General features: G+C 68.3%; 50 protein-coding genes and 1 pseudogene (1 of these 51 only partly in view). 32 read left to right on the top strand and 19 right to left on the bottom strand.

The features are described 5' to 3' along the window. Positions 1-1,726: L,D-transpeptidase family protein (locus tag AC1DXK_RS07035; RefSeq protein ID WP_477297284.1), on the bottom strand; the 1,726-nt coding region annotated here is incomplete at its 3' end. A gap of 245 nt (positions 1,727-1,971) precedes the next feature. Next, a complete protein-coding gene (locus AC1DXK_RS07040) occupies positions 1,972-3,456 on the bottom strand; it encodes a sigma-54-dependent transcriptional regulator (RefSeq protein WP_477297286.1) in 1,485 nt (494 codons plus the stop codon). 248 nt (positions 3,457-3,704) lie between these two features. Here AC1DXK_RS07040 and AC1DXK_RS07045 point away from each other — a divergent pair, with 248 nt between their 5' ends. The 7 genes from AC1DXK_RS07045 (at position 3,705) to recJ (ending at position 12,725) form a co-directional block, all read left to right on the top strand. Continuing rightward, positions 3,705-5,576: a M3 family oligoendopeptidase gene (locus AC1DXK_RS07045; RefSeq protein WP_457103762.1), complete on the top strand. Its 1,872-nt coding sequence runs from the start codon at positions 3,705-3,707 to the stop codon at positions 5,574-5,576. Between the two features lie 112 nt (positions 5,577-5,688). Then, positions 5,689-7,050 carry an ABC1 kinase family protein gene (locus tag AC1DXK_RS07050; protein WP_457103763.1) on the top strand — a complete coding sequence of 454 codons (1,362 nt, stop codon included), beginning with the start codon at positions 5,689-5,691 and terminating at the stop codon, positions 7,048-7,050. A 122-nt stretch (positions 7,051-7,172) separates the two neighbouring features. After that, positions 7,173-7,466 (top strand): aa3-type cytochrome c oxidase subunit IV, encoded by a 294-nt coding sequence (locus AC1DXK_RS07055; protein WP_457103764.1) that lies wholly within the window; start codon positions 7,173-7,175, stop codon positions 7,464-7,466. 205 nt (positions 7,467-7,671) lie between these two features. Continuing rightward, positions 7,672-8,889 carry a Re/Si-specific NAD(P)(+) transhydrogenase subunit alpha gene (locus AC1DXK_RS07060; protein ID WP_457103765.1) on the top strand — a complete coding sequence of 406 codons (1,218 nt, stop codon included), beginning with the start codon at positions 7,672-7,674 and terminating at the stop codon, positions 8,887-8,889. A gap of 24 nt (positions 8,890-8,913) precedes the next feature. Next, on the top strand, positions 8,914-9,369 hold the full coding sequence (locus tag AC1DXK_RS07065; protein WP_457103766.1) for a proton-translocating transhydrogenase family protein: 456 nt from the start codon (positions 8,914-8,916) through the stop codon (positions 9,367-9,369). Between the two features lie 4 nt (positions 9,370-9,373). Continuing rightward, on the top strand, positions 9,374-10,771 hold the full coding sequence (locus tag AC1DXK_RS07070; protein ID WP_457103767.1) for an NAD(P)(+) transhydrogenase (Re/Si-specific) subunit beta: 1,398 nt from the start codon (positions 9,374-9,376) through the stop codon (positions 10,769-10,771). A gap of 127 nt (positions 10,772-10,898) precedes the next feature. After that, positions 10,899-12,725 (top strand): single-stranded-DNA-specific exonuclease RecJ, encoded by a 1,827-nt coding sequence (gene recJ, locus AC1DXK_RS07075; RefSeq protein WP_457103768.1) that lies wholly within the window; start codon positions 10,899-10,901, stop codon positions 12,723-12,725. A gap of 14 nt (positions 12,726-12,739) precedes the next feature. Here recJ and AC1DXK_RS07080 read toward each other — a convergent pair whose 3' ends face one another. The 4 genes from AC1DXK_RS07080 to AC1DXK_RS07095 form a co-directional block, all read right to left on the bottom strand. Next, positions 12,740-13,234 carry a CAP domain-containing protein gene (locus AC1DXK_RS07080; protein ID WP_457103769.1) on the bottom strand — a complete coding sequence of 165 codons (495 nt, stop codon included), beginning with the start codon at positions 13,232-13,234 and terminating at the stop codon, positions 12,740-12,742. Positions 13,235-13,365: 131 nt separating this feature from the next. Next, complete coding sequence (locus AC1DXK_RS07085; protein ID WP_457103770.1) at positions 13,366-14,439, bottom strand: HD-GYP domain-containing protein; 1,074 nt, start codon at positions 14,437-14,439, stop codon at positions 13,366-13,368. A gap of 107 nt (positions 14,440-14,546) precedes the next feature. Further along, the gene (locus AC1DXK_RS07090) at positions 14,547-14,699 is read right to left on the bottom strand and encodes a hypothetical protein (protein ID WP_457103771.1); all 153 of its coding nucleotides are present in this window, start codon (positions 14,697-14,699) and stop codon (positions 14,547-14,549) included. A 404-nt stretch (positions 14,700-15,103) separates the two neighbouring features. Continuing rightward, entirely contained in the window at positions 15,104-15,796 is a 693-nt protein-coding gene (locus AC1DXK_RS07095; protein WP_457103772.1) for a GntR family transcriptional regulator, read from the bottom strand. 479 nt (positions 15,797-16,275) lie between these two features. On the opposite strand from AC1DXK_RS07095, the gene oxlT reads away from it, so the two are divergent. Beyond that, positions 16,276-17,553, top strand: a complete 1,278-nt coding sequence (gene oxlT, locus AC1DXK_RS07100; RefSeq protein WP_457103773.1) for an oxalate/formate MFS antiporter — start codon at positions 16,276-16,278, stop codon at positions 17,551-17,553. A gap of 99 nt (positions 17,554-17,652) precedes the next feature. Continuing rightward, positions 17,653-18,324, top strand: a complete 672-nt coding sequence (locus AC1DXK_RS07105) for a class II aldolase/adducin family protein (RefSeq protein WP_457103774.1) — start codon at positions 17,653-17,655, stop codon at positions 18,322-18,324. A 94-nt stretch (positions 18,325-18,418) separates the two neighbouring features. Here AC1DXK_RS07105 and AC1DXK_RS07110 read toward each other — a convergent pair whose 3' ends face one another. Together AC1DXK_RS07110 and frc are read right to left on the bottom strand one after the other, a co-directional pair. Further along, the gene (locus AC1DXK_RS07110; RefSeq protein WP_457103775.1) at positions 18,419-19,351 is read right to left on the bottom strand and encodes a methionyl-tRNA formyltransferase; all 933 of its coding nucleotides are present in this window, start codon (positions 19,349-19,351) and stop codon (positions 18,419-18,421) included. 105 nt (positions 19,352-19,456) lie between these two features. After that, positions 19,457-20,734, bottom strand: coding sequence for a formyl-CoA transferase (gene frc, locus AC1DXK_RS07115; protein WP_457103776.1), 1,278 nt, complete (start codon positions 20,732-20,734; stop codon positions 19,457-19,459). Between the two features lie 444 nt (positions 20,735-21,178). Between frc and AC1DXK_RS07120 the strand changes: the two genes are divergently transcribed. After that, complete coding sequence (locus AC1DXK_RS07120) at positions 21,179-21,463, top strand: hypothetical protein (RefSeq protein WP_457103777.1); 285 nt, start codon at positions 21,179-21,181, stop codon at positions 21,461-21,463. A gap of 5 nt (positions 21,464-21,468) precedes the next feature. On the opposite strand, the gene AC1DXK_RS07125 is transcribed toward AC1DXK_RS07120, so the two are convergent. Continuing rightward, positions 21,469-22,161 (bottom strand): hypothetical protein, encoded by a 693-nt coding sequence (locus AC1DXK_RS07125; RefSeq protein WP_477297292.1) that lies wholly within the window; start codon positions 22,159-22,161, stop codon positions 21,469-21,471. A gap of 479 nt (positions 22,162-22,640) precedes the next feature. On the opposite strand from AC1DXK_RS07125, the gene AC1DXK_RS07130 reads away from it, so the two are divergent. Genes AC1DXK_RS07130 through AC1DXK_RS07140 form a run of 3 tightly spaced genes read left to right on the top strand, consistent with a single transcriptional unit; the run spans position 22,641 to position 26,034 of the window. Next, entirely contained in the window at positions 22,641-24,524 is a 1,884-nt protein-coding gene (locus AC1DXK_RS07130; protein WP_457103779.1) for an MHYT domain-containing protein, read from the top strand. After that, on the top strand, positions 24,521-24,973 hold the full coding sequence (locus AC1DXK_RS07135; RefSeq protein WP_457103780.1) for a response regulator: 453 nt from the start codon (positions 24,521-24,523) through the stop codon (positions 24,971-24,973). Before AC1DXK_RS07130 ends, AC1DXK_RS07135 begins: the two co-directional genes overlap by 4 nt. Then, on the top strand, positions 24,970-26,034 hold the full coding sequence (locus AC1DXK_RS07140) for a sensor histidine kinase (RefSeq protein ID WP_457103781.1): 1,065 nt from the start codon (positions 24,970-24,972) through the stop codon (positions 26,032-26,034). The genes AC1DXK_RS07135 and AC1DXK_RS07140 overlap by 4 nt, the downstream gene beginning before the upstream one ends. A 10-nt stretch (positions 26,035-26,044) precedes the next feature. Here AC1DXK_RS07140 and AC1DXK_RS07145 read toward each other — a convergent pair whose 3' ends face one another. Beyond that, positions 26,045-26,608 carry a TetR/AcrR family transcriptional regulator gene (locus AC1DXK_RS07145; protein WP_457103782.1) on the bottom strand — a complete coding sequence of 188 codons (564 nt, stop codon included), beginning with the start codon at positions 26,606-26,608 and terminating at the stop codon, positions 26,045-26,047. Positions 26,609-26,705: 97 nt separating this feature from the next. Here AC1DXK_RS07145 and AC1DXK_RS07150 point away from each other — a divergent pair, with 97 nt between their 5' ends. From AC1DXK_RS07150 to AC1DXK_RS07165, 4 genes are all read left to right on the top strand, one after another. Continuing rightward, positions 26,706-27,809, top strand: coding sequence for an efflux RND transporter periplasmic adaptor subunit (locus AC1DXK_RS07150; RefSeq protein WP_457103783.1), 1,104 nt, complete (start codon positions 26,706-26,708; stop codon positions 27,807-27,809). Next, positions 27,806-28,909 (top strand): efflux RND transporter periplasmic adaptor subunit, encoded by a 1,104-nt coding sequence (locus tag AC1DXK_RS07155; RefSeq protein ID WP_457103784.1) that lies wholly within the window; start codon positions 27,806-27,808, stop codon positions 28,907-28,909. Before AC1DXK_RS07150 ends, AC1DXK_RS07155 begins: the two co-directional genes overlap by 4 nt. A 22-nt stretch (positions 28,910-28,931) precedes the next feature. Then, a complete protein-coding gene (locus tag AC1DXK_RS07160; RefSeq protein WP_457103785.1) occupies positions 28,932-31,997 on the top strand; it encodes an efflux RND transporter permease subunit in 3,066 nt (1,021 codons plus the stop codon). 173 nt (positions 31,998-32,170) lie between these two features. Further along, positions 32,171-32,392, top strand: coding sequence for a hypothetical protein (locus AC1DXK_RS07165; protein WP_457103786.1), 222 nt, complete (start codon positions 32,171-32,173; stop codon positions 32,390-32,392). A gap of 16 nt (positions 32,393-32,408) precedes the next feature. On the opposite strand, the gene AC1DXK_RS07170 is transcribed toward AC1DXK_RS07165, so the two are convergent. Further along, positions 32,409-32,786 (bottom strand): 4a-hydroxytetrahydrobiopterin dehydratase, encoded by a 378-nt coding sequence (locus AC1DXK_RS07170; protein ID WP_477297296.1) that lies wholly within the window; start codon positions 32,784-32,786, stop codon positions 32,409-32,411. Between the two features lie 185 nt (positions 32,787-32,971). Here AC1DXK_RS07170 and AC1DXK_RS07175 point away from each other — a divergent pair, with 185 nt between their 5' ends. Genes AC1DXK_RS07175 through AC1DXK_RS07185 form a run of 3 tightly spaced genes read left to right on the top strand, consistent with a single transcriptional unit; the run spans position 32,972 to position 35,456 of the window. Then, positions 32,972-33,952 carry an ABC transporter substrate-binding protein gene (locus AC1DXK_RS07175; protein WP_477297298.1) on the top strand — a complete coding sequence of 327 codons (981 nt, stop codon included), beginning with the start codon at positions 32,972-32,974 and terminating at the stop codon, positions 33,950-33,952. Positions 33,953-34,003: 51 nt separating this feature from the next. Continuing rightward, on the top strand, positions 34,004-34,741 hold the full coding sequence (locus tag AC1DXK_RS07180) for an ABC transporter permease (protein ID WP_457103789.1): 738 nt from the start codon (positions 34,004-34,006) through the stop codon (positions 34,739-34,741). Continuing rightward, on the top strand, positions 34,722-35,456 hold the full coding sequence (locus AC1DXK_RS07185; RefSeq protein ID WP_457103790.1) for an ABC transporter ATP-binding protein: 735 nt from the start codon (positions 34,722-34,724) through the stop codon (positions 35,454-35,456). The genes AC1DXK_RS07180 and AC1DXK_RS07185 overlap by 20 nt, the downstream gene beginning before the upstream one ends. A gap of 187 nt (positions 35,457-35,643) precedes the next feature. Here the strand turns inward: AC1DXK_RS07185 and AC1DXK_RS07190 are convergent, their stop codons facing one another. From AC1DXK_RS07190 to AC1DXK_RS07200, 3 genes are all read right to left on the bottom strand, one after another. Then, a complete protein-coding gene (locus AC1DXK_RS07190) occupies positions 35,644-37,143 on the bottom strand; it encodes a TadE/TadG family type IV pilus assembly protein (RefSeq protein WP_477297300.1) in 1,500 nt (499 codons plus the stop codon). 264 nt (positions 37,144-37,407) lie between these two features. Further along, positions 37,408-39,321 (bottom strand): hypothetical protein, encoded by a 1,914-nt coding sequence (locus AC1DXK_RS07195; RefSeq protein WP_457103791.1) that lies wholly within the window; start codon positions 39,319-39,321, stop codon positions 37,408-37,410. A 143-nt stretch (positions 39,322-39,464) separates the two neighbouring features. After that, entirely contained in the window at positions 39,465-39,791 is a 327-nt protein-coding gene (locus AC1DXK_RS07200; protein ID WP_457103792.1) for a HesB/IscA family protein, read from the bottom strand. A gap of 153 nt (positions 39,792-39,944) precedes the next feature. Between AC1DXK_RS07200 and AC1DXK_RS07205 the strand changes: the two genes are divergently transcribed. After that, the gene (locus AC1DXK_RS07205) at positions 39,945-41,192 is read left to right on the top strand and encodes a deoxyguanosinetriphosphate triphosphohydrolase (RefSeq protein WP_457103793.1); all 1,248 of its coding nucleotides are present in this window, start codon (positions 39,945-39,947) and stop codon (positions 41,190-41,192) included. Between the two features lie 24 nt (positions 41,193-41,216). Here AC1DXK_RS07205 and AC1DXK_RS07210 read toward each other — a convergent pair whose 3' ends face one another. Further along, a complete protein-coding gene (locus tag AC1DXK_RS07210) occupies positions 41,217-41,639 on the bottom strand; it encodes a hypothetical protein (protein WP_457103794.1) in 423 nt (140 codons plus the stop codon). 263 nt (positions 41,640-41,902) lie between these two features. Here AC1DXK_RS07210 and argS point away from each other — a divergent pair, with 263 nt between their 5' ends. From argS to tatC, 6 genes are all read left to right on the top strand, one after another. After that, positions 41,903-43,654 carry an arginine--tRNA ligase gene (argS, locus tag AC1DXK_RS07215; protein WP_457103795.1) on the top strand — a complete coding sequence of 584 codons (1,752 nt, stop codon included), beginning with the start codon at positions 41,903-41,905 and terminating at the stop codon, positions 43,652-43,654. A 48-nt stretch (positions 43,655-43,702) separates the two neighbouring features. Next, positions 43,703-45,070: an SPOR domain-containing protein gene (locus AC1DXK_RS07220; RefSeq protein WP_457103796.1), complete on the top strand. Its 1,368-nt coding sequence runs from the start codon at positions 43,703-43,705 to the stop codon at positions 45,068-45,070. A gap of 207 nt (positions 45,071-45,277) precedes the next feature. After that, positions 45,278-46,282, top strand: a complete 1,005-nt coding sequence (gene nagZ, locus AC1DXK_RS07225; protein ID WP_457103797.1) for a beta-N-acetylhexosaminidase — start codon at positions 45,278-45,280, stop codon at positions 46,280-46,282. A 134-nt stretch (positions 46,283-46,416) separates the two neighbouring features. Beyond that, entirely contained in the window at positions 46,417-46,689 is a 273-nt protein-coding gene (locus tag AC1DXK_RS07230) for a twin-arginine translocase TatA/TatE family subunit (RefSeq protein WP_457103798.1), read from the top strand. A gap of 103 nt (positions 46,690-46,792) precedes the next feature. Then, positions 46,793-47,410: a Sec-independent protein translocase protein TatB gene (gene tatB / locus AC1DXK_RS07235; RefSeq protein WP_457103799.1), complete on the top strand. Its 618-nt coding sequence runs from the start codon at positions 46,793-46,795 to the stop codon at positions 47,408-47,410. Beyond that, the gene (tatC, locus tag AC1DXK_RS07240) at positions 47,407-48,207 is read left to right on the top strand and encodes a twin-arginine translocase subunit TatC (protein ID WP_457103800.1); all 801 of its coding nucleotides are present in this window, start codon (positions 47,407-47,409) and stop codon (positions 48,205-48,207) included. The genes tatB and tatC overlap by 4 nt, the downstream gene beginning before the upstream one ends. Positions 48,208-48,222: 15 nt before the next feature. Here tatC and AC1DXK_RS07245 read toward each other — a convergent pair whose 3' ends face one another. Further along, positions 48,223-48,906 carry a response regulator gene (locus AC1DXK_RS07245; protein WP_457103801.1) on the bottom strand — a complete coding sequence of 228 codons (684 nt, stop codon included), beginning with the start codon at positions 48,904-48,906 and terminating at the stop codon, positions 48,223-48,225. A 37-nt stretch (positions 48,907-48,943) separates the two neighbouring features. Then, positions 48,944-50,215 (bottom strand): tyrosine--tRNA ligase, encoded by a 1,272-nt coding sequence (tyrS, locus tag AC1DXK_RS07250; RefSeq protein ID WP_457103802.1) that lies wholly within the window; start codon positions 50,213-50,215, stop codon positions 48,944-48,946. A gap of 123 nt (positions 50,216-50,338) precedes the next feature. On the opposite strand from tyrS, the gene AC1DXK_RS07255 reads away from it, so the two are divergent. The 4 genes from AC1DXK_RS07255 (at position 50,339) to ribB (ending at position 54,375) form a co-directional block, all read left to right on the top strand. After that, the gene (locus tag AC1DXK_RS07255; protein WP_457103803.1) at positions 50,339-51,472 is read left to right on the top strand and encodes an anhydro-N-acetylmuramic acid kinase; all 1,134 of its coding nucleotides are present in this window, start codon (positions 50,339-50,341) and stop codon (positions 51,470-51,472) included. Beyond that, positions 51,469-52,071, top strand: coding sequence for a DUF3578 domain-containing protein (locus tag AC1DXK_RS07260; RefSeq protein WP_457103804.1), 603 nt, complete (start codon positions 51,469-51,471; stop codon positions 52,069-52,071). The genes AC1DXK_RS07255 and AC1DXK_RS07260 overlap by 4 nt, the downstream gene beginning before the upstream one ends. A 92-nt stretch (positions 52,072-52,163) precedes the next feature. Beyond that, positions 52,164-53,264 (top strand): chorismate synthase, encoded by a 1,101-nt coding sequence (gene aroC / locus AC1DXK_RS07265; RefSeq protein ID WP_457103805.1) that lies wholly within the window; start codon positions 52,164-52,166, stop codon positions 53,262-53,264. Between the two features lie 34 nt (positions 53,265-53,298). Then, the gene (ribB, locus tag AC1DXK_RS07270; protein WP_477297318.1) at positions 53,299-54,375 is read left to right on the top strand and encodes a 3,4-dihydroxy-2-butanone-4-phosphate synthase; all 1,077 of its coding nucleotides are present in this window, start codon (positions 53,299-53,301) and stop codon (positions 54,373-54,375) included. 9 nt (positions 54,376-54,384) lie between these two features. On the opposite strand, the pseudogene AC1DXK_RS07275 reads toward ribB, so the two are convergent. Both AC1DXK_RS07275 and AC1DXK_RS07280 read right to left on the bottom strand, forming a co-directional pair. Beyond that, positions 54,385-55,001, bottom strand: a pseudogene (locus AC1DXK_RS07275) (LysE family translocator). A gap of 143 nt (positions 55,002-55,144) precedes the next feature. Beyond that, positions 55,145-56,074: a histone deacetylase family protein gene (locus AC1DXK_RS07280; RefSeq protein ID WP_457103806.1), complete on the bottom strand. Its 930-nt coding sequence runs from the start codon at positions 56,072-56,074 to the stop codon at positions 55,145-55,147. A gap of 192 nt (positions 56,075-56,266) precedes the next feature. Between AC1DXK_RS07280 and AC1DXK_RS07285 the strand changes: the two genes are divergently transcribed. Then, positions 56,267-56,751, top strand: the 5' portion of a protein-coding gene (locus AC1DXK_RS07285) for a L,D-transpeptidase (protein WP_457103807.1). 94 nt of this gene lie beyond the right edge of the window; only the first 485 of its 579 coding nucleotides appear in the window; the start codon lies at positions 56,267-56,269; its stop codon lies off the right edge, out of view.

A 56,751-nucleotide genomic window follows, 5' to 3' on the forward strand; every position in this document is an offset into this window, starting at 1 on the left:
GCCCGAGAGCTGCGCGCATCGGCGCATCGTAGCCGTAGAGGTCCGGAAGCGTGCGGTAGGTGCCGCCATCGTCCACGTAGGCGGTGAAGTAAGCGAGGTGGACCGGCAGCTTCTCCGGAAGACGGATCGTGCGCTCCCCCTTGCCGATCAGCTTCTTCAGCCGGTCCTCGGACCAATCCGGGAGCACCACGTCGGCGAGGCGGAACGGATCGTCGACGCGCACACAGCCGTGGCTGAAGTCCCGCTTCGATGCGGAGAACAGCGAGCGATTCGGCGTATCGTGCAGGTAGACGGCGTGCTGGTTCGGAAACATGAACTTGATGAAGCCCAGCGCATTCCGCTCACCCGGAGGCTGGCGCAGCGAGACGTGGCCGCCGCGGCGCACGACCTCGTAGCCGCCCCAGGTCTTGCCGCCGTAGCCGGCGAGCTTCGGCGCCATCGTCTTCAGGATCGAAGGCGGAACATACCAAGACGGGTTGACGACCGCGTATTCCATCAGCCCCGAGAACAGAGGCGTGCGCGATTCCGGCTTGCCCACAATGACCCGGGCCTCGTCCCGCAGGACACCGCCCCGGTAGGCGCGCAGGCGGTATTCCGGAACGTTGACCAGGATGTAATCCGATCCCAGTTCGCCCGGCAGCCAGCGCCAGCGCTCCATGTTGACGATCAGTTCGGACTCCCCGCCGGTCGGACGCGCCGCGCGTCCGGCATCGGCGAGGGCGAGCACGGTCTGGACATTCAGGACACCGTTGCCCGGCAGGCCGCGGCCGCGCTGGAACTTGGCGACCGCATCGGCGACGACGCTATCGTATTCCTCCGGCTCGCCCGGCCCCCGATCGAAGGTCCCGGACGGGCGGCTTTCGAGATCGAAATGCGCCCGCAGCAGCGCCACGCGCGCGTCGCGCATGCCGACGCGCAGGGCCGGACCAGCTGGCAGGCGCAGCGGCTTGACGGCCGTGGGCGCCGGGCCGCGCAGGGCCGCGAGCCGCGCCTTCAGAGCCCGATAGCCCGGCGTCGCGGGATTGTAGGCCTGGAGGACGTCGCCGGCCTTCGCCCCGGATTCACCGAGTTTGGCCAGCACCTCGTTCCCGGCGGGCAGGTCGAGATGCGGCGTGATCAACCGGGAGATCGACGCCAGATTGATCCGGCCGCCGCGCGCATCCCGAGCATAGAGCACGGCCGCCGCGGACAGACGGAGATCGGCATCGGCCACCGCCTTCTCGTCCGGCTTGTCGGCGAGGGTCGGGGTCGGGTAGGCGCGGCCGTCGAGACCGTCATCGGCCGCAGCTGCCAGCCGCGCCGAAACGGCCTTCGCGGTTTCGCTCCAGGTACCGCCAGCGATCCAGAGCGGCTTGTAGGCTCGGGCCTCGTAGAACGCCCGGATCGCATCGCGTTCCTTGCCGGTCAGGCGCAGCAGAAGCGGCGCGGAATCCGAGACGCGCGCGAAGATCGCGGCGCCGAGGGGATCTGTCGGAGCGACCGGGGCAGCTGCCGCAGGGGCCGTCGCGGGCTCCGCGGGTGACGTCTCCGGCTTGTAATCGGGAAGCGCCGTCGAGACCGAGTCCGGAGGGCCTGCCGGCGCGGCCGGCATCAGCGGCTGCGACGCGGGTGCATCAGCCGGCGGCTGGTCCAGGGAGACCGTCTCGGCGCGGGGAGCACCGGCCGAGGCCAGCGTGCCGGTGAGGAGTGCGGCCAGCGCGATAAGGCTGGAGCGCGGGACGCGCATCGTGATCTCCCGGGGGGCGGCGGCAGGACCGCACGCTCAGATTGTGATTATCCGCGCAAGCGTGGCGATCAGCAACCGCAGTCGTCGCGAATAGAATGCCGGTCATGCAGATGAATGTGTCATTTTCAATGCTGCATACGGATTGTTCTAGCTAATCTTCCGTCGGCAGCGAACAGAAATGCCGAATGATCGTCGACATCGCAGCGGCTTAAGTCGGCCGGTGCGTTAGCGCACTCGCCTGTCGATCAGGCGGCATCCTCAGTCTTTTCGTCGCCTTCCAGGCTCAGATCCTTGAGCTTGCGATAGAGCGTCGACCGTCCGATGCCGAGGCGGCGCGAGACCTCCGACATCCGTTGGCGATAGAACTGGAGCGCGTAGCGAATGATCTCCGCCTCCAGCACGTCCATCGGCTTCATCTCGCCCGTCTCCTCCGTGACGAGAGACATGGCGTGCGGATCGCGCACCTCGACGCGCACGATCTCGCGGACCGGCTCGGGCGCATAGGCCGGCATCTGAGGCTGAACCGGGGCCGGCGGAATCCGGACGTCGAATCCCTCGACCTGCGCGGCGATCTGCGGAAACTCAGCAACCGTCAGCTCGTCGCCGTCCGCGAGCACGACGGCCCGGAACAGGGCATTTTCCAGCTGGCGGACGTTGCCCGGCCATGGATAGCGCGTGAGCAGCGCCATCGCCTCCGGGGTGATGGCCCGCACCCGCTTGCCCTCCTCGGCAGAGAACCGCGCGCAGAACGAGCGCACCAGATCGGGAATGTCCTCGCGCCGCGCCCGCAGGGGTGGCAGAGTCATGGGGAACACGTTCAGGCGATAATAGAGATCCTCGCGAAACTTGCCTTGCTTGACGAGGTCGAGGAGCGACCGGTTGGTCGCCGAGACGAGGCGGATATCCACCCGGACGGAGCGCTTGCCGCCGACGGGATCGACCTCGCCTTCCTGAAGGGCGCGGAGCAGCTTGACCTGTGCGTCCAGCGGCAGCTCGCCGATCTCGTCGAGGAACAGCGTGCCGCCGGAGGCCTCGACGAACTTGCCGGCATGCTTCTCGGTGGCGCCCGTGAACGCCCCCTTCTCGTGGCCGAACAGGGTCGATTCCACGAGGTTCTCGGGGATCGCCCCGCAATTGACCGTCACGAACGGCTTTCCGCGCCGATCGCCGGAACCCTGGATCGCCCGGGCCAGCACCTCCTTGCCAACGCCGGACTCGCCCTCGATCAGGACCGGGATGTTCGACTTCGCGGCCCGCTCGGCCAGACGGATCACCCGCTCCATGTCGGGGCTCTTGGAGGTGAGATCCTTGAAGGTCAGCACTCCGGAAGCGCGGCGGCGCATACGGCGCACCTCTTCCTCCAGCGTATCGACCCGCAGGGCGTTCTTGATCGACACCTGCAGCCGCTCCGCACCGGCGGGCTTGACCACGAAGTCGACAGCGCCGGCGCGCATGGCGCTGACCACCGTGTCGATGGAACCGTTGGAGGTCTGGACGATGACCGGGGTGGCGAGGCCGCCTTTGCGCATCTCGGCCAGGACCCCAAGTCCGTCGAGGCCCGGCATGACGAGGTCGAGGAGCACGACGTCCGCGCCCTCGGTTTTCAGCAGGGTCAGCGCGTCCGCCCCTGTTTCGGCGACCCGCGGCTCGTAGCCGAAACGGCGCACCGCCGCCTCGGCGAGGCGCCGCTGGACCGGATCGTCATCCACGATGAGCACGGTGGCGGACATGACGGCTCCCTGAACGCCGCGCGAAGGCCGGACGCGCCACATGGGGTCATCCCCGCCCGCGGGCTCCGATTCGGCGACTGTTTCGTTTCGAGCCGGAGCGTGACCCACAGACGTAAAGTGCCGCTTAACGACGTTTGCGTCGGCTCGTCGTCCGTTGCCCGGCAAACGGGCGACGCGGCCGCGTTGAACGCGTGGCGGCACGCTCGATATCAGGCTAGGGGGCAGAGCCGCTGAAAGGATTGCACGACATGATGCCGAGCCACACCGCCTCGCCGGTGAACGTCCGTCTGCCGGAGGGCGTCAGCGCCGCGCGCGCCGCCGCGAAGGCCGCCGACCTCGGCCATCTTCCGGAATGGGATCTCTCGGACCTCTATTCCGGCCTCGATGACCCGAAATTCTCCGGCGACATGACACGCGCCGAGGAGGAGTGCCGCCGGTTCTCTGAGGCCTATGCCGGCCGCATCGCCGACCTCGCCGCGGGACCGGACGCCTCCGCGCGGCTGGCCGAGGCGGTGCGCACCTACGAGGGGATCGAGGATCTGCTGGGCAAGCTGATGTCCTTCGCGGGTCTCGTCTATTCCGGCGACACCACGGACGAGGCGCGGGCCAAGTTCTATGGCGACACCCGCGAGCGCCTGACCAGCGCCTCCGCGGATCTCCTGTTCTTCGCCCTAGAGCTGAATCGGGTCGACGATGCGACGATGAACGGCGTGATGGCGGACGGGCCGCTCGCCGGCTTCGCGCCCTGGATCGAGGACCTGCGCCGGGAGAAGCCGCATCAGCTCGACGATCGCACCGAGAAGCTGTTCCTCGAGAAGTCGGTGACGTCGAATGCCGCCTGGGACCGGCTGTTCAACGAGACGATCGCCTCCCTGCGATTTATAGTCCAGGGCGAGGAGATGCCCCTGGAGCCGACCCTCAACAAGCTCCAGGATCCGGACGGAGCCATCCGCAGGGAGGCCGCCGGGGCGATCAGCGGGGTGCTTCGTAGTCAGCTGCGCGTGTTCACGCTGATCACCAACACCCTGGCCAAGGACAAGGAGATCTCCGACCGCTGGCGCGGCTTCAAGGATGTGGCCGAAGCCCGTCACCTGTCGAACCGAGTCGAGCCGGAGGTGGTGGAGGCCCTGGTCGACGCCGTGAGGGCGGCCTATCCGCGCCTGTCTCACCGCTACTACGCGTTGAAAGCCAAGTGGTTCGGGCAGGCTTCGCTGCCTTACTGGGATCGCAATGCGCCGCTGCCGAAGGTCGAGCAGCGGACGATTCCCTGGACCGAGGCCCGCGACACGGTGCTGTCGGCCTACGACGCGTTCTCGCCGAAGATGGCGGGAATCGCGCGGCGCTTCTTTGATGAGCGCTGGATCGATGCGCCCACCCGCCCCGGCAAGGCCCCGGGCGCCTTCGCGCACCCGACCGTGCCGTCGGTACACCCCTACGTGCTGGTCAATTATCAGGGCAAGCCGCGGGACGTGATGACGCTCGCCCATGAGCTCGGCCACGGCGTCCACCAGGTTCTGGCTGGCCCGAACGGCGCGCTGATGGCGCCGACCCCCCTGACGCTCGCTGAGACGGCAAGCGTGTTCGGCGAGATGCTGACCTTCCGCAAGTTGCTCGCCGCCACCACCGACACGACCCAGCGCCGGGCCATGCTCGCCGCCAAGGTCGAGGACATGATCAACACGGTGGTACGCCAGATCGCCTTCTACTCGTTCGAGCGGAAGGTCCACCTCGCCCGCGCAAAGGGCGAGCTGACCACCGATCAGATCAATGCCCTGTGGCTGTCGGTGCAGGCGGAATCCCTCGGCCCGGCCATCACGCTCGATTCCGGTTACGAGCCGTTCTGGGCCTACATCCCGCACTTCATCCACTCGCCGTTCTACGTCTACGCGTATGCGTTCGGCGACTGCCTCGTGAACTCGCTCTACGGTGTCTATGCCCGGGCCGAGGGGGGCTTCGTGGAGCGGTATTTCGCGCTGCTCTCCGCCGGCGGCTCGAAGCCGTATGGCGAGCTGCTCGCCCCCTTCGGCCTCGACGCCAAGGACCCGGGCTTCTGGCAGATCGGGCTCGGGATGATCGAGGGGATGATCGCCGAGCTGGAGGGCATGGAAGGACAGGCCTGACCGGACGCGTGCGCTTCGCGGCCCTGCGCCCCGCGGCGCAGGGACCCACGCCCCTGGTTCGGACCGGAGCGCGGCTTATCTGCGTTTCGACAGCAGACAAGCAGATCGAGAGATGGCCGAGACCGATCGCGAAGCCAACCGCTTCTCCGCCCGTGCCGGGCGCTACGCCAGCGTGGGCGCCAATGTCGGCGGCGTCGCCGCCCGGATGGCCATGTCCCGCTTGTTCGGGAAGGAAGGCACCACCAACGCGGCCGCCCTCGCACAAGCGCTGGGCGGCCTGAAGGGTCCGATCATGAAGGTGGCCCAGTTGCTGGCCACCGTGCCGGACCTGCTGCCGCCCGAATACGCGGCCGAACTGCAGAAGCTCCAGGCGGACGCACCGCCGATGGGCGCGGCCTTCGTCCGGCGGCGGATGCAATCCGAGCTGGGCGCGGGCTGGCAGGCGCGGTTCGGAAGCTTCGACCTCAAGCCCGCCGCCGCCGCCTCCCTGGGGCAGGTTCATCGCGCCACCTCGAAGGGCGGTGATCGGCTTGCCTGCAAGCTCCAGTATCCGGACATGCAATCGGCGGTGGAAGCCGATCTGAAGCAGCTGGAGGTCGCCTTCGCGCTCCACAGGCGCATGAACAGCTGGCTCGACACCCGCGAGATCGCCAAGGAGATCGGCGCCCGTGTGCGCGAGGAGCTCGACTACGAGCGCGAGGCCAAGCACGCGGCCCTTTACGGCGCCGTGCTGAAGGACATCGCGGCGGTGCGGGTGCCGCGCGTTCACCCCGATCTGTCAACCAAGCGCCTGCTCACGCTGGGCTGGCTGGACGGTGACCGGATCCTCGGGTTCGCCGAGGAGCCGGTCGAGATCCGCAACCGCATCGCCCAAGCGATGTTCAAGGCGTGGTGGCATCCGTTCAGCCGCGCCGCGGTGATTCACGGCGATCCCCATCTCGGAAACTACACCGTCTTCTCGGAGGCGGGCGAAGCTGCCGGGATCAATCTCCTCGACTATGGCTGCGTGCGGATCTTCCATCCGCGTTTCGTCGGCGGCGTCGTCGACCTCTATCGCGGCCTTCTCGAGAACGACAATGCCCGCATCGTCCATGCCTACGAAGTCTGGGGGTTCAAGAATCTCGACAATGAGAAGATCGAGATCCTGAACATCTGGGCGCGTTTCATTTACGGGCCACTGCTCGAGGATCGCACCCGAACCGTGGCGGACGGTGTCAAGCCGGGCGAATACGGCCGCCGGCAGGCCTTCCAGGTGCATCAGGCGCTCAAAGAGCGCGGACCCGTGACCGTTCCGCAGGAATTCGTGTTCATGGATCGGGCGGCCGTGGGTCTCGGCGCCGTGTTTCTCCACCTGAAGTCCGAACTGAACTACCACCGGTTGTTCGAGGCTGAGATCGAGCACTTTTCCCTGGACAAACTCGCCGAGCGGCAGGGTCGCGCGCTCGCCGAGGCCGGACTGCCGCAGCCGGCGTGACCCGGCCCGGGCATCCACCGGGAGAGCGATCAACTTGCGTGCGTCCGATTGCGGCAGGTAAGAGCTTGAGCTACATCCCGACGGGACCGCAAGAAGTCGCGTCTTAGGGAAACGAGCGCACGATGGCCGAGAGTGACACGGTGGCCGGGCACACCTACAGCCCGGCGATGGATGCGAGGACTCACGAGCAGACCTACCGCGGCTTCGTCCGGTTCGTCGAAATCGCCACCGGCGTCGTGATCTGCTGGGTGTTGGCCCTGGCTATCGGCGGCATCCGCGAAGCGTGGCTGCTGGCGATCGTGGGCGTGATCGCCTCCGGAGCGGCCGGTGCCGTCGGCGCTCTGGCGCCTGCCGTTGGCTGGCGGGGGCCGCTGGTCGTCGGCATTCTCCTGGTCCTCTATCTCTTCTTCGCGTGAGCCGACGGGACGGACGCAGCTGACCGCCCAGAGGTGACGGCTCCGCTCGCAGGCACGCGAGCGGATAGGATATTCGTGGCCGTCAATTAAATTGGGCGCAAGTTACATTCCCACCGGTTCCTTCGCTGTATCGTAGATCCGCCCCTCGAAAAGCGTCGCCGTTTCGCGCATTCGGAGGGCCGAGCTTATCCAGGGGAAACCTCGCATGCGCATTGCTGTGCTGTCCGAGACGGACTCCGCGGAACCGCGCGTGGCCGCGGTTCCCGAGACCGTCAAGAAGTTCAAGTCGCTCGGCGCCGACGTCATCGTGCAATCCGGGGCGGGCCAGAAGGCCGGTTTCCTGGACGCTGAGTACGAAGCCGCCGGTGCCAGCGTTGCCGGAAGCGCGGCCGACGCGGCGCGCGATGCCGATCTAGTCCTCAAGGTGCGCCGGCCGAGCGCCGAGGAACTTCCGCATTTCAAGCGCGGCACCTCCGTGATCGCGATCATGGATCCCTACGGCAACGAGAGCGCGCTGAAGGCGATGGCCGATGCGGGGATCGACGGCTTCGCGATGGAGCTGATGCCGCGCATCACTCGCGCGCAAGTGATGGACGTCCTCTCGTCCCAGGCGAATCTCGCGGGCTATCGCGCCGTTGTCGACGGCGCCGCCGAATACGGCCGGGCCATGCCGATGATGATGACCGCTGCCGGCACGGTGCCGGCAGCGCGGGTGTTCGTCATGGGCGTCGGCGTCGCCGGCCTCCAGGCTATCGCCACGGCCCGTCGCCTCGGCGCCGTCGTCACTGCGACCGACGTCCGCCCCGCCACCAAGGAGCAGGTGGAGTCCCTCGGCGCGAAGTTCGTCGCGGTCGAAGACGACGAGTTCAAGCAGGCCGAGACCGCGGGCGGCTACGCCAAGGAGATGTCGGCGGGCTATCAGGCCAAGCAGGCGGAGCTGGTCAAGGGCCACATCGCCAAGCAGGATATCGTGATCACCACGGCGCTGATCCCGGGGCGCCCGGCGCCGAAGCTCGTCTCAGAGGAGATGGTGGCCTCGATGAAGCCGGGCTCGGTGCTGGTGGATCTGGCTGTCGAGCGCGGCGGCAACGTCGCCGGCGCGAAGGCCGGCGAGGTCGTGGTCAACGACCGTGGCGTGAAGATCGTCGGTCACGTCAACGTGCCGGGGCGCCTCGCCGCGACGGCATCGAGCCTCTACGCCCGCAACCTCTACGCCTTCGTCGAGACCTTGATCGACAAGGAGACGAAGGCGCTGGCCGTCAAGTGGGACGACGAACTGGTGAAGGCCACCAACCTCACCCGTGATGGATCGGTCGTGCACGCATCCTTCCAGCCCAAGAGCGAGGGTCCGGCCTCGGAAGCCGCGTCCGTCGGCCTTGCCAAGCCGGAGGCCGGCAAGGCCGCTCCGGCCGGCACGCAGTGAAGTCCGGTCGAGAGGAGTAGCAGAATGGCAACCGTCATCGTCCCTCCCGATCAGGCGGCCGATCAGGCCCGCGTGCTCGCCGATGCCGCCCGCGCGGCGGCCGCGGTGGCGCGCAACGCCGCCGATCAGGCCCAGGTCATCGCCGACGGCATGGGTCACGGATTGAGCGCAGCAACCGGCGGCGCCGTGGATCCGACGGTCTTCCGTCTGGCGATCTTCGTTCTGGCGATCTTCGTCGGCTATTACGTCGTCTGGTCGGTGACCCCGGCGCTCCATACGCCGCTGATGTCGGTCACCAACGCGATCTCGTCGGTGATCATCGTCGGCGCGATCCTCGCGGTCGGCGTCCCGCTGATCGAGAAGGGCACCGGCCTCGCCCGGTTTTTCGGCTTCATCGGCATCGTGCTTGCCAGCGTGAATATCTTCGGGGGCTTCCTCGTCACGCAGCGCATGCTCAGCATGTACAAGAAGAAGGGCTGAGCTCGTGTCAGAGAACGTCTCCTCCCTTCTCTATATCGTCTCCGGCGTCCTGTTCATCATGGCGCTGCGGGGGCTCTCGCACCCCACCACCTCCCGTCAGGGCAACCTGTACGGCATGGTCGGCATGGGGCTCGCGATCCTGACCACCCTGGTCGGGCATCCGCCGGCCGGGTTCGGCGCCTGGATCCTGGTGCTGCTCGGCCTCGGTATCGGCGGCGGCGCCGGCGCGGTGATCGCCAAGCGCGTGTCGATGACCGCGATGCCGCAGCTCGTGGCGGCCTTCCACTCGCTGGTCGGCCTCGCGGCGGTGTTCGTGGCAGCGGGCGCCCTCTACGCGCCGCAGGCCTTCGGCATCATCGAGAACGGCCACTATCACAAGCAGTCGCTGTTCGAGATGGGCCTGGGCGTCGCCATCGGCGCCATTACCTTCACGGGTTCGGTGATTGCCTTTGCGAAGCTCGACGGTCGGATGTCCGGCAAGCCGATCATGCTGCCGCAGCGCCACCTGATCAACGCGCTGCTGGCCGCCGGCCTTGTCCTGCTGCTCGCGCTGTTCATCGGCACCGAGTCGAAGGCCGTGTTCTGGCTGATCGTCATCGCCTCGCTGGTGCTCGGCGGCCTGATCATCATCCCGATCGGTGGCGCCGACATGCCGGTGGTCGTGTCGATGCTCAACTCCTATTCGGGCTGGGCGGCGGCCGGCATCGGCTTCACCCTGGGCAATCTCGCGCTCATCATCACCGGCTCGCTGGTGGGCTCGTCGGGCGCGATCCTGTCCTACATCATGTGCCACGCGATGAACCGGTCGTTCATCTCGGTGATCCTCGGCGGCTTCGGCGGCGACACGGCCGCGGCCGGCTCCGGGCAGGTCGAGACGCGTCCGGTGAAGCAGGGTTCGGCCGACGACGCGGCTTACATCATGAAGAATGCCGAGCGGGTGATCATCGTSCCCGGCTACGGCATGGCGGTYGCSCAGGCSCAGCACTCACTGCGCGAGATGGCGGACATGCTGAAGAAGGAAGGCGTCGACGTGAAGTACGCCATCCATCCGGTAGCGGGCCGCATGCCTGGGCACATGAACGTGCTCCTCGCGGAGGCGAACGTGCCCTACGACGAGGTGTTCGAGTTGGAGGACATCAACGGCGAGTTCCCGCAGGCGGATGTCGCCTTCGTGATCGGCGCCAACGACGTCACCAACCCGGCCGCCAAGACCGACAAGGCCTCGCCGATCTACGGCATGCCGATCCTCGACGTGGAGAAGGCCAAGACCGTGTTGTTCATCAAGCGCGGCATGGGCTCCGGCTACGCGGGTGTCGAGAACGAGGTATTCTTCCGCGATAACACCATGATGTTGTTCGGCGATGCCAAGAAGGTCGTCGACAGCATTCTCAAATCGCTCTGAACCGCAGGCTCGAGTCGCGCGTACGAGGGCGGGCAGCGATGCCCGCCCTTTCTCGTTGTGGCGCCCGCGCGCGCTCCCCGGCACTGTTACGGACGCGCGCAAGATTCCGCCGCTGACCCGGTGTAAGATGTCCTCCGTGTCGTCCGCCCCGCTCCCGATCGATCCGCCGCCCTTCCTCGGCGTCGCCGCCTCCGTGACCGGCCGACGCTGGCAGGAGCGCTGCGGCGGCGCGAGCGTCCAGAACCACATCGCCAAGATGGTCCAGGCCCACGGTCTGCCGGAACTGCTCGCCCGCGTGCTCGCGGGGCGCGGGATCGTTCCGGAGGCCGCGCCCCGCCACTTGGCGCCGCGGCTGCGGGATCTGATGCCGGATCCGAACACGCTCCTCGACATGGAGGCGGCTGTCCGCCGGCTGGTCCGAGCGGTGCGCCGGGGCGAGACCGTGGCGGTGTTCGGCGACTACGACGTCGACGGAGCCGCGAGCGCGGCGCTTCTCGCCGGGTACCTCCGCGGGCTGGGCCTGAGGGCGCCGATCCACATCCCCGACCGCATCACTGAAGGTTACGGGCCGAACAGCGCGGCCATCACCGCGCTGGCGGCGGAAGGCGCGACGCTGCTGGTCTGCGTCGATTGCGGCACGAGCGGCCACGGCCCCCTCGAAGACGCCGAGAAGTCCGGGCTCGACGTGATCGTCCTCGATCACCATGCCGCTTCCGAGGTGCTGCCGCCGGCCCGCGCCGTGGTCAATCCCAATCGCCTCGACGACCTCTCGGGGCTGGGCCACCTCTGTGCCGCCGGGATCGTGTTCCTGACCCTGGTGGCGTTGAGCCGGACCCTTCGCCTCGAAGGCTTCTTCGGACCCGAACGTCCCGAACCTCAGCTCACCGACGCCCTTGACCTCGTGGCGCTCGCGACCATCGCCGACGTCGTGCCGCTGACCGGCCTCAACCGGGCCTTCGTGACACAGGGCCTGACGGTCATGCGCCATCGTGGACGTATGGGTCTGTCGGCCCTGCTGGATGCCGCATCGCTGGGTGAACCTCCGGAGGCGTGGCACCTTGGCTTCGTGCTCGGACCGCGGATCAATGCCGGTGGTCGCATCGGCGATTCGGCCCTCGGCGCCCGGTTGCTCACCACGTCGGATCCGGTCGAGGCGGCCCGGATCGCCGCCGATCTCGATCGGCTCAATCGGGAACGTCAGGCGATCGAGGCGCAGGCGGTCGTGGAAGCCGAGGCCGAGATGGACCGTATCCTGACCATCGATCCGGGTCGCCCGGTGCTGGTGACCGCCAATGAAGAGTGGCATCCGGGCGTCGTCGGGCTGATCGCCTCACGCCTCAAGGAGCGCTTCCACCGGCCGGCCTTCGCCTTCGCCATCCGGCCTGACGGCAGCGCCACCGGCTCGGGGCGCTCGATCCCGGGGGCCGATCTGGGGCTCGCGGTGCGGGCCTGCGTCGAGGCCGGGCTCGCCACCAAGGGCGGCGGCCACGCCATGGCGGCGGGCGTGACCCTGCGGGCCGACGACATCCCGCGCTTCGAGGACCGATTGGCGACACTGCTTGCGGCGAGCGTCGCCGTGTCCCGGGCGGCCGATGCCTTGCTGATCGATGGAAGCCTCAGTGCAGGCGGTGCCACGGCGGAGACGGTGCGCCTACTGCAGCGGGCAGGCCCGTATGGGCAGGGGGCGCCCGAGCCGCTCTTTGCCCTGGGCCGCCATCGGCTGGTCGATGCCGGCATCGTCGGATCGGGGCATGTCAGGGCGCGCCTGCGCAGCCGCGATGGGCAGGCCGTGGGCGCGATCTGCTTCCGGGCCGCCGAGCGCCCGCTCGGGCTGGCTTTGCTGAACGGGATCGGGCGAGAGATGCACGTGGCGGGAACACTGTCCTGCGACCGCTGGCGCGGCGCGGAGCGGGCACAGCTGCGGATCGTCGATCTGGCGCCCGCGGACCCCTGATGGATTCGGGATCGTCAGGTTCCCGCCATCACGAGTGCCCAGAACCGCTTGTAGCGGGTTGTCGGGGCGTCGACGCGGGCGATGCCGATCCTGCGGATCTGCGGAAGCAGCATGTTCTTATTGTGCTCGGGGCTCGCCTTCCAGCGGTCGAGTACCTGTTCAAGAGTTTCGGAGCCGGCGCTGAGGTTCTCGGCCGCCCAGGACTTCGCCAGCCCGACCGAGGCCATGCGCGACGTGAAGCTACCGCCGATCTCGTGGCTGAGCTGGCCGTGACGCGCGTTGTTGCCGGCCTGGAATGCCGCGGCCTTGACCAGGGTGGGGTCGACCACGACGGGACTCAGGCCGTGCTGGACCCGGTAGGCCGAGATCGCCGCCGCGGCCGCGACTTCGTCGAGCACGGCAGTATGGGTGGCGGTCTCGACGGTGGCGTCGGGCGTGACCGAAAGGCCGCCGCATCCGGTCAGGGCCATCAGGAGGATGGCGGCGAGGGCGAGGCTGAGTTTCGGCACGGTCGGTCCGCACGGGAGTCGGTGGAGAAGCGGCCGCCTCCCTCCGGCTCGGTTGCGGCGAAAGCGCGGCGGACGGGCTCCATCGACACAACGGCGGCTCCGGCGTGGCGTCCGCGCCACGCCGGCCGTGGTTAGGCGGCCATGGCTTCGCCGCCGAGCATCGAGGGGGCGAAGGCGCGTAGGAGATCCAGGTCCAGATGGCCCGTGCTGTCGACCATGATCGCCAGGGCTTCCGCTGGGCTCGCGGGTTGGCGATACGTGCGCCGCTCGGTGAGGGCCGAGAAGACGTCGCAGATGGTCACGATCCGCACTAGGTCCGAGATCGCCGGCCCGGCCAGCCTGTCGGGATAGCCTTTGCCATCGAGGCGCTCGTGGTGGTGACGCACAACGTCGACCACCGCCTCCTCGAAGTCACCCTGGGCACGAAGGAGGTCGGCACCGATGTCGGGGTGGCGCTGCATCAGCCGCAGCTCCTCGGGATTGAGCGGCCCCGGCTTGTTCAGGATCTCGACGGGGATGCGCGACTTGCCGATGTCGTGCAGCAGCGAGGAGCGCACCAGCCGCGTCAGGTCGGTCCGACCCAGCCCGATCTGCGCGCCGAAGGTCGCGGCGTGACCGGCGACACCGAGGGTGTGTTGATAGACGCCGATCTCGTGGCGCCAGACTTCTGCGAGCCACGCCCCGATGCCGACCTCCGACACGGCTGCGAGAACCAGCTCGGTGCCGCGATCCAAATCGGCGCGCTGCAGCTTGGCGCCGAGGGCGACGCTGTCGAACAGGTCGGCCACGATCGCGGTGGCACCGGTCACACGCTCCAGGAGCCGCCGCTGGCGCATCTCGGCGGAGCGGGTCGCCTCCTCGATCATGGCGAAAACGGTCGCCAGGACGACCTGCCTCGGTGCCGCTGCCGGCAGCTGACGCAAGTGGGGTGCGACCGGCGCAGGCTCTCCGCGCACGAGAACGAGGCGGGGAACCGGGGAACCCTGATGGTCGAGCGACGCCTGGAGCCTTGCGGTGTGGGTCGGCGGCAGGTCCAGGATCAGGACATGCGGGCGCTCGGCCGGGAGCGGCGCACCGGGCGCCAGCGCCCGGCAATTCATGACCAGGCCTATGGCTCGTTCCAGCGCCGACCGTTCGGACGGCCGGTCCGAGACGAGAAGGACGAAGGGACCGTCCGAGAATCGCGACGCGATGCCGAGGGCCAACGCGGTTGCTCCCTCGCCGCATGGTCAACGATCCGTGGACCATACGGGTAAAATTTGAGGAAAGCGTTAACCCTACGCAGTCTCCGGCATCCGCACGACGGCCACCCTCAGGCGAGCTTGGCGGACCCGACGTCGCGGGTCTGGGCGACCGAGGCGCGACCGGCTTTGGGAGCCGCACTGAGGAAGTCGGCGAACTTCACGGTCAGGAGGGCCTGGCAGGCTGCGAAGGCGACGAAGATGAAGAGGAAGCTGGCGATCATCGGGCACTCCGGCGCGGTGTCGGCCACCGCTCTATGTTGCGATGCGATAGATGTCATATCGCTCTGCAAACTGGTATGCCAGATAACGAATACCGTCCATGCGAAGCATGCATGGAATGCGGGCAAGGGGCTTGAAGGTCCGTCAATCGCCGGTTTGCATGCGTGCGAAGGCAGGCCAGTGCCATGGCGTCTGCCTAGATCGGAAATTCAATTGGTGCAGTGCCGCAACCCTTGTGGGCGATTGAATTTGAGGCAGCCGGCCCGTCATGCTCGCAGGCCGGCGGTGTCATCCTCGGCCTTTTAGAGGTCGGAATAAGACGATCCGTCCCCGGGAAATGAGGTCCCGACACACCACGATCTGGCGACCCGTACACGCCCCTTCATGGCGGGTCCGGCGACGTCGATCAGTCGAGGTAGTCGCCGTAGGTATCGACGTGGTGCGCCAAGCCGAGGCCGTGCTCGCGCACGAGGCGCTCGGCCAGGTCTGCGTCCCGCGCCTCAAGGGCGGAGATGATGGCCACGTGCTCACGGATCGACCGCTCCGCCCGGTCGCCCTGGCGGAGTGCGGTGCTGCGAATGCCGCGCACATGCATCAGGAGATTACTGGTCAGTTCGGCGATCGCGTCGCAGTGACCCAGCGCGATGATCCGCTGATGGAAACGGATGTTCGCATCCGAGTACTCGTCAATGTGCTCGGCGGGCTGCCCCTCGAAGAATTCGGGGAAGGCGTCGCGGAGCGACCTCAACTGTGGGTCGGTGGCGCGGGTGCAGGCAAGGCGGGCGGCCATGCTCTCCAGAGCCGTCCAGGCGTGGATCATACTGACGATCTCACGCTTGTTCTTCTTGATCACGAAGACGCCGCGCCGTGCCTCGGACCGGACGAAACCTTCCTGCTCCAGAACCGTCAGCGCCTCGCGCACCGGTGTGCGGCTGACTCCGAGATCCTGTGACAGCTTCCGCTCGTCGAGGCGCACCTCGTCCGGACGCCCATAGATGTCCATGTTGGTGATGGCCGTCTTGAGCGCCTCATAGGCCAAGGTCCGGAGACTGGAGCTGGCGACGATGGGCTTCACGCTCAGCGGTACGGAATTCGACATCCCTCGTCCAGTCAGCTCATATGCATGATGTATCGCACGCATTTTCTGTCGTGCGCTCCCAAGGGGACTAACGCAAACCTTGGCAAGATCCTAGTCGATTGCGGACCGGTCCCACAGACCTGTGACGATTGCCGGCCCTCGCTCTCCGGAAGTTGTGCAGCGGCAACCGTCGACCGCCGCCTCCGGTCCCACGTTCGTGTCGGCGGCTTTAATCCCACGCGGGAAACGTGTATTTTTCTGCAGGTTCGATTGACAGTGTCGCGCAGGATCAGCACCATCCTGCTGGCATACCGTCGACCATCAGTCTTGCGCTGCTGATGGCGACGCGAATGCCGTAACACATGAGACTTTATTTGCCTGCGGGCCAAGAATTTTTCGAAGACGCGCGATCAACTTACCCTGCCAAGCTCCCCCGCCGCAGGGCATAAGTCCGGTTCGCGCCAAGATGCCAACGATAATACTGCCAAGGAGGGAACGGTATGTCCGACATCGTCAAACCGGCGGGCCGCGGCCGCTGGCTGCAACTTGCCTTCGGCGTCGTGTGCATGTGCATGATCGCCAACATGCAGTACGGCTGGACCTTCTTCGTCAGTCCGATGCAGGAGCGTCACGGCTGGGATCGGGCGGCGATCCAGGTCGCGTTCACGCTGTTCGTCGTCACCGAGACGTGGCTCGTTCCGATCGAGGGCTGGTTCGTCGACAAATACGGCCCTCGGATCGTCACCTTGTTCGGCGGCCTGCTGTGCGCGATCGCCTGGGTGATCAATTCCTACGCTGATTCACTCACCGTCCTGTACATCGCGGCTGCGATCGGCGGCACCGGTGCGGGTGCGGTCTATGGGACGTGCGTCGGAAACTCCCTGAAGTGGTTTCCCGACCGCCGCGGCTTGGCCGCGGGCATCACCGCGATGGGCTTCGGCGCCGGCTCGGCACTCACGGTCGTGCCGATCCAGGCGATGATCAAGTCGCAGGGTTACGAGGCGGCGTTCTTCTACTTCGGCATCGGGCAGGGCGTCATCGTGATGCTCATCGCCCTGTTCCTGCGGTCGCCGGCGAAGGGGCAGGTTCCCGAAGTCGCCCGCGTCAGCCAGTCGAAGCGCGACTTCAAGCCCTCCGAGATGGTCCGGACGCCGATCTTCTGGGTCATGTACGCGATGTTCGTCATGATGGCGGCCGGCGGTCTGATGGCCACCGCGCAGCTCGGACCGATCGCCAAGGACTTCAAGATCGCCGATGTTCCGGTCTCGCTGCTGGGCATCACGCTGCCGGCACTGACCTTCGCGGCGACACTCGACCGGGTGCTCAACGGCGTCACGCGGCCGTTCTTCGGCTGGGTCTCCGACCATATCGGCCGCGAGAATACGATGTTCCTGTCGTTCGCCATCGAGGGCCTCGGCATCTACGCGCTGAGCCAGTTCGGGCAGAACCCGATCGCCTTCGTGCTGCTGACCGGCCTCGTGTTCTTCGCATGGGGCGAGATCTACTCGCTGTTCCCGGCGACCTGCGGTGACACATTCGGCTCGAAATACGCCGCCACCAATGCCGGGCTCCTGTATACGGCCAAAGGCACGGCGGCCCTCATCGTCCCCTATACCAGTGTGCTGACGACCATGACGGGAAGCTGGCACACGGTGTTCCTGGCGGCGGCAGCCCTCAACATCATCGCGGCCCTGCTGGCGCTGTTCGTCCTGAAGCCGATGCGCGCCGCCTACACCAAGAAGCCCGAGGCGAGCCTCGCGCCGGTCCTGGCTCAGTAGCTCGGCCCGTCGCATCGAACGGACAAGAATGAGCCCGGCGCCGTCTTTACGGCGCCGGGCTTCCTGCATACCGGGAACCGGGCCTTCCGGAGATCGGGCATGGACAGGGACGAGCGGATCGCGCGGGAGCAAGTCGTGGCGGCGGCGCGGGCACTCGACGCCCAGGGCCTGAATCGCGGAACCTCCGGCAACGTGTCGCTGCGCTTCGGCGATTCACTCCTCATCACGCCCTCCGGCATGCCCACGGATCGCACCGGGCCGGAGGACATCGTCCGGTTGGCGTTCGACGGCACGCACCCGTCGGGACAGAAGCCATCCTCGGAATGGCGCTTCCACCGCGACATCCTGGCGTCACGCCCGGAATTCGGAGCGGTGGTCCACGCGCATCCGGTCTACTGCACCGCCTTCGCCATCTGCGGAGAGGCGATCCCAGCGATCCACTACATGGTTGCGGCCTTCGGCGGCCCGACCGTGCGCTGCGCGCCTTATGCCCCGTACGGGACAGCGGACCTCTCGGAGCTGGCGCTGGAGGCCCTCGTCGATCGCAATGTGTGCCTGCTGGCCAACCATGGAATGATCGCCGCCGGCGCGAGCCTGGAGAAGGCCCTCTGGCTCGCCGTCGAACTGGAGACGCTCTGCCAGCAATACGCCGTCGCGCGGCAGATCGGCACGCCGCTCATCCTGTCCGACCACGAGATCGGTACGACAGTCGAGCGTTTCCGCGGCTACGGTTTGAATGCGACGGGGTCGGCTGCCCTAAAGGCGACGTGACCGCCGCGCGCGACCGCTTCGTCGCCAGCCGACGAACACGGTCACGTGGAACGGAAAGACATCGCGGTTCGGTAAGAGGCACCCCAGCGGCGTCCTAGCGGCCGAGCACCTGACCGACCGCCAGCCCGATGTCCCGGGCGAATTCGCCGGCCGACACCTTCTTGCCGCCCTCGGCCTTGACCTTGCGGATCTCGATGCGGCCGCCCTGCGCGCACACGCTGAACCCCGCCTCGTCGACGGCGATCACTTCGCCGGGCTTGCCCGTTACGTCGGCGAGCCGGCGGATCCGATGCAAGGTCGAATCGAAGATCTGGAGCTTCTTGCCGTCCAGCGTCGTCCAGGCTCCGGGCGCCGGGTTGGCCGCGCGGATCAGGTTGTAGATCTGCTCGGCATGAGCCGACCAGCGGATCTCCGCCTCGGCCGCGCGGAACCAGCCCTCGTAGCCGGCAGCATCCTCATCCTGGTCGATCTCGACGTGCCGGCCGGCGACGACGAGATCGGCCGCTTCCAGCATCGCCTCGACGCCCAGCGGGAATAGGGAATCGAAGTAGACCTCGCCCAGCGTCGCGTCCGCGCCGATCGGGCAGGTTTTCTGAAGGATGACCGGCCCCTCATCGAGACCGTCGGTGGGGCGGAAGATCGTGAGACCGGTCTGCAACTCGCCCTTGGCGATCGGCCAGTTGATCGACGACGGGCCGCGATAACGCGGCAGCAGGCTCGGGTGGTACTGGATCGTGCCGTGCTTTGGGATGTTGACGAAGCTCTGCGGCGCGAATTGCAGGACGTAGGCCATGATGCCGATCTCGGCCTCGAGGCCGCGCATGGCCGCCTCGGCCTCGGGACTCTTCAGGCTCGGGAATTGGAACACCGTCAGGCCCTTGTCGACGGCCGCCGTCTTGAGGACGTCAGGCTTGGCGCCCGGCTTCTCGGGCGCGCAGAACACACCGGCGACCTCATCGCCCCGCTCCAGGAACGCCTCGAGAACGGCCTTCCCGAAATCCTGTTGACCGATGAAGGCGATGCGCATGCGATCTCCTAGGCTTCGTCCGACCCCGACGCGGGATCGAAGAGATGACGATCGGGGATTGGAAGGCGGCGACCCGGTCCGTCGCCCGGGATCGCCGCCCGTCGCTTACTCCGCGGCGATCTTCTGGACCGCGCCGATCGCGCCGGATTCGGAGATCTCGCCGACCTCGGCCTCCGTATATCCCAGCACGGCGCGCAGGATCTCCTCGGTGTGCTCCCCGAGCAGGGGCGACCGCGTCACCTCGCTCGGGCTCGCCGACAGCTTGATGGGGTTGCCGACGGTCAGATACTTGCCGCGGGTCGGGTGATCGACCTCGACGATGGTGCCGGTCTTCCGCAGCGACTCGTCCTCGGCGATCTCCTTCATCGACAGGATCGGGCCGCAGGGGATGTCGTACTTGTTCAGGGTGTCCATCACCTCGAACTTCGACACCTTCATCGTCCAGGCCTCGATCCGCGTGAAGATCTCGTTGAGATGCGGCAGGCGGGCCTTCGGGGTGGCGTAGTTCGGGTCGGTCTTCCAGTCGGGCTCACCGATGATGTCGCAGATCGGCTCCCAGACGGCGGCCTGGGTGATCACGTAGATGTAGGCGTTCGGATCCTGCTCCCAGCCCTTGCAGCGTAGGATGCGGCCCGGCTGCCCGCCACCGGAATCGTTGCCCGCGCGCGGGGTCGCCTCGCCGAACGGGATGCCCTCGCCGAACTGGCTGTATTCCCGGAGCGGCCCGTGCTCGAGCCGCTGCTGGTCGCGCAGCTTCACCCGGCAAAGGTTGAGAACGCCGTCCTGCATGGCGCAGTCGACCTTCTGACCGAGGCCGCTCTGGGTCCGGTGATAGAGGGCCGTGACGATGCCGAGCGCGAGGTGCAGGCCCGTGCCGGAATCGCCGATCTGCGCACCCGTCACCATCGGGATGCCGTCGCGGAAGCCCGTCGTCGAAGCGGAGCCGCCGGCGCACTGCGCGACGTTCTCGTAGACCTTGCAATCCTCGTAGCGGCCGGGACCGAAGCCTTTCACGGAGGCCAGAATCATCCGCGGGTTGGCCTCGTGGATCTTCTCCCAGGTCAGACCCATGCGGGCGAGGGCGCCGGGCGCGAAATTCTCGACGAGGACATCGCATTCCTTGATCAGCCGCCAGAGAACCTCCTTGCCCTTTGGGTTCTTCGAATCCAGCGTGATCGAGCGCTTGTTGTGGTTCAGCATCGTGAAATAGAGGCTGTCCACGTCCGGAATGTCCTGCAACTGCTGGCGTGTCGCGTCGCCGACGCCAGGCCGCTCGACCTTGATGACGTCGGCACCGAACCAAGCCAGGAGCTGCGTACAGGTCGGGCCGGATTGAACGTGGGTGAAGTCCAGGATGCGGACGCCTTCGAGGGCCTTGGTCATGATCGGTCTCGGAGCTGGAGTCGGTCTAGGAAGCTTGGTCAGCGGCTCAGGCCGCGCGGATTAGCGGCGCGGTCGTACCGGAGCCCGTGATGCGCGGGACGCGATGCCGGGAGCCTGGCCTTCCAACCTCGAACGGATCATGACTGCTCTCCCTCCCATCGCGCGGTCTCGTCGTGTCGCGACACCGTCATTCGGACTCAGGGTGACGAGTCCGCCGATTTGTATACCACATGCCATCTATCCGGCGCGAGTGCCGAGTGAAGGCCATGCCTGCTGCGTCGCGGGCTAACCCTAAGCTGTCAACCTGCAGCGCTCAACACGCCGAACGCTTCCTGTTACCGTCATGGGTCGCCCCCTTGGCATTCGCCGGCGCGCGGTCCATGATTTCGCCAAAATTGCCCGCGGACGCGGGATAGACGATGCACAGCTGAACGAGGGACGCCCATGCTCGCCAGCACCAGTTTGATCAAGTCCTCTTGGATTGCCGTCGATGTCGGTCATGACCGTGCCGAGCGGGTCCTTGTCGTCGAGACCTACATCGCGGTCAGCCCGCTGGAACCGAATTACGATGCCGCGCAGTACGAGCGGGTCCTGGCCTGCGTTCAGAGGGTTCTCAAGACGCATCCGGAGATTGACCGCGCTTCGATCCTGAGCATGCACCGCGGCTCTGGCTGCACGGCCCTGTTCAGGGAACCGCCGGCAACTGCAAAACAGCCGGCGGCCGCCTGAGCCGCTTAGGCCTGTTCGTCTCCGGTCCCGCCGGACAGGTTCGGCGGTTCGAGCGCCACGCGCGCCGCGTGGAACCACCAGAGTGGAATGTCGCGGTTGGCCTTGGTCAGTTCCGACGCCCAGCCCTCCTTAGGCATCACATCGGACCGGTCGGCGAACAGGCGTAGGGCCGCCTCGGCTCGCTCCCTCCGGCACCTCTCCTGGATTGCCTGCCGCTCGGCTTCTGCCCGGGCTTCCGTCGCTTCGATCAGGCGCCGGGTCGCCAGATCGTCGGCATCGAAGGCGAATTGCTGCCAGAAGGCCTCCGCTTCCCGGGCGACATCCCGCTCACGCCGCAACGTGGCGTAATCCGCCTCGGCGGCGGCCCGTGCTGTCTCGGCTGCTTCGGCACGGGCGAGAAGCCGGTTGTTGGCCTCCAGGAGTTCGCGCTCGCGCTCGGGCGCCATCCGCTGACGGCGCAGGACGCGCAATTCCTCCTCGTCGACCGAGCGGTCTGCCATCAACGCGGCGAGTGGCCCGGCCGCGAGGGCGTCGGCGGATTGCAGGTAGCGCTCGCGAAGGCCGGGGCACCGGTCTTCCAGATCCGGGCCGTCCCATCCGGGGGCATCGTCCCCCGCGCCCTGCTCATGATCGTAAAGAGCCCGCGCCAGGGCGTCGCGCAAATCGTCCGGGAATCGTGCCGCAGCGTATCCGTTCATGAACCTGCATTCGCGAAGGGCGATCGACGGAACCTACAACGCGCGCGCTCGGCTGCAGAGACCGTCCGGATGTGACAAACCCGAATCTTCCTGCACGGTCCGCCGGCGCGGGGGCAGTCTCCACTCGCGCGTATCGCTCGGCTCCCGGCAATCCCTGGTAGCGCGGACGGCTTGGCTGTTTCCCATCCGCGGACACGGACCGCACCGGCTACCCTCCGATGCACGGACATCGAGGGGGATGATCGCCGCCACGGCTTGCCGCAAGCTGGCGCTGGGGCCGCGGCGACGATGGATCAGCCGGCACAACGCGAGGGCGGCGCTCCGGGAGCGCACGATCCATCCTCCACCGTCTCTGCGCGCTATGGGCGGGCGTCGGGCCTCGGTATTCGAGGAGCTTGTTCGGCCCGGAATTGCGATAGCGCCGGCCAATCACACGGGATACATCGCACCCTGCGTCAATTACGCGTCGATCCAAGTCGATGGTGCATACAGGCTATAATCCGGCGCTCGTCGCTCTGTCGATCGGGCTCGCGATCTTCGCGTCCTACACGGCGCTGGACCTCGGCGCGCGCACCCGTCGGCCCGCCTCGGGTCCGCGCTGGCCGTGGATTGCCGGCGGCGCGCTCGCCATGGGAAGCGGCATCTGGTCGATGCACTTCGTCGGCATGCTGGCCTTCGAGATGGGGATGCCCGCCGCCTACGATCTCGGCCTGACTCTCCTGTCGCTCGCGATCGCCATCGGTGTCACCGGGGCCGCCTTCCTGTGGGTGGCGCGGGCCGATGTCGGACTGACCGGTATCTTCGTTGCGGGCACGATGATGGGGTTGGGCGTCGCCGCCATGCACTACACCGGCATGGCGGCGCTCCGGATTCCCGGTGGCCTCGTCTACGACCCGGCTCTGGTCGCACTCTCGGTGGCGATCGCCGTGATCGCGGCGACCGCGGCCCTATGGCTTTCCCTTCGTCAGCACTCGGTCGGGCAGAAGCTCGTTGCAGCCTGCATCATGGGCATCGCGGTGGCGGGCATGCACTACACCGGCATGGCAGCGGCAACGATCACCGCGGAGGAACCTGCCGCGCACGCCGCGCATGCGCTCGCCAGCACGCCGCTCCAGCAAAATCTCGCGCTCTACGTCGCCGGCGCGACGTTCCTCATCCTGTTCCTGGCGATGCTGGCCTCGTCACTGGAACAGCAGAGCGTTCAGCGGGATCTCCAGGCGAGCGAAGCCCGGTTTCGCGCGGCCATCCAGGCCGTGCGCGGGGTGCTCTGGACCAACGATGCCGAGGGTCGGATGCTCGGTGACCAACCCGGGTGGAGCGCGATCACCGGGCAGACGCGAGACGAGTACCAAGGCCACGGCTGGGCTGACGCGGTTCACCCGGACGATGTGCAGGCCTCTGTCGACACTTGGAACGACACCGTCCGCGCACGGCGTACCTACATTCATGAGCACCGGGTCCGGGTGCGGGACGGGACGTGGCGTCACTTCGCGATTCGCGCGGTCCCGGTGCTCGACGCGCGGGGCGCGATCCGCGAGTGGGTCGGCGTCCATACGGACATCACGGAGCAGCGGCAGGCCGAAGCGGACCTGCGCGAATCCAACGAAGAGATCCAGCGCTACGCCTACATCGTCAGCCACGATCTGCGCGCACCGCTGGTCAACGTCATGGGTTTCACGAGCGAGCTTGAGGCCACCCGAGAAGAGATTCGCGCCGCCCTCGCCGGTCATCCGCAGGCGGCGCGGCTCGACGCGGATCTCGGCGAGGCTCTCGGCTTCATCAAGGCTGCGGTGAACCGGATGGAAGGGCTGATCGCCGCGATCCTGAAGCTCTCCCGGGAAGGCCGCCGCCAATTCTCCCCCGAGGCCCTCGATATGGCGGCCCTGCTCCGCGGTGTGGCGGACGCCCAGAGGCATCAGGCGGAGGCCGCCGGAGCCACTGTCACGATCGATCCCGGCCTGCCCTCGATCGTCGCCGATCGGCTCGCCGTCGAGCAAGTGTTCGGCAATCTCCTGGACAACGCGGTGAAGTACCTCGATCCGAACCGGCCGGGTCGCATCACTATCACCGCCAAGTCTGCGGGCACCCGCGGAATCTGCTTCTCGGTCACTGACAACGGTCGCGGGGTCGCCGCGCGGGACCATGCGCGGATCTTCGAGTTGTTCCGACGCTCGGGGCCACAGGATTGTCCGGGGGAGGGGATCGGCCTCGCCCACGTCAAAGCCTTGGTGCGTTCCTTCGGCGGCCGAATCGAGATCCGTTCGGAACTCGGCATCGGCACGACGTTCGACGTGACGTTGCCGCGCGGGCCAGTTACAGCGGTTCTGCTCGACCCGGAACCGGCACCCCTGGCCGCCGAATGAGCGTGGAGCAACCCGTGCACCCTGTCAGCATCGTTATGGTCGAGGATGACGAGGGGCATGCGCGCCTGATCGAGCGCAATATTCGCCGGGCCGGGGTCAACAACGACATCGTACCGTTTCGGGATGGTACGTCGGCGCTCGAATACCTACTCGGACCGGACGGCTCCGGCGAGGCGAGCGCCCGTCGCCACCTGCTCATCCTCCTCGATCTCAACCTGCCCGACATGACGGGCCTCGACATTCTCGAGAAGGTCAAGGCGAACCCGCATACGCGGCGCTCCCCGGTCGTGGTGTTGACCACCACGGACGACAGCCGCGAGATCCAGCGCTGCTACGATCTCGGAGCCAACGTCTACATCACCAAGCCGGTGAGCTACGACGGGTTCGCCAACGCGATCCGCCAGCTCGGTCTGTTCTTCTCCGTCATGCAGGTTCCGCAGAACCCATGAACGCCGCGCGCGCCAGCGGGGACGGTACCGCTGCGGCGGCGCGCATCCTCTACATCGACGACGATCCCGGCCTCGGCCGCTTGGTCAAACGTGCCCTGGAGGCGCGGGGCTATGCGGTGGAACTGTGCGCCGACGGCGCCGCGGGGCTGACGCGGCTCGCGCAGGGCGGGATCGACGCCGTCGCCCTCGACCATCACATGCCCGGCCAGACCGGCCTCGACTTACTTCCGGAAATCCGCGGCCTCCCCCAAGCGCCGCCTGTCATCTACGTGACCGGTTCGGAAGATAGCCGCGTCGCCGTAGCGGCCCTGAAGGCGGGCGCGGTCGACTACGTCTGGAAGGACGTTCAGGGCCAGTTCCGTGAATTGCTCGGGGAAGCCGTCGCCACCGCGCTCCGACAGGAATCCCTGAGGCGCGACAAGGAACGCGCCGAAGCCGAAATGCGCGAGGCGCGCGACCGGGCCGAGCTTCTCCTGCGCGAGGTCAATCATCGCGTAGCCAATTCCCTGGCCCTGGTCGCGGCGCTGGCGCACATGCAGCGCAATGCCGTCACGGATGCGGCCGCCAAGGCGGCCCTCGACGAGATGCAGGCTCGGATCTCGGCGATCGCGGGTATTCATCGGCGACTCTACACCTCGGACGACGTCGAATCCGTCGAGCTGGACGCCTACCTGTCGAGCCTCGTCGAGGAATTGCAGGCGGCCATGCGGGCCAGCGGACGCGATCACGCCATCCGTCTCAGGGCGGCGCCGGTGCGCCTCTCCACCGACAAGGCCGTCTCGGTCGGAGTCGTCGTGACCGAACTCGTCACCAACGCCTACAAATATGCCTATCCCCTAGGCACCTCGGGCGAGATCCGCGTGGCGGTCGAGAAGGACTCGTCGGACACCGTCCTGCTCGCTGTCGAGGATGACGGCATCGGTTGGACCGGGGAGGGCGAGATCCGCGGCACAGGCCTCGGCTCGCGGATCGTCCGCGCGATGGCGTCGAACCTGCGCTCGGCGTTGTCCTACGCCCCCGGATCCCCTGGCACCCGGGCGGTCCTCGCATTCCAGGCCTGAGCGTCCCGCTTCAGCCAGCGGCCCGACCGGCCATGCGGTCGAGGGCATCAAGCATCGGTGCCAGCGCGTCGTCGCGGAGCTGGTGAAAGCCCAGGGCTCGGCTCATGATCAGGCCCAGGATGGCGAAGAAGAGGACGGAACCTTCGCCCGGGCCGGCACCGTCGATCCGCCCGAGCTGGATTAGCTGCTCCGCCACGAACGCCTGGAAACCCTTCTGCGCCTCAGGGGATTCCGTCGAGGCCAGGAGCAGAGCGCGCGACGATTCATCGTCGTCGCAATAGTGCTGACGAACGTGGGACACCATCGCCAGGGCCAGCTGAGACGGACCGGGGGGAATCTCGGCCGCGCAGGCGGCGATCTCTTCGCGCAATTCGACGAGTTTTCGAGCCACGAGGGCCACCACCAGCGCCTCCTTCGAAGCGTAGTGGTGCAGCACGCCGCCCTTACTCAGGCCAGCCTCTGCGGCGACCGCGTCGATCGTCAGCCCCCGCACGCCCGCCTTGAGGAGAACGGAGGCGGCCGCTTCGAGGATGATCTCGGGCCGCTCCGCCAGCCGCTGTCGCTTCGTCTGCATTGCTGACCTGCACTAAAAACCGTCTGGACGGTATGTAAATGATGGAGTAGGACCGCGCCACGTCATTTGCACGAGGCCGGCCGATAAGGTCGATCGCATGAGTCGCTTCACCTTCGTACCTTGCGCAGCCTTCCTGCTGGTCCTAACCGCACTCGGGTCAATCCGGTGCGCCGAGGCCGAGCCGGAAACCGCGATCGACCCCGCCGTGGCACGCGTGCGCGTCGTGGAGGCCCGCCGCACGCCGCAGTCGCTCGACGTGGTGGTCACCGGGGACATCCAGGCACAGGCCCAGGTCAACGTCTCGTTCCGCACGAACGGCAAGGTCGCGGAGCGGCGCGTCGAGGTCGGCGACCACGTGACCGCCAATCAGGTCCTCGCCGTCCTCGAGCCTTTGACCCAGCAGGCCAACCTGGACAACGCGAGGGCAGCCCTGAACTCGGCCGAGGCGTTGCTGACGCAGGCCAAGATGTCCTTCGAGCGGCAGAAGCAGCTCCTCGCCGGCGGTTTCACCACCCGTTCGACCTACGACAACGCCGAGCAGGAGTTGCGCACGACCCAGGCGGCGGTCGACTCGGCTCGGGCCGCCCTCGGGACGGCGCAGGAGCAGTTCTCCTACACGGAGCTGCGCGCCGGTGTGGCCGGGGTCGTGACCAGCCGCAGCTTCGAGGTCGGCCAGGTGGTGCAGTCGGGCCAGACGGTTCTGGTGATCGCTCAGGACGGCCCCCGCGACGCGGTGTTCAACGTCTATGAATCCCTGTTGGCCCAGGCGCCAACCGGCGACACCATCGCGGTCGCCCTCCAGGCAGACCCGTCGATCACCGCGGTGGGGACCGTGCGCGAGATCTCACCGACTGTGGACTCCGCGAGCGGCACGGTGCGGGTGAAGATCGGCCTCAGATCGACGCCGGCCGCCATGGGGCTGGGTGCCGTCGTGATCGGCCGGGGGCGCTTCGCGCCGCACGAGTCGGTGATCCTGCCCTGGTCGGCGCTCTACCGCTACGACGGGCGGCCATCCGTGTGGATCTACGATCCGGACCGGCGGATCGTGTCGGTGCGCGCCGTTGAGATCGACCGGTTCGGGCCGGATATCATCGCGCTGAAGCGCGGCGTCGAACCGGGCGAGCGCGTGGTCGTCGCAGGTATTCAATTCCTGCGCCCCGGCCAGAATGTCGCCGCTATCGAGATCGGAGGCCGTCCGTGAAGGCGCGCACGTTCCTCGTCCTGGTTTTCGTCGCCGCCACGCTGGCCGGCTGCAACGGTCACGGCGAAGAGGCGGGCGATGCCGCCTCAGCCGCTCCCGTGCGACCCGTGCTCACGCAGGTTGTCGCACCGAGCGACACCATCACGTTCGGGCCGTTCGCGGGCACGATCGAGCCGCGCTATCAGGCGCAGCTCGGCTTCCAGATTCCCGGCCGCATGGTGGAACGGGACGTAACAGTCGGCGACCTCGTCACCCGGGGCCAACGCCTCGCGGCGCTCGACACGATCGTGACGCGGTTCGACCTGACCCGCGCCGAGGCGGATCTCACCGATGCCAAGGCACAGGCCGAGAATGCCGAATCCGCGGAAGCGCGGACCCGCCGCCTGATGTCGGGGAACAGCGTCGCCCAGGCGACCATGGATCAGGCGATCGCCAAGCGTGAGACGGCCCGCGCGCGGGTGGATCAAGCTATGGCGAGCCTCCAGAAGGCCCGGGATCAGATGGGCTACACGGAGCTGAAGGCCGAGTTCGACGGGGTGGTGACCCAGCGCCTCGCCGAGGTCGGTCAGGTCTTGAGCGCCGGCCAGGGCGTGGTGACGGTAGCGCGGCCTGACGTGCGCGAGGCCGTGGTCGACGTTCCCGAGGCCCATGTCGGCGCACTTCCGCCGGACGGGGTGTTCACGGTCGCGCTGCAGAGCGAGCCGGACCTCACGGCGCGCGGACGCATCCGCGAGATCGCGCCGCTGGCCGAATCGGGGACACGGTCCAAGCGCATCCGCATCACCCTGGACGATCCGGGGCCGGCCTTCCGCCTCGGCGCGACCATCAACGTGTCCCTGACGCGCAAGGTCCCGCCCCAGGTTCTCCTGCCCGCCTCGGCGCTCCTCGATCAGGACGGCCACCGCTCGGTCTGGGTCGTCTCCGCCAACGGGACGTCGGTCACCCGCCGCGACGTGACGGTGGCGACGGTGCGGGACAACGTGGAGGACGGCCGCGTCGCGGTCGTCGACGGGCTGAAGGCCGGCGATCGCATCGTGGTCGCGGGTGTCCATGCCCTCAAGGAAGGCCAGGCCGTGCGCCTCGCCGACGGCGCCGTCTAACTCGGCCGCACGGGGTTTTCGCGTGAAGGACTTCAACCTTTCCGACTGGGCGCTCGAGCATCGCTCGTTCGTCTGGTTCCTGATGCTGGTGTCGCTGGTGGCGGGCGTGATGGCCTACACCCGCCTCGGCCGCGAGGAGGATCCGCCGTTCACGATCAAGACCATGGTCGTGCAGACGACGTGGCCGGGCGCGACCATCAAGGATACCCTCGATCAGGTCACCGACCGGGTCGAGAAGGAGCTTCAGCAGCTCAACGGCCTCGACTTCGTCCGCAGCTACACGACGCCGGGCTCGTCCACGGTGTTCGTGCAATTTCGCGACACCCTGAAGAAGAACGAGGTGCAGCCTGCCTTCTACCAGGTTCGGAAGCGCCTCGGCGACATCAAGGGGCAGTTCCCGGACGGCGTCCAGGGTCCGTTCTTCAACGACGAGTTCGGCGACGTCTACGGCAACATCTACGCGTTCACGGCCGACGGCCTGACCCATCGGCAACTGCGCGACTACGTGGAGGCCGTCCGAACCGAGGTGCTACGGGTGCCCGATATCGGCAAGACCCAGCTGATCGGCACCCAGAACGAAACCATCTACCTCGACTTCTCCACCCGGAAGCTCGCCGGTTACGGGATCGATTTCCAGGCCCTGATCAAGGCGCTGCAGGCGCAGAACGCGGTCTCGGCGTCCGGGGTCGTCCAGGCCGGTCCGGAGCGCATCTCCCTGCGTGTCAGCGGATCCTTCGCGTCCGAGGCCTCGCTCCAGGACTTCAATCTGCGGGTGAACGACCGATTCTTCCGCCTCGCGGACATCGCCGAGATCAGCCGTGGCTACGAGGATCCGCCCGCACCGCTCTTCCGGGTGGACGGCAAGCCGGCGATCGGCCTCGCCATCGCCATGCGGCCGGGCGCCAACCTGCTGCATTTCGGCGAAGCGCTGAAGGCGCGCATGCGGCGGATCGAGGCGACGCTGCCGGTGGGCGTCGGCGTCCATCTCGTGTCGGATCAGCCCCGCCAGGTCGAGCACGCGGTCGGCGGCTTCACCGAAGCGCTGGTCGAGGCCGTGATCATCGTGCTGGCCGTGAGCTTCGTGAGCCTCGGCGTCCGGGCGGGCCTCGTGGTCTCCGTGTCGATCCCGCTCGTGCTGGCGATCGTGTTCGTTGTCATGCAGGTCATGGACGTGACGCTGCAGCGCATCTCCCTCGGCGCCCTGATCATCGCCCTCGGCCTCCTGGTCGACGACGCCATGATCACCGTCGAGATGATGGTGGCCCGCCTGGAGCGGGGTGACACGCTCCGCAGGGCGGCCACCTTCGCGTACACGTCGACGGCCTTCCCCATGCTGACCGGCACCCTGGTCACCGTGGCGGGCTTCCTGCCGATCGGATTCAACGGCTCCGGCGCCGGCGAGTACACCTACTCGCTGTTCGTCGTGATCGCCGCGGCGCTTCTGGTCTCGTGGGTCGTGGCGGTGCTGTTCGCGCCCCTCGTCGGCGTCACCCTCCTGCCGAAGACCATGAAGCATCACACCGAGAAGCGCGGGATCTTCACGCGCCTGTTCCGGATGGCGCTGAAGATCGCCATGCGCTGGCACTGGACGACCGTCGTGGCCTGCCTGGGACTGATGGCCGTCGCCATCGTGGGGATGGGCCACGTGCAGCAGCAGTTCTTCCCGTCGTCGGACCGCTCGGAACTGCTGGTCGACCTGTCGCTGCCCCAGAACGCCACCATCGCCGAGACCCGGGCGCAGATGGACCGGTTCGAAGCCAACCTGAAGGACGATCCGGACGTGTCGGGATGGTCGTCCTATGTCGGCCAGGGCGCCGTGCGCTTCTACCTGCCCCTCGACCAGCAGCTCTCCAACGCGTTCTTCGGACAGATCGTCATCGTCACGAAATCCCTGGAGATCCGCGACCGCGTGATGGCGCGGCTCCAGACCATCGGCCTGCGGGATTTCGTCGGCACCGACGTGCTGGTTCAACCCTTGAGCCTCGGCCCTCCCGTAGGCCGGCCGGTTCAGTACCGCCTCAGCGGTCCGAACATGGAAACCGTGCGGCGCCTCTCGCTCGACCTCGCCAACGTGGTGGCCGGCGACAAGCGCCTCGACGTGCCGACCTTCGATTGGAACGAGCCCGGCAAGGTCCTGCGGGTCGAGATCCTCCAGGACAAGGCCCGCCAGCTCGGCGTCACCAGCCAGGACGTCGCCGGCATCCTGAACGGGATCGAGGGCGGGCAGGCGATCACGCAGGTGCGCGACTCGATCTACCTCGTCAACGTGGTCGGCCGAGCCCGCGCGGCCGAGCGATCCTCATTGGACACGCTGCAATCCCTGCAGGTCGGCCTCGCCAACGGATCGGTGGTCCCGGTCCTCGCCTTCGCGCGGATCGGCTACGATCTCGAGCAGCCGATCGTCTGGCGCCGCGACCGCCTGCCCACTGTCACGGTACGCGCGACGATCCACGACGCGACCCAGCCCGCCACCATCGTGACCGCCCTGCAACCCGGAATCGACGCCTTCGTCAAGGCGCTGCCGGAGGGATACACCCTCCAGACGGGGGGCGCCGTCGAGGAATCCGCCAAGGGTCAGGGTCCGATCGCCGCCGTGGTCCCGGTCATGCTGCTGGCCATGGCGCTGTTGCTGATGATGCAGCTTCAGAGCTTCGGACGGATGCTGCTCGTCTTCGCCGTCGCGCCCCTCGGCCTGATCGGCGTGGTTCCGGCGCTGCTGCTGTTCGACAAGCCGATGGGCTTCGTCGCCATCCTGGGCATCCTGGCGCTCATCGGCATCATCATCCGCAACGCGGTGATCCTGGTCAGCCAGATCGAGGAATTCCGCGCCGAGGGGATGGCACCGTGGGAAGCGGTGTTCGAAGCGACGGATCACCGCATGCGGCCGATCCTCCTGACCGCAGCGGCGGCGAGCCTGGGCCTGATCCCGATCGCCCGGGAGGTATTCTGGGGTCCCATGGCCTTCGCGATGATCGGCGGCATCCTGGCGGCGACATTCCTGACGCTCCTGTTCCTGCCGGCCCTCTACATCGGCTGCTACCGGATCCGCCCGGATTCGGGCGGTCGGCCCCAGGTTCACGCCGGCTGATCGTCCGGCGCACGCGATCGCAGCGCCCGCGGGCGCTGCGAGAAACGGTCGACCCGCCCCTCCGCCCCCTCAGGGCGGGTCGACCGTGACGATACCGACGCCTGCGGCGCCTCGGCCGCGAAACCTTGCGGCCGCTTTGCGCGTAAGGTGCGGGAACGAGGATCGCCCCGCCCATGAACGCCTTCATCGCCGTCGTCCTGGTCTGCGCCAACGGTCTTGCCCAGGATGCCTGCACGGACGCCCAGGCCATGGAGGTGCGCAAGGTCCGGGTCGCCAACGAACTCGGATGCGCGATGGGCTGGCAGGAGATCATCGCCCGCACCGAGCGACGCGACGAGATCGGCAAGAGCGCCTACCTCAAGACCGAGTGCCGCCGGGTGAAGGCGGCGGAGTGAAGCCGGCGCGGCACCGCTACTTGTCGTACTTGATATAGGCGAAGCGCGGATCGGTCGGCGTGCCTTCGAGGCCCTGTCCCTCCAGGGCCGGTTGCCAGGCGACGACCTCCTCGATCTTCCGGGCGAGGGCGAAATCCTTGTCGGTGATGCCCTTGGCCGCGTGGTTCATCAACCGCACCTCGACCCAGGCGTAGGACGCCGTGATGTCCGGATGGTGCCACGCCGCCTCGGCGAGGTGCCCCACCGCGTTGATCACCATGAGCGTACCCTTCCAGCCGGCCGTCTTGTAGGTACGGCGGATCCATCCGTCCTCGAGACGCCATGTAGGGAGCTCGGCCTTCAGTCGTGCCTCCACGGTCGCGTCGTCCAGAGCAGCCTCGCGTCGCTCGGTCATGATCGCCTGTCTCCCAAGATATCCGCGACAGAGGGTGCCGCCGCTTCCGGTTGCGCGCAAGCGTGTGTGACACGGTGGACGGAAACCGGTGTGAGCCCTATGACCTTTCTCCAATGGCGTCCGGCCCGGTCCGCACTCCAATCTGCCGCTGCGGAAGACTGCGCAATACGATGGGAGAAGGCGTGATGCTGTCACGGCGCGCGATGCTCGCCGGTGGCCTGCTCGGCGGCCTCGGCCTGCGCGCGGCGCGCGCGGACATGCCCACGATCCGCCTCGGGAGCCTGCCCTTCGGGACTTCGACCTGGGAGGCGGCGGTGATCAAGGCCCGCGGCCTCGACACCGACAACGGCTTTCAGCTCGACGCCGTGAAACTCGCCGGGAACGACGCCGCCCGTATCAGCTTCATCGGCAATCAGGTCGACACGATCATCGGGGACCTGCTCTGGGCCGCCCGACTCGGCAATGACGGACAGGCGGTACGCTTCATCCCGTACTCGACGTCCGAGGGTGCCGTGATGGTGCCCGCCGGGAGTGCGGTGAAGAGCCTCAAGGATCTCGACGGCAAGCGCCTCGGCGTCGCCGGCGGCCCCCTCGACAAGAACTGGCTGCTGTTGCGGGCACAGGCCAAGGACGCAGCCGGCATCGACCTCGAACGCGCCGCCGAGATCGCCTACGGCGCACCGCCGCTGATCACGCTCAAGCTCGAACAGGGCGCCCTCGACGCGGCACTGACCTATTRGACCTACTGCGCCCGCCTGGAAGCCAAGGGCTACCGCCGGCTGGTCGGTGCGGAGGACATCATGCACGCCCTCGGCGTCCCCGGCGACGTGGCCCTGATCGGCTACCTGTTCCAGGACACCACCGTGAAGGAGAAGCCCGCCGCCGTGGCGGCCTTCGCCCGGGCTTCGCGGGCGGCGAAGGACATGCTGGCGGCGGATCCGAGCACGTGGCAGATCGTGCGGCCGCTGATGGCTGCCGAGGATGATGCGACCTTCGAGGCGCTCAAGCGCGATTTCCTGGCCGGCATCCCGCGCCGTCCGGTGGCGGAGGAGCGTGCCGATGCCGAGAAGCTCTACGCCGTGATGGCGCGCCTCGGTGGCTCGCGCCTTGTCGGCAAGGGCGACGCGCTTCCTCCCGACCTCTACTTTACCGGCCGCAATGGTTGAGACGGCCCCCCGGCGGGCCTCCGTCCTGGCGATCCGGGCAGCCGGGACCGCATGGGCGCGTTGACCCGCATCGCGTCCCTGGTCGTGCTGGTCGCCGCCTGGCAGATGGCCGCGGTCGAGGCGGGATCGCGCCTGCTGCCGGCCCCGCTGGCCGTGCTGCGCTTCGTCGTTCAGGAAGCCGAGCGCGGCGACCTCGCCCACAATATCGGCATGACGCTCCTGCGGGTGGCGATCTCGTTCACGGTCGCGATGGTCCTCGGCGTCGCCCTCGGGGTTGCCCTCGGACGCTCGAAGGCTGCCGACCTCGCCCTCGACACGCCGCTCCTCGTCCTGCTCAACACCCCGGCCCTGGTGATCACCGTCCTGGCCTATGTCTGGGTCGGGCTGACCGAGACCGCAGCCATTCTGGCGGTGGTCCTCAACAAGCTCCCGAACGTCGCGGTGATCGTCCGGGAGGGCGCCCGGAATCTCGATCCCGGGCTCGACGAGATGGCCCGCGCCTATCGGCTCGACCGGCGCAGCTGGGCGCGCGATATCCTGATCCCGCAGCTCCAGCCCTACATGGTCACGGCGGCGCGGTCCGGTCTCTCCCTCGCCTGGAAGATCGTGCTGGTGGTCGAACTGCTCGGACGCCCTGACGGGGTCGGCTTCGCGATCAACTACTATTTCGTGCAGAGCACCGACGTGGCGGCCATCATCGGCTACAGCCTCGTGTTCATGGCCGTGATGATCGGCATCGACGTCCTCCTGCTCCAGCGGCTCGAAGCCCATGTCCGCCGCTGGCGCTGAACCCGTCCTCCAGGTCGCGATCGCGTCGAAATGGTACCGGCCGCGGGGCGCCGAGCCGGTCGAGGCCGTCCGCGACCTCGCCTTCGGCGTGGCCCGCGGCGAGGTCGTCTGCCTGATCGGACCCTCCGGCGCCGGGAAGACCACCGCGCTGCGGATCCTGCTCGGGCTGGACGCCGCGTTCGACGGCCGCGTCTCCGGTGCGGACCAAGCCGGCATCGTGTTTCAGGAGCCGCGGCTGCTGCCCTGGCGCAGCGTCGAGCACAACGTGCGCCTCGGTCTGCCCCGGGCGCGGCGCGGGCGCGACCTCGACGGATTGTTCGCGCGGCTCGGCCTGACGGCGTGGCGGTCCAGCTATCCGAAGGCGCTGTCGCTGGGCATGCAGCGGCGGGTGGCGCTCGCCCGCGCCCTGGCGGACGGGCCGCGCATCCTGGTGCTCGACGAGCCGTTCGTTTCCCTCGACGATGCCGCGGCGGCGGAGCTGCGCGCCCTCGTCGTGGATACGGTGGACGAGACCGGCATGAGCGTCCTGATGGTGACCCACAACGTCGCCGAAGCGATCGGGATCGCGGACCGGCTGCTGCTCGTCTCCCGGCGCCCGGCGACCCTCATTGCAGACGTCCCCCTCGACCGCCCGCGCCAAGGCCGCGACCGCGCCTGGGCCGAGACGACCCGGGCGACCCTCGCCGAACGGTATCCGGGGATCATCGCGCTCTGATCTCTTCGTTTTCCGACCAAGCCGGCGCTTGCGACCCTTCTCGGCCGTAGGCGCTAGACCCGACCCCGTTCTTCAGCGGGTACGAGACTGCGCGTCGGGTCCTGCTCTCAGACGGGGTTGTCTGACGTGTTACGCGGCCCGTGTCGATTTCAGTCCCGGCGCTTCAGGGGGTGAGACCTGAAGCGTCCTACTGCGTGATCAGCAGCTTGCCGCCCAGCGGCCCAACGCCTTTGGGCACCGGGACGCTCGTGGCGTCGTAATTCGCGTTCAGGTACAGGTTCGGCCCCTCGTAGAGGTTCACCTGCTGAGCCACCACGACAGTATAGGCCGACTGATCGGCCACGGGCTGATTGGCATCGATGACGAGCCGGCCCGAAGGCAGGTAGATCGTGCCGAGCATGGTGCGCGCGTTGTTGCTGATGATCCGGTAAGTCCGCATCGGCTTCGTCTGCCCGAGGGGCAGGGGCGTCGGCGGGATGCTCACGCCAAGATCCAGGGCATTGGCGATCAGCGCCGGATCGAGCGGATTGGAGACCGTCGTCTGCTCGGCCATCAGCAGGCCTGCCATCTCTCCCGACGTCGGCGCCGTGAGGCTGATCGTCGTATCCTTGTCGAAGAGCAGGCCGCCCTTGTCTCCGCTGAAGTAGAAACCCACGCCGGACGCCGTCAGCGTGGCCTTGTCCTTCACGATCAGCGGCCCGTCCTTGAAGATGTAGATGCCGGGATTCATGACGACGACTGCGTTCTTTTTGATCTGCAGCCCGCCACAATAAGTTCCAGGATCCAGCGTCAGGTCCTTATCGATCGTCGCCGTTTTGCCGATCGGCAATAAGTTGAACGGGAAAGGCAGGGTGGTACAGGTTCCGATGGGCGGGTTGGCACGCCCCTTCAGCGGATCCGCGATCACCGGGCATCCGGTCTGCGGCGGAGGCGCGAAGTTCGCGCGTACGCCGATATAGCCGCCGGCCGAGCAGATCGTATCGGCCCGCGCGATCGAGCTGTCGCCGCCCACCATCCCCATCGGACTTGTCGAATCGGAATAGAGTGAGCAGCCGTTGGCGGTGACCTGAGCGTTCTTCTGCAGGTTGAACGCCCCCGGTGCCGCGGGGTCGAGGGTGAGCATGCACAGCCGCATCTTGCCGACGACGCTGGCCTTGGCCTGCACCGACACAGTCGCGGCACGCATGCCGACGAAGGGGCCGAAGGCGAGCTTCACCGTATCCTGAACCCGCGCCGACACGCTGGACTTATCGCTCGCCACCTGCACGGTCACCGCGAAGGGCTGGTCAGGCGAGGGTGGCGCGCTGCTTCGGATCGCCTGCTCGGTCACGCCTTCCACTGCGGGAATGCTGGAGGCCGCGAGCTTCATGGTGTTCCCGCCGGAGAGCACGCCGACATCTACGGCGTTCTGCAGCTGCGCACGGCGGGAGGCGATGCGGGCGTAGTCGATACCGCCGCCGACCAGGCCGAGCAGGACCGTGGAACTGAGCGCGAAGGTGAGTGCGACGCCGCCGCGGCGATCACCACCGAACAGACGGTTACGCGTGGAGATCCCGTGCAGAACGGCCCTCAATCGGTCGCGCGCCGTCCCGAACTCCAACATACCGCGAGGGCCTTGAGCCAATAAACGCCTGCTCGTTCCTACACAGGTGGGGATAGCGCCGCGGTTAACTCCCCGCCGTGCCATCGCTGCTCAGCAAGGTCTCTGGAAGCATGCTTAACGCATGCGCCAACGCGACGGATGTCTATCGCGAAGGACACAGGGCCGAGCGGGACTCTGCCGCGACAAGACCAACGCCAGGGCGGTAACGAACAGGTCGAGCCGTTCTCGGGCATGCTGGATCGCGCACCGAGACGACGCAGTCCCGGCACCGATCAGCTCGGAATCATCCGCGGGGCAGCCGGCGTCGGCGCGCGCCGTCGTGAGGTGCGTGATGCAGAGCGCGCCGGCTCAGTTCGCCTTCGCGTCGACTTCGAGACGATCGAGCACGGCCGCCGGCGAGCGCGCAGCGCCGAGGTCGATGAAGCCGATGCCGGCCGGCTCCTTCGACCGGGCGTGAAGCACGAGCTTGCCGGGCTTCATCACGAACTGGCCCATGGCGGCGCCGATACCCTTCGCGGCGGCGCTGTTGCCGAGGATGATCGGCACGCCCAGCAGGCTGGCGGTGACGTATTCCTTGCGCAGTTCGTCCGGCTTGAGGCTGAGATCCTTCGATTGCGCGGTCAGGAAGCGCTCGAACAGGCCGGCATTCTCCACCGTCACGTCGAGGCTCTTGGCGCTGCCCGAGAACATCACCATGGTGGCGGCCGGAAGGGTGCCGGAGAACAGCTCGGGGCCGATACCGCCCAGGGTGCCGGACAGGCGGACGGTGCCGATGTCGCGTCCCGACACCGTGACTTCCCGCAACGCGAGGTCGCGCGCCTTCTCGTCCAGCGTCGCATCGGCCACGAGGTCGAGATCGAGGTCCCGGTAGCCATAGGCCGGCAGCATGCCGACGATCGGCGCGCCGGCCAGGAGGTTCGCGGGAAGGCTCAGGCCCGAGAGGCTGAAGCGGCTCGTGCTGGGAACGCCGTCGCTCGGCGGTCCGAAGGCGAGGGTCGCCTCCCGCAGGGCGATCCGGCGGCCCGGCTGCGGCGACACCGTGACGGCCAGGGGATTTGCCGGCTCGGCCGGCTTGGGAGCGGTCGCCTTGCCTGTGACGGCGCGGCCCGGCTCAAGGACCGGGCTGCGCCCGTCGCGGAGCGGCCCATGGTCGGCCTCGGGCTCCGACGGCAGGTCCATCGACAGGTCGGTCAGGGTGAGATTGCCGAGCTTCGGTGTCAGGCGCCGCATCTCGGCATCGGAGAAGCCCGGTCCCGTTGCGGGCTCGGCGGCGATTCCCTTCAGCGCCGCGACGGTCGGGGCCAGGGAGGTGCCGAGGAGCGCGAGACGCCCGACATGGGCGCGCAGGCTGCCGCGCGATAGCGAGAGGTCGTCGAGAACGGTGCCGGCATCGGGTCCCGCGGATGTGTAGGCGGCGCGTCCGATCTCGAACAGTACCGGTCCCTTGGGATCGGCGTCACTCACGCTCAGGCCGCGCATCTCCAGGCTGCCGACGGCCGTCGCATCGATCAGGTCGGCCGCCGCGCCGGCCAGCGGACGCCGGTCGCTGGAACCGTCGAAACCGCCGCCTACGATCGCGAAGGCCCCGCTCCAGCCGTCCGGTACCTGCCGGCCGCCGAGGTCGCGCCCATCGAGGCGTGCGATCTTAACGGTCGTTCCCCGGGCGTCGGAATAGGTGACGTCCGAGACCTGGATCGTCCCGTAGACCCGCTGGATCGGCCCTTTGCCGTCACCGGGGACCGTATAGAGCCGGCTGAGTGCCGCGAGATCGAGGTCGGTGGCGCGCACCTGCCCGTAGGTGCCCGAACCCCGGTTCGGGCCGGCAACGGAACTGACCGTGGCCCCGGCTGCCGTCAGCTCTCCGACGCGACCGGCTCTGATGTCGCGGGCGACGACGTCGCGATAGGTGACCGTCTGACGGTCGTCACCGGGACCGGCATTCTCGGAAGTCAGGACCGGGACCGTCAGGCTGCCGGCATCGAGCTTGGCCAGACGCTGTTCCCATGGCACCGGGGAATCGGGCCGCAGGATCGCCGCCAGATCCTCCTTCGACAGGCGCGTTCCGCTCGCCGTCAGCTTGGGGGCCTTGAGCAGCGTGCCGCCGAGCGGGACGACCACATCGGTCACCGTCACGTCCTGAACGGCGGCAGCACCCTCCTGCGCGGAGACCGGCACCGGGACGCCTGCAAGCCCGAGCAGGACCAGGGCGCCGGTCGCCGCCAAGGTCGACCGGAGGCGGAAGCGGGCCTTCGGGTGGATCATGGCTGCGTCCGGATCGGGGCTATCAGAGGATCGCTTAGCCGTGCCGCGTTTTGCCGGTCGAGGCAATCGCGCGCATCGGATCGGGCGACCGAGCCGGGATCGGTGTCGTACGAAGGCAACGGCGCGGATGCGCCAGGTCGGCGCTACAACGAGAAGGAGGTGCCGCAGCCGCAGGACGCCGTGGCCAGCGGATTTTCGATCTTGAAGGACTGGCCGATCAGGTCGTTCACGAAATCGATGGTGGAGCCGCTCATGTATTCGAGCGAGACCGGATCGACGATCACCGTGGCGCCGTCGCGCTCGATCGTCACATCCTGCGCCTCGCGGGTTCGGGATATGTCGAACGCGTAGGAGAAACCCGAACAGCCCCCGCCGTTGACGCTGATCCGCAGCGACGAGCCGGCCGGCTCCGAACCCATGATCTCGTTGATGCGCTTGGCCGCGCGGGCGGTCAGGGTGATCTCAGACATCGGTCTATGGCCACGCATTCATTCGGTGGACGGCGCGCCCCGCCCGTTGCCGGGGACGCCGAGGCCCACAAGATATGGGGCGCGAGCCCGCGCCGCAACGCGCCGGTTGGAGAGTGGTCATGTGCAGGGTGCGTGCGTTTGCGAGCGGATGCCGTGCGATCCAGCGGTGAGCGCTGGCGTGCGCCTTACGCCACCGATCCGGCGCGCACCCGGGGACGCCTGATCCCGGAGGTCGGCTCGCCGACCCGCAGCGACTTCCAGCGCGACCGGGACCGGATCATCCACTCGACGGCATTCCGGCGGCTGAAGCACAAGACACAGGTCTTCGTGCATCACGAGGGCGATCACTATCGCACGCGCCTGACCCACACGCTGGAGGTCAGCCAGATCGGGCGGGCCATTGCCCGTGCCCTGGGGCTCGACGAGGATCTCGCGGAGGCGCTGGCTCTCAGTCACGACCTCGGCCACACCTGCTTCGGCCACACCGGGGAGGACGCGCTCGACGTCTGCATGGCTGCCTACGGTGGGTTCGATCACAACGCCCAGGCGCTGCGGATCGTCACGCGGCTGGAGCGGCGCTACGCGGGCTTCGACGGGCTGAATTTGGCCTGGGAGACGCTGGAGGGCCTCGTCAAGCACAACGGTCCGTTGCTGACTGCGGACGGACAGCCGACGCCCCGCTACGCGGCGCGCGGCATCCCGGCCGCGATCCTGGAATACGACGCGCTCAATCCGCTGGACCTGTGGAGCCAGGCGGGTCCCGAGGCGCAGGCGGCCTCGCTCGCCGACGACATCGCCTACGCGGCCCACGATCTCGACGACGGCCTGAGAGCCGGCCTGTTCGAGATCCAGGAATTGCGCGCCGTCCCCTTCCTCGCCGGACTGCTCGACGAGATCGACCGTCTCCATCCGGGCTTGGAGCCGTCGCGGATGATCCACGAACTCGCGCGCCGCGTGATCACGCGGTTCGTCGAGGACGTGATCCGCGAGGGGGGGCGCCGCATTGCCACCCTCGGCCCGCGACGTGTCGAGGACATCCGCGGGGCGGATCAGGCCGTCATCGTCTTCTCACCGGAGATCGCGGCAGCCGATGCCGAGATCATGCGCTTCCTGTGGGAGCGCATGTACCGCCATCCCGGCGTCGTGGCGGTGCGGCGGAAGGCCGACGCCATCGTCCACGATCTGTTCGCCGCCTTCACGGCGGCCCCGTCGCGGATGCCCGAGGAATGGAGTGTCGGCCTGGACGGTGCCCCGGCGGCGCGGATCGCCCGCCGGGTCGCTGACTACATCGCCGGCATGACCGACACCTACGCCGTCCTGGCGCACCGAAAGCATCACGCCACGACTCCTGACCTCCACTGGGAATTGCCGAGCCGCGGGTTACCCCTCGCCGAGCCCTGAGACCCGGCGAGGCCGCCGCGCGCTTCAGCAGCCGCAACCGCAGGTATAGCTGCCGTAGCAACCGCCATACCCGTAGCCGCCGTAGGCCGCGGGATAGCCGTAGCCGTACCCGCCATAGGTGGCCGGGTAGCCATAGCCGCCATAGCCGTATCCGCCGCCGTACCCGTAGCCGCCATAGAGGCTGCCGGCGGCCAACCCGAGGCCGAGCCCGATCCCCGCACCGGCCAACCCGTAGCCCAGGGCGCGGCCATACCCGCGACGGTAGCCGTATCCGCCTCCGTAATAGCCACGGCCCGCGAAACCGCCCCGGTAACCGTAGCCCCCACGGAAACCGCCGTGGAACCCGCCTCCGTGGAAGCCGCCGCCGCGGAAGCCGCCGGCTTCCGCGCCGGGAGAGGCCAGGATCAGGGCGCACACCGCCGCACCTGCAATCGTCAAGGTCTTCATCAGTAACTCCGCGATCGGGACGCCACGATCGCTGGTGATGACACAGCGTCATCTCGGGCAGGACAAGGCTGGCCGTGCGCGATCCGTATTCGTCGCACGGGATAACGCGCGCGCCGGGTGGGCTTGGTTACCGGATCGGTGCCCGGAACGGCGCGATCCCGGCCTTGGCGCACCGCATGGTGCCGTGACACCCCTCCGCCCCCTTGCTAGACGGCGCGGGCGGGCCACACGACGAGATCCCCGCGCAAGCGAGACCGAGACCGATGAACATCTTCGCCCTGTTCGAGGCGCGCGTGCGCGAGGCCGTGGAAGCGCTGACCCGCGCCGGCCAGCTGCCGGAAGGCCTCGACCTCGGCCGCGTGGTGGTCGAACCCCCGCGCGATGCGTCTCATGGCGATCTCGCCACGAATGCCGCCCTGGTTCTGGCCAAGGAAGCGCGGACGAACCCGAAGGTCCTGGGCGAATCCCTGGCGGCGGAGCTGCGCAATGACCCGCGGATCGTCGAGGCGAGCGTCGCCGGGCCCGGCTTCATCAACCTTCGGCTCGATCCCGTCATCTTCCACGCGGTCGTGCGCGATGCGCTGGCCTCGCCCGAGACGTTCGGCCGCGCGCGGCTGCCCGGCGGCCCGATCAACGTCGAGTACGTCTCGGCGAACCCGACCGGACCGATGCATGTCGGCCACGGCCGCGGCGCCGTGTTCGGCGACGCCCTCTGCAACCTCCTCGTCGCCGCCGGACGGCAGGTGACCCGGGAATACTACATCAACGATGCGGGCGTTCAGGTCGACGTGCTCGCCCGGTCCGCCTTCCAGCGCTACCGGGAGGCCCTGGGTGAGCCCTTCGCCATCGCGGAGGGGCTGTACCCGGGCGACTATCTGAAGCCGGTCGGCGCCGCCCTGGCCGAAGCCCACGGCCGCGCGCTCCTCGACCAGCCGGAGGCGGACTGGCTGCCGCTCGTCCGCGACACCGCCCTCGGCATGATGATGGGCATGATCCGGGCCGATCTCGAGGCGATCGGGATCCGGCATGACGTGTTCTTCTCCGAGCGCACGCTCCAGGAGAGCGGGGCGGTCAAATCGCTGCTCGCAGAGCTGCGTGAGAAGGGGCTCGTCTACGAAGGTCGCCTGCCGCCGCCCAAGGGGCAGTTGCCGGAGGATTGGGAGGATCGCGAGCAGACGCTGTTCCGGACCAAGGAATTCGGCGACGACAGTGACCGGCCGCTGCTGAAATCGGACGGTTCCTACACGTATTTCGCCTCCGACATCGCCTACCATCGGGCAAAATACCTCGCGGGCGCCACCGAGCTGATCGACGTCCTCGGAGCCGATCACGGCGGCTACGTGAAGCGCATGCAGGCCGCCGTGAAGGCGGTGAGCGCCGGCGAGGCGACGCTCGACGTCAAGCTCTGTCAGCTGGTGCGGCTGTTGCGCGCAGGTGAACCCGTCAAGATGTCGAAGCGGGCCGGCGAGTTCGTGACCCTCCGGGACGTGATCGACGAGGTCGGCCGCGACGCCATCCGGTTCATGATGCTGTTCCGCAAGAACGACGCGACGCTGGATTTCGACCTCGCCAAGGTGGTGGAGCAGTCGAAGGACAACCCGGTCTTCTACGTCCAGTACGCCCACGCCCGCGTCCGCTCGGTGCAGCGGCAGGCGCGCGAGGCGTTCCCGGATGCCGACCTGTCGGCAGCGGCGCTGCTGGACGAGGCGGACCTCGGCGTTCTCAGCGATCCGGGCGAGATCGAGATGATGCGGCTGATCGCGCAATACCCGCGGGTCCTCGAGTCCGCGGCCCTCGCGCACGAGCCGCACCGGATCGCGTTCCATCTCTATGAACTGGCGTCGGCGTTGCATAGTTTCTGGAACAAGGGCAAAGACTTGCCGCAATTACGGTTTGTTAATGCAACCGACCGAAAGTCGACCTGGGCGCGGCTGGCGCTCATCGAGGCTCTGCGGAGCACGCTTGCCGCCGGCCTTGCGATTCTCGGTGTGACCGCGCCGGACGAGATGCGATAGGCCCGGACGCATCGGGCCGGTCGCCGGCGTTGATGTGAGGATGCTGCCATGACGAACGCTTCGCGCGCTCAGGTCGATCTGGACGCCCTCGCGCGCGATTTGCGTCACGAGAAGGCACAGGCGCCGCAGGGACCGGGTAAGGCAGATCCGCTCGCGGAACTCGCCCGCATCGTCGGTCAGGACGACCCGTTCCGCGCCCTGCTGGCCGCGCGCGACGAGATTCGGGCCACCCCCGCCGCCCAGGCCCAATCCGGCTGGAATGCACGGGTCGAGCCGAGCTTCGCGCCGGAAGCCGCGAAGGCGACGCCGGCCGACGCGTTCGACCAATACCTCGCCTCGGTGGAGCAGGACACGCACCATGAGGCCAACGCGTACACCGCGAATGCCGATGCCGTGCAGGACGGCGTCGATGAGTCCTACCCGGACGGTCCCTCGCTGCGCCGCGCGAATCCGCGGCGGCGTCTGCTCTCGGTCGGTGCCGGGATTGCGGTCGTGGCGGTCGCCGTCACGGGCGCGCTGACCTACAAGGGCATGAGCAATGCCGGCCACGGCGGTGTCCCCGTCGTGCAGGCCGATTCGACGCCCCTCAAGGTCGCCCCGAAGGTTGCCGACGGTGTCGAGATCCCGGATCAGAACCGCCAGATCTACGATCCGAAGGGCAAGAAGGACGGCCAGATCAAGATCGTCAACCGCGAGGAGCAGCCCCTCGACGTGGCCGAGGCCGCCCGCGCGGCACAAGGCCCGTCGCAGCCGTCCGGCGCCCAGGGCGGCACGACGCCGGGCAACGGGCCGTTCGAGGCGTTCGGGGAGCCCCGTCGCGTTCGGACCGTGGCGGTGAAGCCCGAGGCCCCCCCGGCGGCGCCCGCGCGGGAGACGCCGGTCGAGGCCGGTCCGGCACCGATCCCCACAATGGTCCTCCCCGGCGACGAGCCGGCTCCGCCGGCGCCCTCCAAGGCGAAGCCGGTCCGTCAGGCGGCCGCATCCATGCCGGTCGCGACAGCCATGCCCGTCGAGGCCCAGCCGGATGTTGCGGTCGAGCCGTCGGCGCCCAAACCGGTGGCCGCGAAGCCGCCGAAGGCCGCCCAGCGGATCGCCGCCGTTACGCCGGCAACCGCGCCCGACACGACAGCCAGCACGTCGACCGCGGACGATACCGCCCTGAAGTCAGGCCCTGTGGGCGGCTTCTCAGTCCAGCTCGGCGTGCGCGGCTCCGCCGCCGAGGCAAAGGCCGCATTGCGGCAGATGCAGGCCAAGTACACGCAGCTCGCCGGCAAGCCGGAGCTGATCCGGCAGGCCGAGGTCAACGGCAAGACGATCTTCCGCGTCCGGGTCGGCCCGTTGGAGAAAGCCGAGGCCTCGGGTCTGTGCAGCGCCCTGCAGGGCGCGGGCGGCCAGTGTTTCGTGGCCAAGAACTGACGCCCTCACGGAGTGCCGCGCCGGTCACCGTCCGACCGAGTCCTGACGGCAACAGGGGCGGCACGTTCCGCCCCGCAGCGACCCGGAGCCGCGGTTTGGTCTTGCCGGCTCCCCGTTCCCGCCCGAGTCTGCCGGCACCGATTCACGTGTCCCGCGGCACTGTCGCCRTCTTCGTGCCGCCACCGAACAGGTCCCGAGTAGCTCCTGATGACCTCCCGTGCCCTGATCCTCGGCTGCGCCGGAACGTCGCTCTCCGCGGAGGAGAAGGCCTTCTTCCGGGATCTGCGACCTTGGGGCTTCATCCTGTTCAAGCGCAACATCGGGGCCCCCGATGCAGTCAGGGCTCTGACGGGCGATCTGCGTGCGTGCCTCGGTTCCGACAAGGCGCCGATCCTGATCGACCAGGAGGGCGGTCGCGTCCAGCGGATGGGTCCGCCGCACTGGCCGGCCTACCCGGCCGGGGGCCGCTACGGCCGCCTCAACGGCAGCGCCACGACGATTGCCCGTCTCGGCGCACGCCTGATGGCACACGACCTCGCCGAAGTCGGGATCAACGTCGATTGCGCTCCGGTTCTCGACGTCCCCGCGCCCGGCTCGCATGACATCATCGGAGACCGGGCCTACGGGACCAGTGCGGATGCCGTGGCCGAGATCGGCCGCGCCGTGGCCGAAGGCCTGATGGCCGGCGGCGTCCTGCCGGTGATGAAGCACATTCCCGGTCACGGGCGTGCCGCCTGCGACAGCCACCACGGCCTGCCCGTCGTGGAAGCGACGCGCGAAGACCTCGCGGCGCAGGATTTCCGAACGTTCCGGGCGCTGGCCGATCTGCCCATGGCCATGAGCGCGCACGTGGTCTTCACCGCCATCGACCCCGAGAGGCCGGCCACGCAATCCACCGCCGTCATCCGCGACATCATCCGCGGCGCGATCGGCTTCGACGGCCTGTTGATGACCGACGACCTCTCGATGCACGCCCTGACGGGCACGTTCAGGGACCGGACGGAGCGCGCCTTCGCCGCCGGGATCGATATCGGCCTGCACTGCAACGGCGCGATGGACGAGATGCGCGCCGTGGCGGAGGCGGCGCCCGAACTCGCCGGTGCGGCCGCACGGCGGGCCGTGGCCGCGCTGGCGCGCCTCGATCCGGCGGGCGACGGGCTCGATGTCCCGGAGGCACGGGCACGGTTCGCCGCCGCCCTCGCCGCCGCCTGACCCACCGCCTTCCACCGGCCGTGGCATCGGCTCTGCTTGTGTTCGGGCTGCGCGATCCCTAGGTTCGCCCCGAAATCCTCAACCGGACGTGGCGTCACGCTCCCGCTTCATCGGGGCGCCCGCAGGAGGTTGCCATGGGCAGCATGAGTATCTGGCACTGGGTCATCGTCGCGGTCATCGTGATGCTGCTCTTCGGACGCGGCAAGGTCTCGGACCTGATGGGCGACGTCGCGAAGGGCATCAAAGCTTTCAAGAAGGGCATGGCCGAGGACGAGTCCCCGCCAGTCAGCCAGAACGCGGCGCCGCCGGCCGAGCCGGTCCGGACCATCCCGCACGCCACCGAGACCAGCCCCGGCACGGCGATTCCGGCGAGCCATCTGCCCGGCGGCGAACGCAAGCCGGTCTGACGGCGCACCGGACGCAAGGACCGTCAGGGCGCACGCCATCGTGTAGAGCCTGACGGGGTCCGGCCATCGCGCTGGGCCTCGAGGCAGCAGGACCGTCGACGACATGCTGGATATGAGCTGGGGCGAGGTGATGCTGATCGGCGGCGTCGCCCTCATCGTCATCGGACCGAAGGATCTGCCGAAGGCGCTGCGCACCGTCGGGCAGATCACGTCGAAACTGCGTCGCATGGCCGGCGAGTTTCAGATGCAGTTCAACGAGGCGATCCGTGAGGCGGAACTCGACGATGTCCGGCGCGAGGTCGACGGGATCCGCAACACGGTCCGCACGGCGGGCTCGACCTTCAATCCTGTGCAGACCATCCGCGATGAGCTGAAGGGCGCCGTCGAGGGACGGGCCAAGGTGGGTCCGGAGAAGCTCGGGCCTGAGCTGCCTGGAGCGAAGACCCGATCCCTGGCTGATGCGACGGCACAGTTGAAGGCCGAGCAGGAGGCCGCGACGCCGGCTGAGGCGGCTGCGCCTTCGGTTCACGATGCTCCACCGCCGGCGCACATCCCGGCGGCCGTGCCGGAGTCCGCGCCCCATCCCGTCGCCCAGGCTGGCGCGCCGGAGGCGCCCCTTCCCGTACCCGGATCGGTGGACGATCCGTTCGGCCCCGCGCCCGAACCGCCCGCCGCACATGACGCTTCCGTCGACCCGAAGAACGGCGCCGCTGTCCGATGATCACCGACACGGACGAGGCTGAGATCGAAGCCTCCCGGGCACCGTTGCTCGAACATCTGGTTGAATTGCGGGCGCGACTGATCAAGTCGCTCATCGCCTTCGTGCTGATGTTCTTCGCCTGCTTCTTTTTCTCGCGCGACATCTACAACGTTCTGGTCTACCCATACGTCTCGATCGTGGGTGCGCAGAACGCCGAGTTGATTGCCACGCACTTTCTCGAGCAGGTCTTCACCAACATCAAACTGAGCGTCTTCGGCGCGGCCTTCCTGGCCTTCCCGGTGATCGCGACGCAGATCTACGCCTTCGTGGCGCCCGGACTCTACCGCAACGAGCGCAAGGCGTTCCTGCCCTACCTTGTAGCCACGCCGATCTTCTTCCTCCTGGGCGCGCTGGTTGTCTTCTTCCTGGCGATGCCACTGCTGATCAAGTTCTCGGTATCGCTCCAGCAGGTGGGCGTGGCCGGTGAGCCGACGATCAAGCTGCTGCCGAAGGTCGATGAGTACCTGTCGCTGATCATGACGCTGATCTTCGCGTTCGGGATCGCGTTCCAGCTGCCGGTGATCCTGACGCTGCTGGGACAGATCGGGATCATCGACGCGGCCTTCCTGCGGGAGAAGCGGCGCTACGCGATCGTGCTGGTCTTCGTGGCAGCCGCGGTCCTGACGCCGCCCGACGTGATCTCCCAGCTCTCCCTCGCGATCCCGATGCTGCTCCTCTACGAGGCCTCGGTCTTCTCCGTGGCGCGGGTCGAGAAGCTACGGGCGGCGCGCCGCGCCGCCGAGGGCCTGGAGCCGTGATGCGGCGCGCCCGTCTCAGTCCGGCGCGCGCAGCCTGTAGCCGACACCGGTCTCGGTGAGGAGATAGCGCGGACGCTCCGGATCCGGCTCGAGCTTCTGGCGCAGCTGGCGCACGTAGACGCGCAGATATTGCGGATCGGACGAGGACGGGGCGTGGCGCATGAGCTGCGCGTGGGTCAGCACCTTGCCGGCATGCTGCACCAGCGCGCGCAGGAACTCGTATTCCCGCGGCGACAGCTTCACCTCGCGTTCGCCGACCCGCACGATGCGGCGGACGAGGTCGACCGAGAGGTCGTCCACCCGGAAGACCGGCCGCTCCCCCTGCATGGCCAGGCGATGGCGCAGGGCCGTCCGGATGCGCGCGAGAAGCTCGTTCATGCCGAAGGGCTTGGTGACGTAGTCGTCCGCGCCCAGATCGAGGGCCTCGACCTTGCCGCGCTCGTCGTCGCGGCTGGACAGGATCACGACCGGCAGATCGGGCCAGCGCTCCCGGATCGACGCGAGGAGGGCGTGGCCGGACATGTCGGGCAGGCCGAGGTCGAGGATCGCGAGGTCCACGCCGCCGGCCTCCAGAGCGGCCAGCGCGGCGGCAGCGTCGGCCGCCTCGACCACGGCGTAGTCCTGCGTCCCGAGACCGGTCCGAAGCAGGCGACGGATCGGCGGCTCGTCATCGATCACGAGGATGCGGGCGGTCGTCATGCGGCCGCCGCGTTCGCGTCCTCTGCTAATGCGACGCTCATTCGGGGCGGAGAAGCACGTGCCGCTTCTTGCCGAAGGACAGCTTGATGACGCCCTCCGGAGTGACGTCATCAGGGCCAAGCGTCGCCTTCTCGTCGGCGACCGGCACGTCGTTCACGCGCAGACCTCCGCTCTTGATCTGCCGCCGCGCCTCGCTGGTCGAGGGCACGAGCTTGGCCACATCCGGCCCGAAGGCCGTGAGCACGCCGAGCCCAGCCTCCAAGGTCGCCGCGGACACCGTGACGCTCGGGAGGTCGGCGGCCAGCGTGCCCTCCACGAAGGTCTTGCGCGCGGTCTCGGCGGCGGCCTCCGCGGCCTCGCGGCCATGCATCAGCGCCGTGGCTTCCGTGGCCAGCACCGTCTTGGCCGCGTTGATCTCGGAACCGGCGAGGGCCGCCAGACGCGCGATCTCCGCCATGGGAAGCAGGGTGAACAGCTTCAGGAAGCGGGCGACGTCCGCATCCTCGGTGTTCCGCCAGAACTGCCAGTAATCGTACGGCTTCAGCATCTCCGGATTGAGCCAGACCGCGCCGGCCGCGGTCTTGCCCATCTTGGCGCCCGACGACGTGGTCAGCAGCGGGCAGGTGAGAGCGTAAAGCTGCGGCGCGCCCATGCGGCGTCCGAGGTCGATGCCGTTGACGATGTTCCCCCACTGGTCCGACCCGCCCATCTGCATGACGCAGCCGTAGCGGCGGTTCAGCTCCACGAAGTCATAGGACTGGAGGATCATGTAGTTGAATTCCAGGAACGAGAGTTCCTGGTCGCGCTCCAGGCGTAGGCGCACGCTGTCCATCGACAGCATGCGGTTCACCGAGAAATGCCGGCCGACATCGCGCAGCATCTCGATGTAGTTGAGCTTGGTCAGCCACTCGGCATTGTCGACCATCACGGCATCGCCGGCCGCTTCGCCGAAGCGGAGGAACCGGTCGAAGGTCTTGCGGATCTCGGCCTTGTTGGCGTCGATCTGCTCGACGGTGAGGATCTTTCGCGTTTCGTCGCGGCCGGACGGGTCGCCGACCCGGGTGGTGCCGCCGCCCATCAGGGCGATGGGCTTAGCCCCGGTGGCCTGCAGCCAGTGCAGCATCATGATCGACAGGAGGTGCCCGACATGCAGCGACGGCGCCGTGCAGTCGTAGCCGACGTAGGTCGTCAGACGCCCTTCCAGCGCCGCGGCATCGATTCCGGCGAGGTCCGAGGTCTGGTGGATATAGCCGCGCTCGGTCAGGATCCGCAGGAAGTCGGATTTCGGCGCGAAGCTCTCGGCGGTCATGGATGCCATCTCGGGTCGCGCGCTGGCGCGACAGGCCGAGGCCCCGCATGCTAGCTCGCGCTGGGTTCAGGATACGGCGCGCTCTTAGCAGGGCGTTGGCCGAAAGGCACGGGGCAGGGCGGCATGGCGATGATGCGCGCGATCGGACTGATGAGCGGCACCTCGCTGGACGGCGTCGACATCGCGCTGATCGAGACCGATGGCGAGCGGGTCCACGTGGTCAAGGGCCACAACAACTTCCTGGAGCCGCTGGGTCCCACCGGCTACCGCGGCTATTCGGACGACGAGAAGGCGCTGCTGCGCGCGGCCACCAAGGACGCCGAATCCGTCACGCATCCCGGCGACAGGCCGGGGCGTCTGCCGGAGTCCGAGGTCTTCGTTACGCTCGCCCATGCCGAGGCCGTGGAGCGTTTCCTGGATGAGCACGGCCTCGTTGCATCCGAAATCGACGTCATCGGCTTCCACGGACAGACCGTGATCCATCGGCCGGACCAGCGGATCTCGATCCAGATCGGCGACGGGCAGGCGCTGGCGAGCCGGCTCGGCATCCCGGTCGTCTCGGACCTGCGCCGCGCCGATATCGAAGCGGGTGGGCAGGGGGCGCCGCTGGTGCCGGTCTTCCACAAGGCGCTGGCCGAAGCGTCGGGCTTCGACGGACCCTTCGGCATCCTGAATATCGGCGGCGTGGCCAACGCGACCCTGATCGACTCGAAGGGCGGCGTCATCGCCTTCGACACCGGTCCCGGCAACGCCCTGATCGATGAGTGGATGCAGGAGCGCGAGGGCAAGAACCTCGACGACGGCGGTCGGACCGCGGCCCGGGGCCGGCCGGACGAGCAGCTGCTCGCTTGGCTGCTGACCCATCCGTTCTTTTTCCGCCGGCCGCCGAAATCGCTCGACCGGAACTGGTTCTCCCACAAGCTCGCCGGCCAGCTCTCCACGGAGGACGGCGCCGCGACGTTGACGGCCTTCACGGCGCGCGCCGTGGCCCGCGCCCTCGACCACGCCCCCGAGATTCCGACCCGCTGGATCGTTGCTGGCGGCGGCGCCCGCAACGGCGAGCTGGTACGTCTGCTGAACTACCACCTGCGCGCCGAGATCACGACCGCGGACGCCATCGGCTGGTCCTCCGCCTACCTGGAGGCGCAGGCCTTCGCGTATCTCGCCGTGCGCTCGCTCAAGGGCCTGCCGATCACCTTGCCGTCGACGACGGGTGTGCGCGAAGCGATCACCGGCGGGGTCCTGGCGCGGCCGTGAGCCTCGGCTACGCCTTGCGGCGAATCGTCGAGGAATATCCGCTCGCCCGCCTCGATCCGCCGGCCGGACACCCGCTGGCCGCCGTGATCCGCAAAGGCGCGCCGGAGGAGCTGCGCGCCGCCCTGGCACCGATCGACGGGCCGTTCCTGGTGAAGGGCAGCCCGGGGCGTGGGAGCCACTGGGCTGCCGTGCCGTGGCTCGCGATGTTCGATCCCGCGATCACCACCAGCGCCACCCGGGGCTACTATCTCGTCTACCTGTTCGCGGCGCACCGGGAGATGGTGCACCTGTCGCTGGCGCAGGGCACCGTTGCTGCGATCCGGGAGCACGGTACGGCGGCGGGCGCCCATCTGCAGGTCAGCGGCGCCCGCCTCCGCGCCCGGCTGGCCGATTTCGCCGAGAGGCTCCCGAACGCATCGATCACCCTAGGGAGCGCGGGCGAGCTGCCGGAGGGTTACGAGGCCGCTCATATCCTCGGCCTGACCTACGATCTCGACGGTCTCGGCGATGAGCGCCGACTGCACCGGGATCTCGCCACGGCTGTCGCAGCGTATCGCGCGCTGAAGGCGCGGGGCGGCCTCGACCTCGCTCCTTCTTAGCGCACGCCCACAGGGACGCAGGCCGCTGCGTTGCGTCCGTCCGGCCGTCGGTGTTTGTGCCCCCGGCGCTCCCGCGCTAAGGCAGCCGCGCCATGTCGCACAACACCTTCGGCCATCTGTTCCGCGTCACGACCTTCGGCGAGAGCCACGGAGTCGCGCTCGGCTGCGTCGTCGACGGCTGTCCCCCCGGCCTGCCGCTCGAAGCCGAGGAGATCCAGGCCGAGCTCGACCGTCGGAAGCCGGGCCAGTCGCGGTTCACGACGCAGCGCCGCGAGCCCGATCAGGTGAAGATCCTGTCGGGCGTGTTCTCCGATGACCGGACGGAGGGCCGCCAGCTCACCACCGGCACGCCGATCGCGCTGGTGATCGAGAACACCGATCAGCGCTCCAAGGACTATTCCGAGATCCGCGACAGCTACCGGCCGGGCCACGCCGACTACACCTACGACGCCAAGTACGGCCTCCGCGATTATCGCGGCGGCGGCCGCTCCTCCGCGCGCGAGACGGCGGCGCGGGTCGCGGCCGGCGCCGTGGCGCGCAAGGTCGTGCCGGGCGTCACCATACGGGCCGCCCTCGTCCAGATGGGGCCGCACGCCATCGACCGGTCGCGCTGGGACTGGGCTGAGGTCGGCAACAACCCGTTCTTCTGCCCCGACGCGGAGACGGCAGCCTTCTACGAGACCTATCTCGACGCGATCCGGAAGGACGGCTCGTCGGTGGGCGCCGTCATCGAGGTGGTGGCCGAGGGCGTGCCCCCGGGCCTGGGCGCGCCGGTCTACGGCAAGCTCGACGCCGATCTCGCCGCCGCGATGATGTCGATCAACGCCGTGAAGGGCGTCGAGATCGGCGACGGCTTCGCGGCTGCGGCCCTACGGGGAGAGGACAATGCCGATGAGATGCGCGCGGGCAACGGCGGCCGTCCGCGCTTTCTCGCCAACCACGCGGGCGGGATCCTTGGCGGCATCTCCAACGGAGAGCCGGTGGTGGTGCGCTTCGCCGTGAAGCCGACCTCCTCGATCCTGACGCCCCGCCGCTCGGTCACCCGCGACGGCACGGATGTCGACCTCGTCACCAAGGGCCGTCATGACCCCTGCGTCGGCATCCGCGCCGTACCGGTGGCGGAGGCCATGATGGCCTGCGTGCTCGCCGATCACTATCTGCGCCATCGAGGGCAGGTCGGGCAGCAGCCCTGACCCCGGTCCTCGCCCCAACGACCCGAGAATGCCCGTGCCCCACTGCACCGTCACCGAGGCCATCGCGGCCTTCGCCCGCGGCGAGATCGTGGTCGTCACCGACGACGACGACCGAGAGAACGAGGGCGACCTCGTCGTCGCCGCCTCCCTCTGCACGCCGGAGAAGATGGCSTTCATCATCCGCAACACCTSSGGCATCGTCTGCGCGCCGATCACCCAGAGCGAGGCGCGGCGCCTGCACCTCGCCCCGATGGTCGCCTCGAACGACGCGCCGCTCGGCACGGCCTTCACCGTCACGGTGGACGTGAAGCACGGCCTGACGACCGGCATCTCCGCGGAGCAGCGCTGCAACACGGTGCGGGCGCTGGCCAACGGCAACATGGGGGCGGGCGATTTCGTGCGGCCCGGCCACGTCTTCCCGCTGATCGCCCGAGACGGCGGCGTGCTGATGCGCTCGGGCCATACCGAGGCCGCGGTCGACCTGTGCAAGCTCGCTGAGCTGCCGCCGGTCGGCGTGATCTGCGAACTCGCCAACGACGACGGCACCGTAATGAAGGGGCCGCAGATCGAGGCCTTCGCCGAGACGCATGGTCTCAAGCAGGTCTCTGTGGCCGACCTCATCGCCTACCGGCAGGCGCGCGACCGGCTGGTGGAGCGGGTCGGCCATTTCACGGTCCGCTCGAACCACGGGGACGTGAACGCCTACGTGTTCTCGACGCCCTTCGAGTCGATCCAGCAATTCGCCTTCGTGATGGGCGAGATCGGCGACGGCCGGGACGTTCTGGTGCGCCTGCACCGTTCCAACGTCGCCGCCGACGTGATCGGCGGCGGCCGGCAGATCGATGCCGTCCTGAAGCGCTTCGCGGCCGTCGGGCGCGGCGTGCTTGTCTATCTCCGAGACGGTACCGCGGGCGTGCCGGTGAAGAGCGTCACCGAGGAGGGCACGGAAGCCCTGCGGGCGCGGCAATGGCGCGAGATCGGGCTCGGCGCCCAGATCCTGCGCGATCTCGGGGTGGTCTCGATCCGCAACCTCGCGACCTCGTCGCGGTCCTATGTCGGCCTCTCGGGGTTCGGCATCGAACTCCTGGGCGACGAGCCCCTGGAGGGCTGAGGCGTCCGGTCAGGCCCGGCGCAGGACGGTCCAGACCGCCGCGCCGGCCATGATGGCCGCCGCACTCCGGTTCAGCCGTGCCCGGAAGCCGGGCCGGCGCAGGGAATCCCGTGCCCGCGACGCGAGGGCCGCGTAGGGGGTCATCACGATCAGCAGGGTCGCGGCCGTGACGGCGACCAGGGTGACGAAATCGGCGCCCGTCACGCTGCGCAGATCGACCAGCGTGGGCAGGATCGCGAGGTAGAAGACGATCGTCTTGGGGTTGCCCAGGGTGATGGTCAGCCCGGCGACGAAGCTCGAAAGCGGCCGGTCGCGGGCCTCCGCCCCGACCTGCCCCGCGCTATCGGCCGCCCGCCAGAGCCGGTACGCCAGATAGGCGAGATAGAGGCCGGCGCCATAGCGGACGAGGACGAACACCGTCCCGAGCGCCTCCGCGATCAGGGTCAGCCCGAAGGTTGCGGCGGCCAGATAGGCCAGATCGCCGAGGATCAGCCCCCCGAGAACGCCATCGCGGCGCCGAATCCTGAGCCCAGGGCACGGGCGACGAGCGCGACGACGCCGGGTCCGGGCACGGCGGCGGCGACGCCGAGGGCCAGCGCATAGGTCAGGAAGCCCGCAATCGTCACCGGCCGACGTCCCGACGGGCGGCGCGGGCGGCTGGGACGCGCTCTCGGGCGGATGGCATCGGTCGATTCGCATGCGGCATGGCGGCGTCCCCTCCCGGCGGCCGATCATGGCGTTTCGGCGGGCGGCTGTAACGGCGCAGCCGTCAGCGTCCCATCAGCGCGTCGACATGGGCGGCCACCGACTTTCCGAGGCCTTCGAGACTGTAGCCGCCCTCGAGGATCGAGACGATCCGCCCCCCCGCGCAACGCTCGGCCACGTCCATCAGCCGGCGCGTCGCCCAGCCGAAATCCTCCGCCTCCAGACGGAGATTGGCCAGGGGATCGAGGCGGTGCGCATCGAAGCCCGCCGAGATCACGATCACATCCGGCCGGAAGGCTTCCAGCCGTGACAGGATGCCGGTCTCGAACGCTTCCCGGAACACTTCGCCATCGTCGTTGGGCCGGAGTGGCACATTGACGATCGTATCCTTGTCGCCGCGCTCGGAGGCCGCGCCGGTTCCCGGGTAGAGCGGCATCTGGTGCGTGGAACAGTAGAGCACCGAACCGTCGTCCCAGAAGATGTCCTGGCTGCCGTTGCCGTGGTGCACGTCCCAGTCCACCAAGGCCACCCGCTCGGCGCCGTGCTTCTTCTGGGCATGGCGGGCCGCGATGGCGGCGTGGTTGAACAGGCAGAATCCCATCGCCCGGGTCCGCTCGGCATGGTGGCCCGGCGGGCGCATGGCCACGAAGGCGGTGCGGCACTCGCCGCCGACGACGGCGTCGACGGCGTGCATCCCGCCACCCACGGCCCGCAGCGTCGCCTCCAGGCTTCCCGCCGACAGGATCGTGTCGGAATCGATGCCGACCATGCCGTGCTCTGGCACCGCCGCCACCAGGGCGTCCACGTACTCGCGCGGATGGGCGAGCGTGACGGCCTCGATCTCGGCCCTGGGCGCCGAGGCCCGCACGAGACCGGCGAAGCGCTCATCCTCCAGGGCCCGCTCCACCGCGCGCATCCGGGCCGGCCGCTCCGGATGTCCCTCCGGGACCTCGTGATCGAAGCTGGCGGGATGGCTCACGTAGAGGGTGGTCACGAGGGTCGCTCCCGGATGCTCGCCTGTCGCGCACCTGCAACAGGAGCCGGCAATGTGCCACGAGCCCAACGCGCGGACTACGGCGGGGTGCCGTTGGCCCTTTATGGTCGAGCGATTCGTCCGCGGGACAGCTCCGCACCATCACGCGTCGTGCGGTCCGTCCAATGCCGCGAAGATCGTCGGGGCAGGAACATGCGCATCCTATCGGTCATCGGCTCAGCCCTGCTGCTGGCAGGCTGTACCTTCAAGGGCGTGCCCGACCCGACTCTGTCTGCGCGCGACGCGGAATACATGGCCCTCGTCCCGGAGGCGGAGTTCGATCCCCACTTCGCCCGCTACGAGATCGCCGACCCGACCCGGGAGCCGCCCGGCACGATCGTGGTCGAGACCAAGGAGCGGCAGCTCTACCTCGTCCTGCCGAACGGCCGGGCGATGCGCTACGGCGTCTCGGTGGGCGACGAGGCCTATGGCTGGACCGGCGCAGCCCGGATCGACCGAAAGGCCGAGTGGCCAGCCTGGAACCCGCCGGCCGAGATGATCAGGCGCTGGCCTCACGTCCACGCCATGCAGGGTGGACCGATGAACCCCCTCGGCGCCCGCGCCCTGTACCTGTCGGACCACGGCAAGGACACGCTTTACCGGATCCACGGCACCAACGAGCCCGAGAAGATCGGGCA

The organism is Methylobacterium sp. P3_A11, assembly GCF_056403155.1.

Excerpts from the sequence above, each read along its gene's own strand:
- AC1DXK_RS07195 (WP_457103791.1), bottom strand. The coding sequence starts at position 39,321 with ATGATCCACCCGAAGGCCCGCTTCCGCCTCCGGTCGACCTTGGCGGCG.
- AC1DXK_RS07050 (WP_457103763.1), top strand. The coding sequence starts at position 5,689 with ATGGCCGAGACCGATCGCGAAGCCAACCGCTTCTCCGCCCGTGCCGGG.
- AC1DXK_RS07065 (WP_457103766.1), top strand. The coding sequence starts at position 8,914 with ATGGCAACCGTCATCGTCCCTCCCGATCAGGCGGCCGATCAGGCCCGC.
- AC1DXK_RS07120 (WP_457103777.1), top strand. The coding sequence starts at position 21,179 with ATGCTCGCCAGCACCAGTTTGATCAAGTCCTCTTGGATTGCCGTCGAT.
- AC1DXK_RS07060 (WP_457103765.1), top strand. The coding sequence starts at position 7,672 with ATGCGCATTGCTGTGCTGTCCGAGACGGACTCCGCGGAACCGCGCGTG.
- AC1DXK_RS07180 (WP_457103789.1), top strand. The coding sequence starts at position 34,004 with ATGGGCGCGTTGACCCGCATCGCGTCCCTGGTCGTGCTGGTCGCCGCC.
- recJ (WP_457103768.1), top strand. The coding sequence starts at position 10,899 with ATGTCCTCCGTGTCGTCCGCCCCGCTCCCGATCGATCCGCCGCCCTTC.
- AC1DXK_RS07145 (WP_457103782.1), bottom strand. The coding sequence starts at position 26,608 with ATGCAGACGAAGCGACAGCGGCTGGCGGAGCGGCCCGAGATCATCCTC.
- AC1DXK_RS07220 (WP_457103796.1), top strand. The coding sequence starts at position 43,703 with ATGACGAACGCTTCGCGCGCTCAGGTCGATCTGGACGCCCTCGCGCGC.
- nagZ (WP_457103797.1), top strand. The coding sequence starts at position 45,278 with ATGACCTCCCGTGCCCTGATCCTCGGCTGCGCCGGAACGTCGCTCTCC.
- AC1DXK_RS07190 (WP_477297300.1), bottom strand. The coding sequence starts at position 37,143 with ATGGCACGGCGGGGAGTTAACCGCGGCGCTATCCCCACCTGTGTAGGA.
- AC1DXK_RS07150 (WP_457103783.1), top strand. The coding sequence starts at position 26,706 with ATGAGTCGCTTCACCTTCGTACCTTGCGCAGCCTTCCTGCTGGTCCTA.
- AC1DXK_RS07210 (WP_457103794.1), bottom strand. The coding sequence starts at position 41,639 with ATGAAGACCTTGACGATTGCAGGTGCGGCGGTGTGCGCCCTGATCCTG.
- frc (WP_457103776.1), bottom strand. The coding sequence starts at position 20,734 with ATGACCAAGGCCCTCGAAGGCGTCCGCATCCTGGACTTCACCCACGTT.
- AC1DXK_RS07230 (WP_457103798.1), top strand. The coding sequence starts at position 46,417 with ATGGGCAGCATGAGTATCTGGCACTGGGTCATCGTCGCGGTCATCGTG.
- AC1DXK_RS07255 (WP_457103803.1), top strand. The coding sequence starts at position 50,339 with ATGGCGATGATGCGCGCGATCGGACTGATGAGCGGCACCTCGCTGGAC.
- AC1DXK_RS07165 (WP_457103786.1), top strand. The coding sequence starts at position 32,171 with ATGAACGCCTTCATCGCCGTCGTCCTGGTCTGCGCCAACGGTCTTGCC.
- AC1DXK_RS07095 (WP_457103772.1), bottom strand. The coding sequence starts at position 15,796 with ATGTCGAATTCCGTACCGCTGAGCGTGAAGCCCATCGTCGCCAGCTCC.
- tyrS (WP_457103802.1), bottom strand. The coding sequence starts at position 50,215 with ATGACCGCCGAGAGCTTCGCGCCGAAATCCGACTTCCTGCGGATCCTG.
- AC1DXK_RS07140 (WP_457103781.1), top strand. The coding sequence starts at position 24,970 with ATGAACGCCGCGCGCGCCAGCGGGGACGGTACCGCTGCGGCGGCGCGC.
- AC1DXK_RS07045 (WP_457103762.1), top strand. The coding sequence starts at position 3,705 with ATGATGCCGAGCCACACCGCCTCGCCGGTGAACGTCCGTCTGCCGGAG.
- tatB (WP_457103799.1), top strand. The coding sequence starts at position 46,793 with ATGCTGGATATGAGCTGGGGCGAGGTGATGCTGATCGGCGGCGTCGCC.
- AC1DXK_RS07185 (WP_457103790.1), top strand. The coding sequence starts at position 34,722 with ATGTCCGCCGCTGGCGCTGAACCCGTCCTCCAGGTCGCGATCGCGTCG.
- oxlT (WP_457103773.1), top strand. The coding sequence starts at position 16,276 with ATGTCCGACATCGTCAAACCGGCGGGCCGCGGCCGCTGGCTGCAACTT.
- AC1DXK_RS07135 (WP_457103780.1), top strand. The coding sequence starts at position 24,521 with ATGAGCGTGGAGCAACCCGTGCACCCTGTCAGCATCGTTATGGTCGAG.
- aroC (WP_457103805.1), top strand. The coding sequence starts at position 52,164 with ATGTCGCACAACACCTTCGGCCATCTGTTCCGCGTCACGACCTTCGGC.
- tatC (WP_457103800.1), top strand. The coding sequence starts at position 47,407 with ATGATCACCGACACGGACGAGGCTGAGATCGAAGCCTCCCGGGCACCG.
- AC1DXK_RS07090 (WP_457103771.1), bottom strand. The coding sequence starts at position 14,699 with ATGATCGCCAGCTTCCTCTTCATCTTCGTCGCCTTCGCAGCCTGCCAG.
- AC1DXK_RS07055 (WP_457103764.1), top strand. The coding sequence starts at position 7,173 with ATGGCCGAGAGTGACACGGTGGCCGGGCACACCTACAGCCCGGCGATG.
- AC1DXK_RS07040 (WP_477297286.1), bottom strand. The coding sequence starts at position 3,456 with ATGTCCGCCACCGTGCTCATCGTGGATGACGATCCGGTCCAGCGGCGC.
- AC1DXK_RS07130 (WP_457103779.1), top strand. The coding sequence starts at position 22,641 with ATGGTGCATACAGGCTATAATCCGGCGCTCGTCGCTCTGTCGATCGGG.
- AC1DXK_RS07245 (WP_457103801.1), bottom strand. The coding sequence starts at position 48,906 with ATGACGACCGCCCGCATCCTCGTGATCGATGACGAGCCGCCGATCCGT.
- AC1DXK_RS07110 (WP_457103775.1), bottom strand. The coding sequence starts at position 19,351 with ATGCGCATCGCCTTCATCGGTCAACAGGATTTCGGGAAGGCCGTTCTC.
- AC1DXK_RS07125 (WP_477297292.1), bottom strand. The coding sequence starts at position 22,161 with ATGAACGGATACGCTGCGGCACGATTCCCGGACGATTTGCGCGACGCC.
- AC1DXK_RS07105 (WP_457103774.1), top strand. The coding sequence starts at position 17,653 with ATGGACAGGGACGAGCGGATCGCGCGGGAGCAAGTCGTGGCGGCGGCG.
- AC1DXK_RS07170 (WP_477297296.1), bottom strand. The coding sequence starts at position 32,786 with ATGACCGAGCGACGCGAGGCTGCTCTGGACGACGCGACCGTGGAGGCA.
- AC1DXK_RS07200 (WP_457103792.1), bottom strand. The coding sequence starts at position 39,791 with ATGTCTGAGATCACCCTGACCGCCCGCGCGGCCAAGCGCATCAACGAG.
- argS (WP_457103795.1), top strand. The coding sequence starts at position 41,903 with ATGAACATCTTCGCCCTGTTCGAGGCGCGCGTGCGCGAGGCCGTGGAA.